The sequence below is a fragment of the Aquirufa sp. A-Brett2-W8 genome, assembly GCF_054558755.1.
In genome coordinates this window covers 115,344-160,626 of sequence record NZ_JBPXKS010000009.1, presented here as the reverse complement: position 1 = coordinate 160,626, position 45,283 = coordinate 115,344, and the positions used below count along the sequence as shown (strand labels likewise).

Here is a 45,283-nt window from a genome sequence, read left to right as displayed (position 1 = left end):
TAAGAAAGCATCGGTTAATGAATCGGGTAATTCCACTTCCATTTTATTTAGTGTTTAAAAGTAAAAAAAAATTATCAAGGTCGAAACCCTAAATATTTCTACTTACACACTTTACGAGATGGTGCCATTTAGCTTTTCTTACAATTTCACAAAATTATCTTCCAGTCTTACATTGAAGTTTATCTCTGCCTTCATGGCGGAGAAAACCTTCAATATGGTATCGATTGTTGCGCTATTTGTACTGCTTTCTAATTTAGAAATTTGCGCTTTTTGAACGCCCACAAGTTTACCTAACTCTTCTTGGGTTAAGTTTCGTTCTCGTCTGGTTGTTTTGATCATTTTTCCCAAAACCTCCATGCGCAGTTCGTATTCATACTCATCTCGCTCATTAGAACCAATAGGCCCTATGTGCTTGTCCTTCATTTCGCTAAGCGAGTAAGTTTTTGTTTTAGGGGTTTCCATTTTAATTAAAGGGTTTATTTAGAAAATATTTTTTTCTTAAATCGACAGCTCGCTCTGCCTCCTGGGCCTCCGTTAAATTATCAGCATCTGGCTGGATGACTAATTCAACCAAAGGAATCAAGAAAAATAGATAGACCAGAGGAATCCAGCAATACAATCCCGTTTTCGTGAAAGCTAAGAAAGCCAACACATACAATAAATAAGGACTAATATACCGAAGTGGTCGAAGCATTTGGAAAGTTTACAGGTCAAATATAAAAAAAGTCAGGACCTTTCAGCCCTGACTTTTTAAAAATTATGCTAGATATTAATATCCATCATTTTGTTTCAAAGTAGCTACTCCACCTTTTTGAGAATTTAAAATCTCATCGATCGGAAGAGGGAAGTACTTATTCTTGTCGGTAAATGATTTACCCACCATATAACTTCTTTTGTTATACGTATTTCCTGCTAAGTCCTTGCCTGCAGCACCTTCATTAGGGATGTACATTTTGTTTAAAAAGTCTGCTGCAATTCCCCAACGTACTAAGTCGAAGAAGCGGTGACCTTCCATCGCAAATTCCAAGCGATTCTCCATGTAAACAGCATTTAAGGCATAGTCTTTGCCATTAGCAGCAAATGTTCCAGCTGGGTAAGGATTAATGACATTGTTTACCGATGCATCTTGCACTTTACCCGCTTTAACACGGTTACGAATCATATTTACATACTCCTCTGCTTTAGCTAAGTCATTAGCTTCTGCTTCGATCTCTGCTAACCACAAAATTACCATTGATAATTTAAGTAGGCGGTAATTATTATTCACCGAACGTTTGCTAGTAGAGTGTGTCGAACTTCCTTCGTCAGCTAAATAATACATCCATTTTTTTCCTGTATACGGACCCGCATAATTTTGGTCACGAATCCAAGTCGATCCTGGCATTTTTCCCCAATCTAGGAAATTTACACCACGACGTCCCACAGTCCAATCTAATCTTGGATCCACTGGCGCAGAAACGTTTAAAGTAAATGCTGCTGTAGCTACAATACCCTGATCATTAGGTAAATCTACGTCATTATAGGTATCCTCAAGACCCGCTTTATTTTTACCAATCAATGGAAGACCATCGACAGAAGTTTTAAATGCATTCACTAAGTTTTGTGATGGTTGGTAAAATCCGCAACATCCACGGCCTGGTGCGTTTGCACTATATGGCCAGTTTAAGTTATCTCCCGCGTTACCATTATTTCCAGTAGAACCATCGTTCACTGAAAATTGAACTTCGAAAATAGACTCACTATTATTATTCGTCGTATTTCTGTAGTTATCATGATAGTCTGCCACTAATTTCTTTCCAGAATTTTGCAAGATGTCTAACAATAATGGCTTAGCTAAGCTATATTTCTTTTGAAACATATACGCTTTCGCAAGATAGGCCATAGCAGCCCATTTAGTTGCTCTTCCTTTTTGTGCTTGTGTTGCAGGTAGATTTGCTGCAGCAAACTTGAAATCTTCTTCAATGTTAGGCCAAATATCTTTGTCATTGGCTATTTTTGTTGAATTCGGATCATCGCGCTTGTAGGTATTTTCATCCACATATGGAATCATATTCCACATTTTCTTCCCTTCGAAATGGTAGTGACCTCGTAAGAAGCGTGCTTCAGCAACGACTTGCGTTTTCTCCGCATCTGTCATGTCCTTCACATCTGGGCTTTTAGAAAGTAAGATAGCCTCGTTCGCACGAGCTACGCCATCATACGTATGTTGCCATTTTCCATTGAAATACGTGTTCTCTGCAAACCACGTAAACTGCTCAATAAAACTTTGCTCTGGTTGATCACCAGCATCTGTACCTTTTACCGCATCACCGGAGGTAATTCCACCAAACACATAGTTTGAAATGGTTGATTGACGTCCTGTATTTCCTGCACCTACTCCATCCATTAAAGAATATGCACCAATTAAGAGGGCATTTACTCCGTTTTTATTAGCTAGAGATGTTAAAGAGGCCGCTCCTTGAGGTTCTACCTGGAGGAAAGACTCTGAACAGGAAAAGTTTATTCCTACTGTCGCAAACAATGCGAATATGATTAACTTTTTCATTTTTTATCTGATTTATTTTAAATTAAATTAAATTAAAATCCTACTCTTACACCTACGTTATAAGATTTAGAAACAGGGAATGCTCCTTCATCAATACCCATGTGGATATCTTGATTATCAGCTCCTGAGTTTCTGATATTAATATCAGGATCTAAACCTTTGTATTTAGTTAAAGTAAATAAGTTTTGTCCTTGAACATAAATTTGCATCGAACTTAATCTGATTTTCTTTAACACCGTATTAGGCACCGTGTAGGTTAATTGGATATTCTTTAAACGCATGTATGAACCGTCTTCCACAAAATAGGTTGAAATTTGTTGACTAAAGGTATCATTAGCATTCAAGCGAGGCAATAGTGCATTATCACCTTGTGCCTTCCAAGAGTTGTATAACATATCTTTCGAACGGTTACCTTGGAACGTATTGAAGTCAGTCCAGTATTTCAAGTAGTTAAACAATTCGTTTCCTTGAACACCTTGAGCAAAAACCGTTAAATCCCAATTCTTGTATCCTAAATTAACATTTACACCATACGTAAAGTCTGGGTGAGGATTACCAATGATGGTTCTGTCAGAAGCATTAATTTTTCCGTCACCATTCACATCCTTGAATTTGAATACACCAGCGCGGGTATAACCTGGAATTTGTACCGCTGCTGCAGCTGCTGCATCATCTTTAAGAACTCCTTCTACCACATAACCGAAGAAACTAGCAATCGGTAATCCCGCTTTAGTAAGCGAAATGGCTGGTAGACGCGTGGAGAATCCGAAGATCTGCGCTAAAGGATCGTTATTCAACTTCACTACATTGTTTGTGTACTGGCTTATTTGTCCTGAAACGGTGTATCTAAATTGACCAATTTGATCTCTATAGGTTACGTTCAAGTCAATACCCGTATTATTTACTTCCCCGATGTTAACATAAGGAATACCTGCTGTTCCAGATGATCTTGGAATAGGCACTTGTGTTAACATATCAGATGTTGTACGTGTATACCAATCGAAAGCAATATCTAATTTATTGTTCATCAAACTTGCATCAAAACCGATGTTAGTGGATGTATTTGTTTCCCAACGACCATTAGAATTACCAAATTGCGCGATATCAAAACCAGATGAAATTGCGTTACCTGCTCCACCTATGTCATAGGCATTGTTATTCGGATCTGGAGTGAACAAGGTATAGGCATTATACACGTTTGGAATCAACTGATTACCTGTTTTACCCCATCCTCCACGAACTTTTAAATCGTTCACAAAAGTCAAATCCTTCATGAAAGCTAATTCCGAAAGACGAGCACCTACAGAGAATGCAGGGAAAACTCCATAGCGATAGGCTGGAGAGAATCGAGACGATCCATCTCTACGCAAGGTAAAGTCTGCTAATAAAAATTCTTTGTATGAATAATTGAATTTTCCGAACTGAGAAAATAAAGCAGTAATAGTTGCTCCACCACCTGCGTTCGTAAGACCTGCCGCAGAACCATTATTTAAATAACGATAGGACAAATCATCAAAAGCGAAATTACTTCGCTGTGCATTAAATCCAAATCCATAAGTCGATACAGATTCTGTACCTACTAACAAATTGAAATTATGATCTCCTAAGATTTTCGAATAGTTTAATGTATTGTACCAAGTGATGGCACGATCATAACTATTACTAACAGTTAAGCTATTCGCATTTCGAGCTTCAGCAGCTTCAATATCACGATTGAAAAAAGAGGATTGGTTGTTATTATTGTATTCAAAACCAAGACTAGTACGCGCCTTTAAATTTTTGATAATTTCAACCTCTGCGAATACGTTACCGAAGATGTGTGTTGCTCTAACTGGGTTATCGCGCTCTCTGTACTGACGTGCTAACGGGTTAGGTGCATTACCTAAGTTCGAACCACGTGAACCTGCAAAACCATTTAAGAATGACGTATTCGTTCCACCTAATTCAGCTGGACCTCCAGTTATATCAAATACAGGGATAATAGGTTGAATACGAATCGCAAACATGATTGGGTTTGATTCGCTATTATTACCTGATGGAACCCCTTGACGCTCATCATAAGAAACCGTAAAGTTCTCACCGAACGTGATAGCTCCTTTTTTGAATTCTGTATTTGCACGTACGGAATAACGCTTGTAGGCTGTATACCTTAAAATACCTTCTTGGTCAAAGTAACTGGCAGAAATGGCATATTTACCATTTTTCGAGCCACCCGTAGCCCCTATTTGATAGTTAGATATTCTAGCCGGACCAAAAATCTCCCGCTGCCAATCAGTACCTGCTTTGTTCGCTTTTGTAATGTTAAAAGCAGTGCTACCTAATTTAGGGTCTGCTATATCATTCGTGTAAGTATAGTTAGCTGGTAAGGCACCATACACGTTAGGATAAATATAATCTGCAATGGTCTGAGTTCCATCTGGTGAAAAACGATACTGAGCTGAAGGAGAAGTTCCCGCAGGTCTTCCAGCACCGATTTGAGACTCATAGTAATATTGACCTAATTCTTTCGTATTCAATAAATCCAACGTTTTACCTAATTGTTGAGTTCCTGTATACATGTCAAAACTGATCTTAGGTTCGCCTTCTCCACCACGTTTCGTAGTAATGATCACGACACCATTCGCAGCACGCGCACCGTAGATAGAAGCTGCAGACGCATCTTTCAATACCTGCATAGACTCAATATCATTCGGGTTGATTTGGTTTAGTGTACCTTGTGTAGGCACTCCATCAATCACGTACAAGGGTGAATTGTTGTTCGTAGATCCAAAACCACGGACACGAACCATCGTTCCACCACCCGGGGAGTTATCATTACCTACCGTCACACCTGCTGCACGTCCTTGTAACATTTGTGTTAGGGAGGCTGCTGGCACTGCAGTAAGTTCTTTTGCACTTACTACCGCTACCGCTCCCGTAATGTCTTTTTTACGTTGAGACGCGTAACCTGTCACGATTACTTCGTTCAGTTGACTTACATCTTCAACAAGTGAAATGGCAATAGATGAGCGATTTCCAACCGCAACGGTTTTAGAAATATACCCTACCGAAGTAACGACTAATTCGGCATTGCCACTTTTTACACTAATGGAGAAAGCTCCATTTCCATCTGTAGTAGTACCTAAAGTGGTACCTTTAATCACTACAGAAACTCCTGGAATCCCTCCGCCCTTAGCGTCCGAGACTGTTCCAGCAACTTTTTGGTCTTGACCTAATGCCACCCACGATAAGGTCAGCATCAAGGCGAGTAAAAAGACCACTCTGCTTACGTAGAAATTGTTTTTCATAAAAATAAAAGGTTTTAAGTGATTGTTGACGCTTTGTTAATGAGTGAGTATTTAACAAAGTTTAACGCCTCTAATTTATAAAAGAATTATTTACACTCAAATATTAAAATCATAAAAAATCTTTATTTTACTATAAAATTATTTAATGATAATAGAATGGACATGCTAGAATTGCGCGAATTCGCTACCTGACCTTAGTTTAATTAAATAATAAAACTTTTTTTACGCTTTATGTGTTTAAAAATTATGCCTGAGAAAATTATATCTGTTAGTCACTTATCCAAGAAATTCGGATCCTTTCAAGCCATTCATGATGTTTCCTTTTCGGTTTATAAAGGGGATGTTTTTGGCTTTTTAGGGCCTAATGGTGCCGGGAAAAGTACGAGCATCCGCTGCCTAAATTCCTTAATAAAACCGGACAGCGGCACTATTGAGATTTTTGGTGAATCGATCACCACCCATCGTGAATCTATTTTAGGGCGTATAGGGAGCATCATCGAAAAACCTGACTTCTATAAGTATTTATCCGCCTACCGAAATTTAGAAATCTTCTCCCGCATCTCCGGGAAGCCCTCTTCTAGGCAAGAAATCTATAAAATGTTAGACTTCGTCGGTTTAGGCGGACGCGAGAGAGATAAATTCGCTGGTTTTTCTCACGGGATGAAGCAGCGTTTAGGCATCGCCCAAACACTTTTACATAATCCCGATCTGATTATATTGGACGAACCCACAACGGGTTTAGATCCACAAGGGATAATTGATATTCGGAACTTGATCTTGCGATTGAAGAATGAGCAAAATAAAACGGTACTGTTATCGTCCCATAATTTGGCAGAAATCGAACTGATCTGTAATCGAATGGTGATCATCAATAAGGGCCGGTCGATGGTGGAAGGAAAAGTGAGTGAGTTGATGAATGGCGAAAATCTGATTCTGCGCCTAGAGGCTAGCCCTCTTTCGCAGGCGAAAAATGCACTATTGACCTGGAAACCCGAGCTTTTGTGGGAAAATGTGGGGGATACTGCTCTACAATTTCCAATCGAAAAATCCGAAATTCCTTTGCTGACTAAATTTCTCGTCGATCAAAACATCGAAATATATAGCCTGGAGGCAAAACGCACGCTGGAGGATTATTTCATTAAAATCATCAATCAATGATCCTATTCAACAGTTTATATAACGAAATTATCAAGATCGCGCTGAAACCTCGGTCCTATTTAGGCCTAGCCGCAATCACTGTTTTAGTGGGCGTGATTCAATTCGCTTTAAAGGCGGATGGCATGTCTATTATCTCCTTTGTGACCTCGTCTTTCGAACAGACTTTGAGCTTTGAGGGCAATGTACTGAATGGAAATCTAGTCGCTTTCATCATTTTACAGATGTTATTAATCCAAATTCCTCTGCTCGTCGCCCTCGTTACCGGCGATTTAGTGTCGGGTGAGGCTGCGATGGGAACGATTCGCATGCTGGCGACTAAGCCTATTTCACGGATTCAATTATTATTATCGAAATTCATCGCAGGGGGCATCTATACCCTGGTCGTCATTTTATGGATGGGGGTTATGTCTGTTGTTGTGGGCAAATTGCTTTTTGGGACGGGAGACATGGTGGTCTTGAACTCAGATGGTTTAGTGATTTTGCAGGAAGCTGACGTGAATTGGCGCTATTTGGGTGGATTTGCGGTGGCTTTTTTAGCTTTATTCACCGTGAGCTCCTTGTCCATTTGCTTATCGTGTTTCACCGATAATTCCATCGGCCCTATCGTGGCGACGATGTCAATCATCTTGCTGTTTACCATCATAGGGACCTTGGATGTGCGTGTTTTCGACCCGATTAAACCCTATTTATTTACGACGCACATGGCTGCCTGGCGTTCTTTCTTTGAAGATCCCTTGCCACTTTCTGCTATTTGGCGCTCGATTGCCGTTTTAGTGGCACATAATGTGGTGCTGATTTCCGTTTCGCTGTATACATTCCACCACAAAGACATACAATCATGATTCACGTAATTTTACTATTTCTTTCTTTTTCCCTGTTTGCACAAGATGCGAATAAAACGGTGGCGCAGGTTTTAGCGCGGATGAACAAAGTGCGCGATTACCGCGTCGAGGCGCAGATAAAATCCGATATTCCTTTGATTAAAATTATGCCAGCGAAGGCGACGATTTATTTCAAGCAACCGGAGAAATTCCGGATGATCACGAAGGGGATTGCGATTTTGCCTAAAAAAGGTTTCACCGACTTGACCGCCCTATTGCGCAATAAATCCGCATATAATGCCCTGCTAACGGGTAATGAGCCTATTGATGGTATAAAAACGGAAGCCATCACCTTACTTCCCACGGATGATTCAGGGGAAATTGTTTTGGCCAAAATCTGGGTAGACCCCACGCTCGATTTAATCCTCAAATCTCAAATCACCTCCCGCAGTAATGGCACTGTCGTTTCCACCTATGTGTACGGGTCCGAAAAAGCCTTTGGCCTACCTTCAGAAATGAACATCACCGTAGATGTGAAAAAATTCAAGATTCCTAAAGGCGTCGTGATAGACATCAATCGCACCGCTGTAGCTCCGGTGAATACACGTAAAACAGGTCAAATACACTTGTTACTAAGCAACTACGTCATCAACCAAGGAATCGAGGATCGTATCTTCAAAGAATAGATTCTTTTCTTGTACTATATTACCGATAGCTTTCGTTCTTTTTTCGTAATTTAGAAGCCTAAATCGAGAAGGAAATGAAACGTTTATTCGTGTGTGTGCTTTTATGTATGTCTCTTTCCATATCTGCCCAAAACTGGCAGATGTCCGGATTTAAAAAGGCCGACTCTTTCAATCCCATCTTGAAACCCTCCCTTGAGGCACGATTTTTAGATCCTGTTACGGGTAAAATAGTGGGCTGGGAAAACAAAAATGTCTTAAATCCGACGGCGCTGGTTCTTAACGGCCTCGTTCATTTATTGTACCGAGCACAAGATTCTGTAGGCACCTCCCGCATCGGTTTAGCCATCAGCGAGGACGGTATTCATTTCAAAAAGAATCCAGAACCCATTTTATTCCCTGCGAATGACGCCTTCCGCACCTTCGAATGGCCCGGTGGCATCGAAGATCCACGCATTGTGGAAACTTCAGATAATGGTTATTTTCTAACGTATACTTCCTACGACGGCAAAGTCGCTCGTCTATGTGGCGCCTTCTCGAAAGACTTGAAGACTTGGGAGAAAATAGGACCCTTATTCACCTCCGAAAAATACCTGAATACCTGGTCGAAATCTGGGGCACTCGTGTCTGTTCAAAGCGGCTCGAAAATGGTGGCGAAAAAAATCGACGGTCTCTATTATATGTATTTTGGCGATACCGATTTATTCCTGGCTACATCGAAAGATTTATGTCATTGGGATATATTGGAAAACGCGGAGACGGGTGTTCGTTTATCCGTTTTAAAGCCACGCGCCGGTTATTTCGATAGTCGTTTAGTGGAACCGGGGCCCTATGCGCTGCTCCGAAAAGAAGGTATTTTACTGATTTATAATAGCTCAAACGCGGCAAATTATAACGAGGTTCGTTTCCCCAAATTCACCTACGCCGCGGGTCAGGTTTTATTCGATGCTCGTCTACCCTACAAAGTGTTGTCTCGAACTGTTGCGCCCTTTATTTGGCCTGATAAACCCTATGAAAAAATCGGCGAAGTGAACGAAGTATGTTTCGTGGAGGGCTTAGTCCCGTTTAAAGGGAAGTGGTTCTTGTATTATGGAACCGCGGACTCTAAAATCGCCGTATCCATTAAATAAATGAATATTTTAGGCCTACATTCCGTTCACCACATCGCCATCATCTGCTCGGATTATGCGCGTTCTAAAGCCTTTTATACCGAGGATTTAGGACTGCAGGTCATTCGAGAAGTGTATCGTGCGGAGCGCGATTCTTATAAATTGGATTTAGCGCTGAACGATCAGTATGTGATTGAATTATTCTCCTTCCCTAAGCCACCTGCACGCCCTTCGAGGCCGGAAAGTAGTGGTTTGCGGCATTTGGCATTTCAAGTAAATAACCTGGATTTTACGGTGCAGGAATTGAATAAAAAGGGCATCGTATCGGAGCCCATTCGCATCGATGAGTTCACCGGGAAGCGCTTTACGTTTATTGCGGACCCGGATGATTTGCCGCTAGAATTTTATGAAATATGAACAGAATTGATAAAAAACCCCTTTCAAAACTCGGTTTTGATTTCGTAACGCCTGCTTTCTTAGAAGAAGGCCAAAGCGAATTCGACCACCGCAACTCCAATTTAGAGTTGGCTGCTTACCGTCCACTGGCGCCGCGTGAAATCAGCATCCTCGAGGCGAACTTGAACGAGGCAGAGAATTGGAAAGATGTGTGGGTGAAAGAGGGTTTTAATCCCTATTTGGTGAAGAATTGCCGGTTTTTTGGCATTAATCGCATCGGTATATTAGAAAGTTGCTATTTAGAATTCAAAAACCTGCGCATGCCGGTGGGTCTTTATAATAGCACCTTGATTTCGTGTGATTTTGGCGATAATGTGGCGATCGATCGCGTGAATTTATTATCTCATTACCAAATCGGAAATGAGGTGATGATCCTCCAAGTAAACGAATTAGCGACGACTTCGACGGCGAAATTTGGAAATGGAATCGTGAAGAAAGGCGAAGAAGAACGTATCCGAATTTGGATGGAATTAGGCAACGAAAACGGCGGTCGCAAGGTGATTCCTTTTGTGGGAATGAAACCGGCCGATGCCTTCTTGTGGACCCAAGACCGCGATGACACTTTATTACAGGCGAAATACAAAGAGATGACCATCCAGGAATTCTCCTCGAAGCGAGGATTCTACGGCCAAATCGGCGACCGCACCGTCATCAAAAACACGGGTATCATCAAGGACGTCAACATGGGTACCGACACCTATATTAAAGGCGCGAATAAATTAAAGAACTTAACGATCATCTCGAACGCCGAAGCCTCCACCCAAATAGGCGAAGGCTGCGAAATCGTCAACGGAATCATCCACGAAGGCTGCCGCATTTTCTACGGAGTGAAAGCTGTTCGATTTATTTTGGCCGCCCATTCTCAATTGAAATATGGTGCCCGATTGATCAACTCCTTTTTAGGAAGTAATTCCACTATTTCCTGCTGCGAGGTATTGAATGCCCTCATTTTCCCGGCACACGAACAACACCACAATAACTCATTTCTGTGCGCGGCGATCGTAAAAGGCCAAAGCAATATGGCCGCTGGCGCGACCCTCGGTTCAAATCATAATTCGCGTGGAGCAGATGGAGAATTGCAGGCGGGACGTGGATTTTGGCCCGGCTTATCCGTAGCCCTAAAACACAATTCTAAATTCGCCTCCTTTAACCTGATATCTAAAGGAAATTACCCGGGCGAAATCCAAAATCCTCTACCCTTCTCCCTCATCGGAAACGACGACAAAGAAGGCGGATTATTGATTATCGCAGGCTACTGGTTCCAATACAATATGTATGCCCTAGCCCGCAACGCCTGGAAATTCGCAGCCAGAGACCAAAGAACCGACAAAGACATGTTGCTCGAATTTGATTTCTTAGCGCCTGATACCGTTTTAGAAATCTTGCAAGCAATAAAATTATTGGAAAAATGGGTTTCTGAATCCCTAGACGGCGGCGATGGTAAAGCCTGGTTAAATGACCCGGCGAACGCAACGAATCCACTAGACATTTTTGCTACAGGCATCGAAAATACGAAGCGCAGAACCCGCATAGCGAAGGCGCATAAAGCGTATCAGATTTTCCACGATTTATTGTATTATCATGCGGCCAAAGAATGGTTAGCCACTTCCGAACGCCACCCATCACAATCTCCTTCAGCGCTTTTGCAAGCCACCTTGAAGAACGCGACGGCAATTCAGATTTGGGAAAATTTAGGAGGCCAACTAATCCCTTCAGGTGTCATTCATACAATGAAAGAAGAGGTGAAATCTGGCAAAATCACCCGATGGAAACAGGTGCACGAATTTTACGAAAAACAAGCTGCACTTTACCCGGACCAAAAATTCGAAAACGCCCTCAACGGCTTATTGCAAATTAATCATCAGGCTTTCGAAAATATCCCTGCGTGGATTGATCGCGCCATCTCAACGGCAGAATTCTTAACGGCCGGCATCGAAAGATCTCGTTCAAAAGATTACGAAGACCCATTCCGTTTAGCGATGTTCGGCAATGCCAAGGAACTCGATGCGGTGATCGGCGATGTGAAGGATAATGAGTTTATTCAGGAAGCGAAAATGCGCTCGATTTCCTTTAGAGAAAAATTAGAGGGATTAAAGAATAAAGCATAAAGCACAAAAAATAAAGATGGAATCCGCTTCGGGGATACGTTTATGAAACATTTCTGAATACATAAAAAAAGGGGACCTAGGTCCCTTTTTTTATACAAACTTTGTGCTTTATTCTTTATGCTTTGTGCTTTAAAAATCGCACCGCAAATTATGGCTTATTCGAATCCACCACCAATCTCTGCTCTCTATTAGCAATTTCCCAAGCCATATAGAACACTAAACGGCCTACTTTTTGGATTTGGTCAAATTCGATTTTGTCTACCTCATCACCTGGCATGTGGTAATCGTCGTGAACTCCGTTAAAAAAGAAAGCCACTGGAATACCATGCTTTGCGAAGTTATAGTGATCTGAACGGTAATAGAAACGGTTTGGATCGTTCGGATCATTAAAACGGAAATCTAGTTCTAGACCTACGTGCTTCTTATTTTGCTCGATTAATACCTCGCGTAATTGAGACGATAATTTATCTGAACCGATCTCGTAGATATAATCTGGCTTGCCTTTGTGCTCGTCATCATAACGACCCGTCATATCCGTATTTAGATCGACCACGGTATTTTTCAAAGGAAATAAAGGGTGGTTTGCGTACCACTCAGAACCTAATAAACCTTTTTCCTCACCCGTTACCGTCATAAACAAAATGCTACGACGTGGACGTTTTCCTTCCGCTGCTGCTTTACCAAAAGCCTCCGCTAATTCCATCACCGTTACGGTTCCAGAACCATCGTCGTTTGCGCCGTTGTTGATTTGGCCGTCTGCAGAAACACCGATATGATCATAGTGCGCCGTTAAAACGACGATTTCTTCTTTCTTATCCGTTCCTTCTAGGAAACCTACCACATTATACGTGTCTACTGGTTTTTCTGTTCTTTCGATCGTTACTTCGATAGCTGCTGCTTTAAATTTAGCGGCAATCGATTTTTTTTCTGCTGCTAAAGACGCTTTGTACGCTAGCAATTCCGCTTCCGTTGTTGACAACATTTCAGCAGCCGCTTCAGAAGAAATCAGTAAAACGGGAGCTTCATTTGCTGCAGATTCTGCATCAGCGAAGGCCATACGTTCGTTTCCGAAACGTTGCATCATCACTTGACGTTGACGAACTTGATTACCAAAAGTTTTCGTATCCCGATCCGCGATCAAGATTAAACCTTTCGCTCCAGCTGCTTGAGCACGCTTTAATTTTTCTTTCCAGCCATCGCCTTTACCAAAAACAGATGGACTTTTTGATCCAGAAAGTACATAAAGACCCGCTGCATCTTTTGCTTCGCCTTCGAAAGCTAAGACGTATTTGCCTTTTGCATTTAATTTGTCAAAATCAGTATAGCCACCTTGCTGTACTCCAAAGCCAGCAAATACTAAGGGGAATTTTGAATTAGCTGCTACGGGCGCTAAAGCACTCGCCATCATTTCGCGTAGGTATTCGTATTTTTTACCTTTGGCAGAAATAAATACATTCGACCAAGCGCGATTCACTAAGTCCACTTTTTGGAAATATGATCCGTTTACCGGCGCAATGCCTGACTTCTTAAAATGATCTGCAATGTAGTTAGCGGCCACTTTTTGCTCTGCCGAACCCGTATTACGACCTTTCAAGCTATCAGAAGCGATAAAAGTTAAGTGCTTTTTCAGATCATCCGCGCGAATTGACAGCGCGTAAGGAACTGGATCTCCCTGAGCGATCGCGCTCATCGGAATTAAATTAGCTGCTAAAAGTAGCGCTAAAACATAGTTGTTAGTTTTTTTCATTTGTTGAAACAAAATTTAGGAAAGCGAAGTTAAGAATCTAAATATAAATCGCTAAAAAAAGATTAAATTTATGACGATTTTCTTATACTAATTATCAACATTCATGACCCTAAATTACACTTACCAAGAAGACTTCTCTTTACGTCATAACAATTCAGAGGCAGTTGATATAGCCGCTATGTTAAAAACCATTGGCGTAGCTAGTTTAGAGACACTTATTCAACAAACCGTACCGAATAAAATTCGCTTAGCTCAAGGGCTTCGCTTGCCAGAACCGAAATCAGAATTCGCATTTTTACGTGATTTTAAAGCGGTAATGGGTCAAAATCAGATTTTTAAATCACATATCGGTTTAGGCTATTCGGATACGATTGTACCCACGGTCGTTTTGAGAAATATTTTAGAAAATCCATCTTGGTACACGGCCTACACGCCTTATCAAGCAGAAATCGCTCAGGGACGTTTGGAAATGTTATTGAACTACCAAACGATGATCATCGATTTAACCGGCATGGAATTAGCGAACGCGTCCCTTCTAGATGAAGGAACCGCAGCGGCCGAAGCCATGACGATGTTATACGGACAACGTCCAGCGGAACGCAATCAAGCAGAAGCGTATTTCGTGTCGGAATTATGCCTTCCACAAACTATCGACTTATTAAAAACGCGTGCAGAACCTATCGGCATCGAAATCGTCGTGGGTGACCACCGCTCTTTCGATGTAACGGACGCCCGTTTCTATGGCATCATGTTACAATACCCGGCCTCTAATGGAGAGGTTTTTGATTATAGCGCTTTAATCGCTGCAGCTAAAGAAAACGGACTTCAAGTCGTAGTCGCTGCTGATTTATTATCCTTGACTTTATTAACGCCTCCGGGTGAAATGGGAGCAGATGCGGTAGTAGGTGTTTCACAACGCTTCGGGGTACCCATGGGTTTTGGAGGACCTCATGCCGGCTTCTTCGCCACAAAAGAAAAATACAAGCGTAACATTCCAGGCCGTATCATCGGGGTTTCGGTGGATGCGGAAGGAAACCGCGCTTTACGTATGGCACTTCAAACACGCGAGCAACACATTCGCCGCGAGAAAGCAACGTCTAACATCTGTACGGCGCAAGTTTTATTATCCATCATGGCAGCTGCTTACGCAATTTACCATGGGCCAAAAGGCTTAAAGCAAATCGCTGAAAAAGTCTATGGTTTAACTGAATTACTAGCGGTAAATCTTCGTAAACTAGGTTATACATCAGAAAACACGCATCACTTCGATACGTTGACGATTCAAACGGGGGCGCAAACGGCGGACTTACGTATTTTGGCAGAAAAAGCAGAACGTAACTTACGTTATACGTCGACTACGACGAGCATCTCTTTAGATGAGACAACTCAAGAGGCAGATGTAATCGAAATCATCTCGTTCTTTGAGGCATTAAGCGGTTCGAAATCGGCGGAGAAAACGGTGACTTGGGCTATCCCAGCTGCCTTGACTCGTAGCTCTACTTTCTTAACGCACAGCGTGTTTAATAAATACCATTCGGAGCACGGCATGTTGCGTTATTTGAAATCATTGGAATCGAAAGATTTATCGATGGTTCATTCGATGATCTCTTTAGGATCTTGCACAATGAAATTAAATGCGACGACGGAAATGATTCCGGTGACTTGGCCAGAATTAGGCAAAATGCACCCCTTCGCTCCTGCTTCGCAGACGAAAGGTTACCAGCAATTAGTAACTGATTTGAATGAGTGGTTGTGTGAGATTACGGGTTTTGCCAAAATGTCCATGCAACCGAATTCGGGCGCTCAGGGAGAATATGCGGGTTTAATGACCATCCGCGCCTACCATGCGTCTCGTGGTGATCATCACCGTGACATTGCGATTATCCCATCTTCAGCGCACGGAACAAACCCGGCATCAGCGGTGATGGCCGGTATGAAGGTGATTGTTTCCCCTTGCGATGCCCACGGTAACATAGATGTGGCTGATTTGACGGCCAAAGCCATCGAACACAAAGATAACCTCTCTTGCTTAATGGTCACTTACCCCAGTACACACGGGGTATTCGAAGAAACGATTCAAGAAATTTGCGCGATCATCCACGAATATGGGGGTCAAGTATATATGGATGGCGCTAACATGAACGCTCAGGTGGGATTAACTTCCCCAGCTATCATCGGAGCGGACGTTTGTCACCTAAACTTACACAAGACTTTCTGCATTCCTCACGGAGGTGGTGGCCCAGGTATGGGACCTATCGGCGTGGCGCCACAGTTAGTTCCTTTCTTGCCAGGACACGTACATGACGGTGGCTCAGGAGCTGTTTCTGCGGCTCCGGTGGGATCTGCTAGTATTTTGGCCATCTCCTACGCTTACATTGCGATGATGGGAGGAAAAGGATTAACGAAGGCAACAGAAATTGCGATCTTAAACGCGAACTATATCAAAGCGCGCTTAGAAAAAGAATTTCCAATTCTGTATACGGGTTCTCAAGGGCGTTCTGCGCACGAGATGATTCTTGATTGCCGTCCGTTCAAAGTTTCGGCTGGCGTAGAATCAGAAGATATCGCGAAACGTTTAATGGATTACGGCTTCCATGCGCCTACGCTTTCTTTCCCGGTAGCTGGAACCTTAATGATCGAACCTACAGAATCAGAGAACAAGGATGAGTTAGATCGTTTCTGTGATGCCTTATTAAGTATTCGTGCGGAGATTCGCGAGATCGAAGAAGGCAAAGCGGACAAAGCTAATAACGTATTGAAGCACGCGCCACATACACAATCGGCCGTGTTATTAGGCGAATGGGATCGTCCTTACTCACGTGAGAAAGCGGTATTCCCGCTGGCTTATGTGAAGGCGAACAAGTTTTGGCCAATGGTATCTCGTATCGATTCGGCTTACGGAGACCGCAACTTAGTTTGCGCTTGCGAGCCGATGGAGAGTTATATGTAGAAATTGCAAGTTCTATACATGGAAGGCGGCCCCACCCAGGGGTCGCCTTTTTTAATATAAATAAAATTTAGTATGCTTGCATAACATAATTCCTTTTATTTATATTTACATATCGAGATTTAAAAACGTAGATATGAATCGTGCCATTAAAAAAGTAGCCATTTTAGGCTCAGGAATTATGGGCTCCAGAATAGCCTGTCATTTCGCAAACATTGGGGTTCAGGTCCTGTTATTGGACATTGCACCACAGACTTTGAGCCCAGAGGAAGAGGCCAAAGGTCTTCGTTTAGAACACCCTTCGGTACGTAACCGAATCGTTAACGCCGCATTTCAACAAACTATAAAAGCAAAGCCCGCATCGCTCTACGCGTCGGGCTTTGCGAATAACATCAAGCTAGGTAACTTCGATGACAACCTGTCGGAAATCAGTTCAGCAGACTGGATCATGGAGGTAGTCGTAGAAAACCTAGCCATCAAGCAATCGCTCTACGAAAAAGTAGAGAAGTACCGCACACCGGGCACCTTAGTTACCTCGAATACTTCGGGTATCCCAATTCATTTGATGTCTGAAGGCAGAAGTGCAGATTTCCAACAGCATTTCTGTGGAACGCACTTCTTCAACCCTCCCCGTTACCTACGTTTATTTGAGGTGATTCCTGGACCTAAAACAGATACAGCGATCATCGAATACCTGTTAAGCTACGGTGAAACCCAATTAGGTAAAACGGCGGTTCTGTGCAAAGACACGCCAGCCTTCATCGCCAACCGCATCGGCGTTTATTCGATGATGCAGACGATGAAAGTCGTGGAGGAATTAGGCTTAACGGTCGAGCAAGTAGACAAACTGACTTCTAAAGTCGTAGGTCGTCCTAAATCAGGCACGTTCCGTCTTTCGGATGTGGTCGGTTTAGATACCACGGTTCACGTGGCGAATAATTTAAAGGGCGCGCTCGTAAACGACGAAAGCAAAGAGATTTTCAACCTGCCGGTGATGTTACAGCGTTTGATGGAAAACAAATGGCTGGGCGATAAAACGGGTCAGGGATTTTATAAGAAGACTAAAGACGAAAAAGGCAAAACGGTCATCCTGAGCCTGGATCTGAATACATTCGAGTACCGCGCGGCAGAACGCGTAAACTTTGAAACATTGGATCGCTCTAAAGCGATTGATAATTTGGCAGATCGTTTCGCGCTTTTATTAGCGGGAAAAGATGTAGCTGGCGAGTTCTACCGCAAAACCATCCTCGATGGTTTCCGTTATGCGTCGAACCGTATTCCTGAAATTGCAGATGATTTAGTCAAAATTGACCAAGCGATTTGTGCTGGTTTTGGCTGGGAGATGGGAGTTTTTGAAACCTGGGACGCTATCGGTGTTGTGAATGGCATCGAATTAATGAAAGCTGAAGGATTAGCTCCAGCTGCTTGGGTGACGGAGATGATTGCAGCAGGAAATACCACTTTCTACAAAGTCGAAGGCGGGAAACGCCTGTTCTACGACATCGCGACGAAGAAATACCAAGCGATTGCAGGAGCTGAGAAGCAAATTAATTTACAAATCTTAAAGCCTACGAAAACCGTTTCGTCGAATGACGACATGCATATTTTGGATTTAGGCGATGGCATTTTGGGCTTAGAATTCCATTCAAAGATGAATACAATGGGCCAAGGGGTGCTGGAAGGCATTCAAAAGGCTATCGCAACGGCGGAAAAAGATTTCCAAGGTTTAGTGATCGGAAACGAGTCGAACGAAGCCTTCTCCGCTGGAGCGAATTTAGGTATGCTGTTTATGTTTGCGATGGAGCAGAAATTCGACGATATCAACACGATGATCGCGACTTTCCAAGAAACGATGATGCGCGTGCGTTATTCCGGTATACCGGTAGTGGTAGCACCGCATACTTTAGCGCTTGGTGGCGGTTGCGAGATCAACTTGCACGCGGACAAGATTGTCGCTCATGCAGAACTATACATGGGTTTAGTCGAAGTGGGTGTGGGTTTAATTCCGGCAGGTGGTGGAACGAAAGAGATGGCGCTTCGCATGGGAGATGCTCGTCGCTCAGGCGATGTGGAGTTGAACCGTTTGCAAGAGGCCTTTATGAATATCGCGACGGCGCGCGTGAGTACCTCAGCGCACGAGGCGAGAGAGATGAATTATTTACGTCCTCAAGATCGCATCGTGCTGAATCGCAACCAGGTGATATCGGAGGCGAAAAGAGAGGCTTTGGCCTTAGCAGACGCAGGATATGTCCAAAAAGCGAGACGCAACGATGTCTGGGTGGAGGGAAAACAAGGTTTGGCCCTATTCAAAGCAGGCATTCAAGGCATGCTGATGGGACGCTATATTTCCGAGCATGACGCATTAATTGCAAATAAATTAGCTTACGCGATCTGCGGTGGCGATTTAGACGCTCCGCAAGTCGTGAGCGAAACCTATTTACTCGACCTAGAAAGAGAGGCCTTCCTTTCTTTATGTGGCGAGAAAAAGACCATGGACCGAATCCAAAGTTTATTAGGTGGCGGTAAACCACTCAGAAATTAAATTTTACGAAGATGAATGCATATATCATAGCAGGTTACCGCACAGCAGTTGCGAAAGCTAATAAAGGAGGATTTAGAACCATGCGTCCAGATGATTTAGCGGCGGAAGTCATTAAACATTTGATGAAGCAGGTGCCTAGTTTAGACCCGGCACGCGTGGAAGATTTGATCGTAGGAAATGCGATTCCAGAGGCAGAACAAGGCATGCAAATGGCGCGTTATATCTCACTATTATCCCTGCCAAAAAGTGTTCCAGGCTTCATCATCAACCGCTATTGCGGCTCTGGTTTAGAAGCGATTGCTTTGGCCTCCGCGAAAGTTGCCTCAGGCATGGCCGATTGTGTCATTGCAGGGGGTACAGAATCGATGTCTATGCTACCGATGATGGGCCACAAAACAGTCTTGAATTACGGAATCGCTAACGAACATCCGGATTACTATATCGGAATGGGTCTGACCGCAGAGGAAGTGAGCAAGAAATACAACGTGACGCGCGAGGAGCAAGATGCGTTCTCTTTCGCCTCACACCAGAAGGCTTTAGCTGCTCAAAAAGCGGGTAAATTCACCTCGCAAATCGTTCCTGTGGAAGTAACAGAGAATTATTTTGATGCCAAATCAGGTAAGAAAGAAACCCGCAGCTGGACCGTGTCACAAGACGAAGGTCCGCGTGCAGACTCTACCATCGAAGCTTTAGGAAAATTACGCCCCGTATTTGCGGTGGGCGGAACCGTTACCGCAGGTAATGCGTCCCAAACTTCCGACGGAGCCGCTTTTGTGCTAGTGGTCTCTGAGAAATTAGTCAAAGAATTACATTTAGAACCAATCGCACGCATGGTTTCCTACGCTACGGCGGGGGTTGAACCGAGTTTGATGGGAATTGGTCCAGTAGAGGCGATTCCGATTGCTTTGAAAAAAGCCGGATTAACGCTGAAGGATATACAACAAATTGAATTGAACGAGGCTTTTGCGGCGCAGTCTTTGGCAGTCATGAAGACTCTCGATATTGATCCTAACATCGTGAACGTAAACGGTGGAGCTATTGCATTAGGACACCCGCTAGGATGTTCAGGCGCAAAATTATCCATCCAATTATTCAACGAAATGCGTTTGTGCAACCAAAAATACGGCATGGTAACAGCCTGTGTAGGTGGAGGTCAAGGGGTAGCAGGGATTTACGAATTACTATGACCTCAGCCGAATACATTGCCTTAGAATCTGATTTTGGTGCACATAATTACCATCCATTACCTGTCGTTTTAGAACGTGGGGAGGGTGTGCATGTGTATGATGTAAGCAGAAAAAAGTACCTCGATTTTTTATCGGCCTACAGTGCGGTGAATCAAGGGCATTGTCATCCGCGTTTAGTTAAAGCCATTTCCGATCAAGCCGCACTTTTAACACTCAGTTCCCGCGCTTTTCACACGAATCTATTGGGTTCGACGGAGAAAAAATTAGCAGAGAAATTTGGCTATGAGAAGGTTCTTTTAATGAATACGGGTGTGGAAGCGGGAGAATCTGCGATCAAATTAGCTCGTAAATGGGCCTATGAGGTGAAAGGGGTTCCGGCGAATCAAGCCGAAATCATTTTTGCGGAAGGAAATTTTTGGGGAAGAACCATCGCAGCCGTTTCGTCTTCGAGTGACCCATCATCCTACCATAATTTCGGGCCATTTGTACCCGGATTCAGCCAAATCCCTTACAATAATCTAAAAGCATTAGAAGAAAAATTACAGAATCCGAACGTGGCGGCCTTTATGGTCGAGCCCATTCAAGGAGAAGCTGGGGTGGTCATTCCATCGCCGGGCTATTTAAAAAAGGCTGCGGCATTGTGTAAAAAACACCGCGTACTTTTCATCGCCGATGAGATCCAAACAGGTTTAGGACGTACAGGCGCTTGGTTAGCTTGCCACCACGAACTGGTTCAACCTGATATATTATTGTTAGGGAAAGCACTTTCGGGGGGATTTATGCCCGTTTCCGCGGTGCTTTGTAATGACGAGATAATGCTGACCATTAAACCAGGGGAGCACGGTTCTACGTATGGGGGAAATCCGTTAGCTTGTGCCGTTACGAATGTGGCCATCGATATTATCGAAGACGAAGATTTAGTCGAAAATGCCGTACTTCGTGGCCAGCAATTATTGACCTTCTTAGAAAGCTTACGTGATAAAACGGCCTTAATTAAATCCGTTAGAGGAAAAGGGCTGCTTTGTGCGATCGAAATCGATACGCCGGAAGATAGCCCGGTGGCCTGGGAAATCTGTTTAGACCTAATGAAAAAGGGATTACTCGCGAAGCCGACCCACGGAAATAAAATCCGCCTAGCCCCTCCCCTCACCATCACCGGTGCGGAGATGGATCAAGCTTGCAGCATTATCGATAAAGTATTTTTGGGCTATTAAGCGATTCCCTTTTATCTGTTCCTTTTAGCGATTCATGGACACTAAGAACTCTTCGTTGTTCCTAGTCCCTTTCATCTGCTGTTGCAAGAATTCCATCGCCTCTACCGAGTTCATGTCGGACATGTGCTTGCGCAAGATCCAAACACGTTGTAATACGGCTGGATCCATCAATAGATCTTCGCGACGCGTTCCGGAAGCTGTCACATCAATCGATGGATAAATTCTTCGGTTCGCTAACTTGCGATCTAATTGTAATTCCATGTTACCCGTTCCTTTGAATTCCTCAAAGATTACTTCGTCCATTTTCGATCCCGTTTCGATCAAGGCTGTCGCGATGATGGTTAAAGATCCGCCATTTTCGACGTTACGAGCCGCTCCGAAGAAACGCTTAGGCTTGTGAAGTGCATTTGCATCCACACCACCGGATAAAATCTTACCTGATGATGGAACGACTGTATTGTAAGCACGTGCAAGACGTGTAATAGAATCTAATAGGATTACCACATCGTGGCCACATTCCACCATTCTTTTGGCCTTCTCTAAAACAAGGTTAGCCACTTTCACGTGACGCTCCGCTTGCTCATCGAAAGTAGATGAAATCACTTCCGCACGAACCGAACGCTGCATATCCGTTACCTCCTCAGGACGCTCATCGATCAATAAAATGATCAAATATACCTCCGGGTGATTGCGGGAAATCGCATTCGCGATGTCTTTTAATAAAACCGTCTTACCCGTTTTAGGCTGGGCGACGATCATACCCCTTTGGCCCTTACCGATAGGCGCAAACAAATCTAAAATACGCGTCGAATAATTATCCGCCGTAGAAGATAAATTTAGCTTCTCCTCTGGAAATAAAGGCGTTAAATATTCAAAGTTAATCCGGTCACGAATCTCATCCGTCGTTTTACCATTTACGGACTCAATCTTCAATAAGGCAAAATACTTTTCTCCTTCTTTAGGTGGACGAATCTTGCCTAAAATGGTGTCTCCTGTCTTCAAACCAAACATTTTGATTTGTGATGGCGATACATAAATATCATCTGGAGACGCTAAGTAATTATAATCTGATGAACGCATAAAGCCATATCCGCCTTCTTGCATAATCTCCAAAACTCCTTCATTCTCAATCAGGCCATCTAATTCTTTAATGACTTGGTTATAATTCGAACGAGGCTTATGGTGATGTACCGGAGTTGGCGCATCCTCTTTAGGTAATTTATCTAAATCGACAGGGGCATCCGTTGGAGATACCTCGTCTCTTGTGTTTTCTGTACTTGTGATGAAAGACGTATCTACGATGAACTCTTCTGGAGCAGCCACCTCATTATATTCAATCGGTGCTTCAGCTGAAAACTCTGCTTGAGCTTCTGCAGGAGCAGCTGATTCCATCGGCAACAAAGGAGCTTCTTCGTTACTTTTTTGAATTCGCTGACGCTTAGGGCGTTCGTTTGATGATGATTCTTCTTGCACTTTTTTTACTCTCTTGATAGGCTTATCTTCCATAAAAGGGAAATGATTAATTAAGGATGACAACAGACGTGGGTTGTCGGATTGAATTTGAAAATGGAATGTTTCCGGGGATGTTGATTCGTTGAATTGTCAGAATCGACTTGCAATACTACAAAATAGTGAGTAATTGTCAAGTGTTTTTGCCAAATTTTGGCATTAAATATCAATTAAATGATAAAATAATCGTCCACAGCGATTATTTCGTAGTTTTGCAGTAGAGAAATCTATGGAAAATATTCAGCAACAGCTTATTGAATTACTAGAAACCCGACGTAAAGAGGGACTATTCAGGCAATTGGCTTTGCTCGAGGGACGCGTGGATTTCTGCTCCAATGATTATTTAGGTTTAGCTTCAGATACCGCATTAGCTGCAAAAATCGCCAGCGATTTCGAAGCCTTGCCCGCTGCTTTTCGAAAAAATGGATCCACTGGTTCCCGCTTGATTTCGGGACATTCAGAACTTATCGAAAAGTTCGAAAAAGAATGCGCCACCTTTCACGGTGCTGACGCCGCTTTGCTTTTCAGCTCAGGATATGATGCAAATATCGGTTTGATCTCTTCTGTGCCGCAAGAAGGCGACGTAATTTTCTGCGATAAGCTTTTACACGCGAGTTTGATTGATGGATTACGACTTTCTAAAGCCGAAAGACGCATATTTAAACATAATAACCTTGACGACTTGGTTCATTTACTGGATCAATACCCCGCAGAAACACGCAAGTGGATCGTCGTGGAATCGGTCTATTCCATGGATGGAGATTTAGCACCTTTGCAGGAATTAGTGGATTTGAAAAATACATACCAGGCTGAACTCATCGTCGATGAGGCGCATGCTGGAGGAATTTATGGCACGCAAGGCCAAGGAATTGTACACGAATTAGGTTTGTGCGAGGAGGTTTTTGCTCGGGTAATTACCTTCGGAAAAGGTTGGGGAAATGCGGGAGCGGTGGTCTTGGGGTCTTTGGCCCTCAAAGAATACCTCGTGAACTTTGCCCGACCGTTTATCTATTCAACGGCACCTACTCCGGCACATGTATCCGCTTTATTAAGCACCTTGCACTATTTGCCGTCCCAAAACGAAGCCAGAGAAAAACTGCAAAATAACATCAAATTCTTCCGAGCAAACGTGCATTCTGACGCCTGGGGAGATAGCGACTCCGCCATTCAAACATTCTTCGTCACCGGAAACGAGGCCGTGCGTGCGAAGGCCGCCGCTGCCAGCGAATTTGCCATTAAACCGATTGTTTACCCTACGGTGGCCAAAGGAAAAGAAAGAATTCGCATTACTTTAAGCACATTACACACGAAAGAACAACTACTAGCACTCATTAAAGCACTCGAATGAAACAATTTATCGTCGCCGGCATAGGTACTGAAATTGGGAAAACTGTCGTCTCAGCGATTTTAACAGCTGGATTGAAGGCAGATTATTGGAAGCCGGTCCAAGCGGGGGATTTAGATCAAGGGGATGCGTATTGGATTCGCCGATGGGTGACATCTGCTACCGTCCATCCATCGACTTATGCCTTAACGCAACCGATGTCGCCACACAGTGCGGCCGAGATTGATGGAATTACGATAGACCTTGCTGCATTTAAAAAACCCACCGATCAGACGTTAATCATCGAATTAGCGGGCGGAATTATGGTTCCGCTAAATGATTCACAGACGAATTTAGACCTTATCAAACACCTTAATCTGCCGGTCATTTTAGTTAGCAAAAACTATTTAGGCAGCCTAAATCATACGCTGTTGAGTTATGAGTTGTTAAAGCAACACGGGATTCCGATGGCTGGAATCGTATTCAATGGCCCTGAAAATCCGTCGGGAGAAAAATTCATTTTGAATCATACGGGTTTGCCGCTTATTTTACGCGTTAATATAGAAGAAGAACTCAATGAAGCGGTTATCGCTTCGTATGCTGATAAAATCCATGTCTAATTCAAACTTGTCATCCCGGGATGCGGCGGTCATTTGGCACCCCTTCACGCAACATCAGATTGAACCCATTTCAATTCCGATTGTTAGCGGGAAAGGCGCTCATTTATTTGATACGGATAGCAAAAAATACATCGATGCGATTTCGTCCTGGTGGGTGAATACGCATGGACATGGGCATCCCTATTTAGCCCAAAAAGTGTACGAACAAGCCCTCCAGCTCGACCAAATCATCTTCGCAGGCTTTACCCACGAACCCGCAATTCGACTTTCCGAACGTTTATTAGCGCATTTACCGGCTAATTTCGAGCGGGTTTTCTTCTCCGATAATGGATCTACGGCCGTGGAAGTGGCCATTAAAATGGCCTTGCAATTCTTCCACAATCAGGGAAATACCAAACGCCGAAAAATTTTAGCCTTTGCGGATGCTTACCATGGGGATACTTTTGGGGCAATGAGTTTAGGAGCACCTAGCTCTTTCAATGACCCTTTTCAGGATATGCTTTTCGAGGTGGAATTCTTGCCGAGTCCTTTGGATAAGGACGCGTGCCTCGCGGCGATGTCATCGATAAACGCTGACGAGTACGCCGCCTTCATCTTCGAGCCCCTCATTCAAGGCGCAGGTGGAATGAAAATGTACGAGGCATCTACCTTAGATGCTTTGATTCAAGAAGCGCATAAAAAAGGCATTCTGTGTATTGCGGATGAGATTATGACGGGTTTTGGGCGGACCGGAAAATGGTTCGCCATGGATTATTTGGAAGAAAAACCAGATATCGCTTGTTTCTCTAAAGGCCTGACAGGGGGAATGATGGCGATGGGTTTGACCTTGTGCAGCGATGAACTTTTTAGGTCTTTCCTTTCCGATGATCGTAGGAAAACACTCTTCCACTCCCATTCATTTACAGCAAACCCCTTAGCCTGTGCGGCGGCGAATGCAAGTCTAGATTTGATGGAAAAGGACGGAACTTGGACGTCGATTGCGCGAATTGAAGCGCGCCATCGAGCTTTTGCTCAGGCGCTATCAGGACATCCTATTTTGAAAAATGTGCGGGTTCAGGGCACCATTATCGCGATGGAAATCGCGGTAGGAGAAGCAAATGGGTATATGCACTCCATCAGAGACAAGGCCTACACCTATTTTATAGAGCAAGGCATTTTGATGCGACCTTTGGGAAATACCATCTACATCCTCGCCCCCTATTGTATCGAAGACGAGGATTTAGCGTATATCTACGAAAAAATTAAGGCTTTTGCGCAGGGACTAATTTAGTCGACTGCCAAGATACCATTTGCCAGCGCTTGTCTGCGTAAACGAAAACATCCGTAAACCGTAGGCGAATAGTCGTTTGTGTTCCATCAGCTGCTTGCTGTAAAATCGACACAATTCCGGTATTAATTCCCGTCTTTCCGTAAACGCGATGCTGCATTTCTTCCGGTGTGATCGTTACATAACTTGATTTACCAGAGGCAATCGAGGCGATGTAGGTCTCTTTCGAATCCTGCACGCCACTCGAGTGGAAATACACTAAATCTTTGTGCAAAACGGCCTGTAAACCGGGCGTATCTTTCGCTACCATCACCTTAAAGCGATTTAATTCGGCTTCTTTAAGGGATTCTTCGTTTTGGGCAAAGCCAAAAAATGGAGCTAAAACACAAAGTAAAATCAATACATTTTTCATAGTTTCTTTTTAGTTAAAACGCTTTCGCGCCGGTTATTTACTCAAAATTAAATCGGCTGCCTTCTCCGCAATCATCACCACCGCCGAATTCGTATTACCCGAAATTACATCCGGCATAAGGGAGGCATCTGCCACTCTTAACCCTTGTAGACCTTTCACACGCAGCGTCGAAGGATCACAAACTGCCTCCGCATCTGTTCCCATCTTACACGTTCCTACCGGGTGATAAACGCATTCTGTGGCTTGCTCGATGTGATTTTGGATTAATTCTTCATTCCAAAGTCCTTCCGGATAGTGTAACTCTGAACCTTTTCGCAAACCATCAAAAGCTGTAGATAAAACGATATCCCTTGCGATGCGCACCCCACGTTTCAGCGTCTCGCGGTCTTCCTTTTCTGACAGGTACCTTGGATCAATCACCGGTGCTTCGTTATAGTCAGCTGATCGCAGGCTAACGGTGCCCCGGCTTTTGGGCTTCAATAAAGTAGGTAAAATGGTAAAACCATCGCTTAATGGCATCTTACCGTAGTCATACATATCATAAGCCCAGGCTGACGAAAAATGAAACTGCAAATCTGGAACATCCGATTGATTCACCGAATCATAGAAAGCAGCGGCCTCCAAAGGACTCGAAGTTAAAGGCCCCTGTTTTTTGAACGTATAATCAACAAAGTTTTTCACCCCCAAAGCCACATTATACGATTGTCCCTTCGTACTAGCCTGCGCATTCATATTCACAAATACGTGGTCTGATAAATTCTTCCCCACCCCTTGCAGGTCAAGGCGCGAATCGATGCCGTGCGCGCGCAATTCAGCTGCATCACCGATGCCGGATAGCTGAAGAATTTGGGGGCTTTGAAACGCCCCTGCGGATAAAATCACCTCAGAAGCTTCGAATTCGATGGCCTTTTTCGAGCCCAATTTAAATCCTTTCAAACCCGTTACTTTCTCTCCTTGCAGCACTAATGAAGCCACTTGAAAAGAGGTTTGAATATGCAAGTTCTTTCTGGAAAGCGCTGGTTGAATGAAAGCCTTTGCGCCAGAGGCGCGTTCTCCATCCTGAATATTAAACTGAAATAAACCGGCTCCCACCTGCTTCGCTCCATTAAAATCTGGATTAGCAGGAATTCCCACCGTTCCACAGCCTTGAATAAATGCATCACCAAAAATAGTCAAATGCCTATTTTTTGCCACTCGGTGTAAACCACCGGAGCCGTGGTATTCGTTTTGAAAATCTTCATTATCCTCCGACTTCTTAAAATAGGGTAATACATCCTGATAAGACCAACCTTGGCAACCCCAGGCTGCCCATTGATCATAATCCGCTTTATTACCCCGAATATAGGCCATGCAATTAATGGCAGAACTTCCTCCTACGGTTTTACCTCGTGGCTGGTAAAGGCGACGACCACCTAAATGCGGCTGTGGTTCCGTATAAAAATTCCAGTTCAGATAGGTATGGTTCAGCAAGGAATAAGCCGACGGCATGCTGATGCGCGGATCCCTAAAATCTCCACCGGCCTCAATTAAAAGCACTTGATTCAACGGATTTTCGGACAATCGATGTGCTAAAACACAGCCCGCCGTACCAGCACCCACGATAATGTAGTCAAATTTCATATACAGGTAACAATTATTACTTTGAATATCTCTATTTTTGACCAATAAATAACAAAACGTGAGCAATTTTTCTGTGTACTTTTTATTAGGCCTGGAGCATATCTTGAACTGGGCGGCTCTGGATCATTTGTTATTCCTACTTTCGCTGACCTGTGTTTACGTTTATTCTGATTATAAAAAAGTCCTTTGGCTGATCACAGCCTTTACCATAGGGCATTCAATCACCCTAGCTTTGGCCACTTTGCACATCATTGAGGTGAATAAAACCTGGGTAGAATTTTTAATCCCTTGTACGATTCTTCTTTCAGCCATCTATAATCTGACTAAAGCGAAGAAACGCTATAAATATGGAGTGGTTGCGTTTTTTGGATTAATTCACGGACTGGGATTTTCGAATTATTTACAAAGTTTATTAGGCTTGGAAAGCTCCCTTTTTACCCCATTACTAGGCTTTAATCTAGGATTAGAACTAGGCCAAATCTGTGTAGTCGCTATCGTTTTATTAGCTTCATTTATTTCGTTTTATGTATTCCATTGGAAGCAAAAATCTTATATTAAAATACTATCAGGCATTACCATCGGCCTTGTTTTGCCCATGATCCTTGAGCGCTGGCCATAAAAAAAGCCCCGATTTTCATCGAGACCTTTTTAAAAATTATAATTTCTAGAAGTCTTCGCTTAATGAGAAGGACATCGATTCTTTATCCGACATCACACCTGATTTCTGGTATTCAGCCACTCGCTTCTCGAAGAAATTCGTCTTACCTTGAAGTGAGATCATCTCCATAAAGTCGAATGGATTCGTTGCATTATAATGTTTCTTACATCCCAAAGAAACTAATAAACGATCCGCTACGAAATCAATGTATTGACACATCATATCCGCATTCATACCGATCAAGGATACAGGTAAAGCTACGGTTACGAATTCTTTTTCAATCTCAACTGCATCTAGGATAATTTCGTAGATACGCTCTTGTGGCAATTGATTCTTAATGTGGTCTGTATATAATTGACAAGCAAAATCACAGTGCAATCCTTCGTCACGGGAAATCAATTCGTTCGAGAACGAAAGACCTGGCATTAAACCACGTTTCTTTAACCAGAAGATAGAACAGAATGATCCAGAGAAGAAAATACCTTCCACCGCAGCGAAAGAAATCAAACGCTCTACGAAATTATCTGACTCAATCCATTTCAAAGCCCAATCCGCTTTTTTCTTCACGCAATCGATTGTCTCGATGGCGCGTAATAAATGGTCTTTCTCCTTAGGATCGTTGATATAGGTATCGATCAAAAGAGAATAGGTTTCAGAGTGAATGTTTTCCATCATGATTTGGAAACCATAAAAACATTTTGCCTCCGCATATTGTACCTCTTTCAGGAAGTTATTTGCTAAATTTTCATTCACAATGCCATCCGAAGCCGCAAAAAAAGCAAGGACGTGAGAAACGAAATGACGTTCACCATCATTCATCTTTTTCCAGTCAGCTAAATCTTGCGATAAATCGATCTCTTCCGCCGTCCAAAAGGATGCTTCAGCTTTTTTATAATATTGCCAAATATCATCGTGCTTGATGGGAAAAAGCACAAAACGGTTGGGATCCTCAACCAATAAGGGTTCTAAAACTTTCGTTGACATATGAATTTTTATTGAATTCGAAATTAAGAAATTCTAACTGAAATACAAGACTAATAAAGGGGCTAAATTGTTTTAAATTTTAAAAGAAAAATCCACCTACTTGGACAACAAGTGCTGAGCCATACGGTGAGCGCCCTGAGGTATAGTTTAGGTCATACATGACCGAAAAATTGATACCAATTCTAGAGCCTATACCCACCCCTACTAAAACGGGATTTGAATAATTTATCCCTGTATTATCTGAAAGATTAGTATAGTTTTCTATTTGACCCGTTAAATAGGCCTGACCAATGACTTGGTTTAAAGCAGGGACTTGTTGGCGAATGAAGATTTTTTGGCCAAAAAGATTACTTGAATACGTTCCTAAGGAAGCATAAGTCGCCGAATAATACTGATAAGTCAATCCCACACCCAAGATGGAGGTATTCGTGAGCGAATAGCCCACCATGGGAGAAACCCCGATACTGGTCGGATTCCCAAAACTCAGACCACTGATTCCACCCCCAAAATTCAATCGTTGACGAAAGGGTAGCGTTCGAACGTCTACTTCCACGTCGGAATCCTCTTCAGCGCCCTCCTCTTTAATGACCACGGGTTCTTGCGCGAAGACCTCTGAAACTCCTACAAAAGTGAGGAGCGATAAGAATAAAATTAGTTTTTTCATTTGGCTTAAATTAATTACCAAAATTAAACGATATTTTTGTAAAATGAATACCCCTCAGTCTAAGCATAACATAGAAAATTGTGATCCGAAAACGCATATCATCATCAAAGGTGCGCGCGTACACAATCTAAAAAATGTAGATGTGGCGATTCCACGCAATAAACTCGTGGTTATTACGGGTCTATCCGGCTCTGGAAAATCATCCTTAGCCTTTGATACCTTATTTGCAGAGGGCCAAAGAATGTACGTAGAAAGTCTAAATAGCTACGCCCGCCAGTTTTTGGGTCGCATGGAAAAGCCGGCCGTCGATTATATCAAGGGAGTTTCTCCGGCCATTGCCATCGAACAAAAGGTTAACACTAAGAATCCGCGTTCGACAGTAGGCACCACAACAGAGATTTATGATTATTTAAAATTATTATTTGCCCGCATCGGCCGCACCATTTCACCCGTTTCTGGTCAGGAGGTTCGCAAAGATTCGGTTTCTCATATAGTCGATTTTATCGCCAAAGAAGAAGGTAAAAAAGTCCTTATTCTAGCACCACTCGTACACCACGAGGATCGCAGCCTAGAAAACGAGTGTCAACTACTCATTCAAAAAGGCTATTCCCGTTTAAAATTCCAGGAGGAAATAATTGCCTTAGAAGAATTAGTAGAGGATCCTAGTCATCTTCAAAAACTAGCCAAAAAACCTTCCGAGATTGCCATTTTAATCGACCGTTTAGTGTCGAAAAAAGACGATGAGGAAACGCAATTTCGCGTGGGGGATTCTGTACAAACGGCTTATTTCGAAGGAGAGGGCGTTTGCTGGATCGAAATCGAAGGAAAAAAGCGCAATGTATTTTCGAATAAATTCGAACTAGATGGGATCATTTTTGAGGAGCCCAGTTTAAATCTATTCTCTTTCAATAATCCCTACGGAGCCTGCCGAAATTGTGAAGGTTACGGTAAAGTTTTAGGCTTAGATCCAGATTTGGTTTTCCCAGACCATGAATTATCCATCTACGAAGGAGCGATTGCCCCTTGGCGAAGTGAACGAATGAGCGAATGGTTAAGTCCTTTGCTGCGCAATGGCGTACAATTTGATTTCCCTATTCACCGTCCCTACAAAGATTTGAATGCCGCAGAGAAAAAGGTTTTGTGGACGGGAAATAAATACTTTGCTGGTCTGCAACAATTCTTTGACTTCCTCGAAAAAGAGACCTATAAAATCCAATACCGCGTTCTTTTATCCCGGTACCGGGGTAAAACGAATTGCCCAGAGTGCTTAGGATCCCGCTTGCGAATGGATGCCAGTTATGTGAAAATTGCGGACACCTCCTTGGTGGATTTAGTGCTTTGGCCCTTGTCTAAAACCAAGGCTTTTTTCGAAAATTTGAAGCTCAATGCGCATGATCAGCAGGTTTCGAAACGTATTTTAATCGAAATTAATAATCGGCTAGAATATATGGATCGCGTCGGTTTAGGGTATTTAACCCTGAATCGCTTGAGCTCCACGCTGTCTGGTGGCGAATTTCAACGGATTAAATTAGCGACCTCGCTGGGCAGCGCCCTGGTAGGTTCCATGTATATTTTAGATGAGCCCAGTATCGGTTTACATCCACGTGATACGGAACGATTAATTTCCGTATTGATGATGTTAAAAAATATGGGAAACACGGTGATCGTGGTAGAACATGAAGAAGAGGTGATGCGCGCAGCGGATCAAATCATTGACATCGGACCCGAAGCTGGACGCCACGGAGGAAACTTAATGTTCCAAGGAAATTTAACAGAGGCTTTGGCAGATAAAAACACCGACAGCCATACCCTGCGTTTCCTAAATAATCAAGATCGCATAGAAGTGCCTTATTTCAGACGTAAAGCCTTAGCTCAAATCGAAATTACGGGCGCACAAGAGAATAATTTAAAGAATGTGGATGTCGCGATTCCACTTGGAATTATGACCGTGGTGACGGGTGTCAGCGGATCAGGAAAATCAACCTTAATTCGCAAAATCCTGTACCCGGCGATGCTTCGGCTGCTTCAACAAGGCACCGAGGAAACAGGGAAATTCCGCGAAATTAAAGGAAGTACAAACCTAATCGCGAGTGTCGAAATGGTGGACCAACAACCGATCGGAAAATCATCTCGTTCGAATCCAGTTACCTATATTAAGGCATATGATGCAATCCGAGCACTTTATTCGGAACTGCCTGTGGCGAAAGCCCGCGGCTATAAACCAGCTCACTTCTCCTTTAATGTAGAAGGTGGTCGTTGCGAAGTTTGTCAGGGTGAAGGAGAAATCACGATTGAAATGCAATTCATGGCGGATATCAAGTTGCCCTGTGAATCCTGTGGTGGCTCCCGGTTCAAACAAGAAATACTAGATGTTAAATTACAAGATAAAAATATCTCTCAGATTTTGGATTTGACAGTCGAAGAAGCGGTCGAGTTTTTCCGAGAGAATCAACCCCGCATCGCCGATAAAATCGACCCGCTATTTCAGGTGGGCCTAGGCTACATCAAATTAGGGCAATCATCGAGCTCTCTTTCTGGTGGAGAGGCGCAACGTGTGAAACTGGCTAGTTTCTTAGGCAAAGGAAATCCGAACAAAGGCAAGACCTTGTTTATTTTTGACGAACCTACGACGGGTCTACACTTCCATGATATTAAAAAACTATTGAAAGCCATGAACGATCTTGTCGAACAAGGCGACTCAGTAGTGATCATCGAGCACAATATGGAAGTCGTTAAATGTGCTGATCACATCATCGACTTAGGTCCTGAAGGAGGCGAAAACGGTGGTTATATTAGTTTCACCGGTATGCCGGAAGAAATGAAAGGGTTAAAAAACAATCCGACTGCCTTTTATTTAAGCCAAAAACTCTAATTTAGCACATGTCTTCATTCGCCAGCATTTCCACACTCACCGAAAGAATCCAGTCCATAACGGCCGGACTCCATTTCGTGATTCCGGAATTGATTGTAGCTGGGACGATTCTGATTAGCCTTTTCATTGAACTATTTTTACACTCTAAGACAGAAAAATTTAGCACCTCTTGGCGCTATTTTACCTGCCAAATCCCCCTAATTCTAGCCCTTTCCCTCAGTTTTCAACGATCCGAATTAGGATTAAGTGGGCTATTTGCGGCGGGTTTATTCGAAGCGAATATAGGGTCGAATGCCATCAATACCTTGATTTTAGGTATTGGATTTTTGCTTATTTTGATGAATCAAATCCATAAAAAATCCTTCACCTTCGAAGAACTGATAGGTTTTTTATCGATTTTATTAGGCGCCTTATTAAGCAGCATGAGCACCCATGCCTTAAGCTTATTTTTATCCATCGAGTTTATGTCGATGGGAACCTATGTACTCGTGAGTCTTCGAAAAGAGGCTGCGCGTGCTAGTTTGCCTTATGTTTTGTTTGGACTAGGATCGTCTGCCCTCTTCTTGTATGGGATTTCCTTGCTGTATGGTTTAACCGGATCTCTCGATTTCACTAGCGTTGATTTCTCACGTGGAATTTCGGTGGCGGACCCCTATTTACGCGGTTTTGCCTTAGGGCTTTTTGCCGTGGGATTGTTGTTTAAAATGTCATGGGCACCTTTTCATCCTTGGAATCCGGATGTGATGGAAAATTTACCTGCCTCTTGGATGACTTGGATTTCCACGGCTCCTAAAATCGCTATTGCCTTCGTGGGCATTCGCCTCCTTCCTACATTACCCGTTTCATTTGTAAATGAATTAGCTGTTTTAGCCGTATTGACACTTTTGGTTGGCCATTTAGGAGCATTAGGCCAAAACAAAACAAAACGTCTCCTCGCCTATTCTAGCATCGCACATGGCGGATTTTTAGCCATGGCCTGGTTCTTTCAACCCGCACAAGCGCTGGATGCCATCTTATTTTATGGCTTCTTATATAGCATTGCCAGCTTATTGGTATTCTATCTCATTGATGAATCAGGAGCGGAAGACGTTTCTGCTTTCGCAGGCCTAGGATCTTCGAAACCTTTGCCTGCCTTTTTCTTGCTAACTGGTCTCGTGGCTTTAGTAGGCTTACCACCAGCTGGTACCTTTCTAGCGAAACTGACTTATTTCAGTTTATTATGGTCAAACTATGAATTAAATCAGACGGTGGGAATTTTGATTTTATTGATTGTGGCCATATTTACGACGGCCATTTCTCTGTTCTATTATTTAAAGATTCCTTTCCAATTGTATTTCAAAAAATCGCTTGTGAAATCCAGCCTTTGGTTAGAAATGCGCCCCTTAGAAATCTGTTCTTATGGATTTTTGGCGGCCATTTTACTACTATCTATCTTATTCCCAACGGTATTAACTACCCTTTGGAAATAAGCGATAAAAAAATAAAAAAAATCAGTTAATTGGTCTTTATTTTGGCTAATTTTGACCTTGATTTAATTAATAGCCCCACGTTTCCATGTCTGATTCTATTAAGCACGAATGCGGAATTGCCCTTATCCGTTTACGAAAGCCTTTTCAGTACTACTTAGACACATATAATACGCCATCCTACGGACTTAATAAACTTTATCTGATGATGGAGAAACAGGTCAATAGGGGGCAAGATGGAGCCGGGGTGGCAAACATTAAAATCAGCGTAAAACCAGGGCACCGTTACATTTCCAGATACCGTTCGGTAGAGCCACAAGCAGTGGCAGATATTTTTGGAAAAATCAATAAGAAATTCAGTAAAGCACAGAAACTCGCAAAATCAGTTAAGCGCGAAACAGGTATCGATGCGGTACATGATGCGGACTGGTGGCAAGAGAATGTAGCTTTCACAGGGGAGGTCTTATTAGGCCACTTGCGCTACGGAACCCACGGTCAAAATGAGATCGAAAACTGCCATCCGATGTTACGTCAAAACAATTGGAGAAGCCGTAACCTAGTAATGGCGGGTAATTTCAATATGACGAATGTGGATGATTTGTTCGACAAATTAGTTTCCTTAGGTCAGCACCCGAAAGAAAAAGTCGATACTGTTACCGTCATGGAAAAGATCGGTCACTTTTTAGATGAGGAGAATCAGCGCCAATTTGACAAGTACAAAGATAAATACGAGAATCCCGAATTATCGGACATCATTGCTCAGAAAATTGATTTAAAACGCGTTTTAGAGCGTTCTTGCAAAGATTTTGACGGTGGTTACGCGATGGTAGGAATGACAGGATTCGGAGCCTCCTTCGTAGCACGTGACCCAGCAGGAATTCGCCCAGCCTTCTATTATGTAGATGATGAAGTGGCTGTAGTGGCCTCAGAAAAGCAGGCGATTAAAACGTCGTTCAATTGTGCCTACGACCAAATTAAAGAAATTACTCCGGGCCATGCCCTGATTATTGATATAGACGGAAACGTTTCTGAAGTTTCGTTCATTGACCGCTTAGAGCAAAAATCTTGTTCGTTTGAGCGGATCTATTTCTCTCGAGGATCTGATCCAGATATCTACCACGAACGTAAAAAATTAGGTGAATTATTAATTCCTCAAATTTTAGCGGAAGTACACCACGATCTAAAAAATACCGTATTCTCTTATATTCCGAACACGGCAGAAACTGCTTTCCTAGGGATGATCGATGGTTTAGAGGATCATTTGGCCAAAGAACGAAAGAAAGCCATCATGGATGGTATTCTTTTTGAAGAAGAACTAGAAGAATTATTAACCTTCCGTCCTCGAGTGGAGAAACTCGTCTCTAAAGACGTGAAAGTGCGTACGTTCATCGCTTCAGATGATCAACGCGATGATATGGTCGCACACGTGTATGATACGACTTACGAGGTGATAAACAAGGAGGTCGACTCCGTCGTTATCATCGATGATTCGATCGTTCGTGGTACGACTTTAGAGAAAAGTATCCTGAAATTATTAGATAAATTATCCCCTAAGAAAATCGTCATCGTTTCTTCAGCTCCCCAAATTCGCTACCCAGATTGCTACGGGATCGATATGTCGAAGATGATGGAATTCGTTGCTTTCCGCGCCGCATTAGCCTTATTAAATGAGCGTGGTTTAGAAAATATCTTAGACGAAGTTAATCTACGTTGCTTAGCGGCCCTTGAAAATGGCACCGCAATGGAAGAGAATTTTGTTAAGGCGATTTATGCGCCTTTCACAGACGAAGAAATTTCAAATAAAATTGCAGAGATTGTTCGTCCGAAAGATTTAAAGGCTGAACTTTCCATCGTTTACCAAACCGTAGCGAATTTAAATATCGCTTGCCCAGATCATTTAGGGGATTGGTATTTCACTGGAAACTTCCCTACGCCAGGCGGAAATCAAGTGGTGAACAAAGCCTTTGTCAACTTCATGAAAGGGGTTACCGTAAGAGCTTACTAGTACACCACGACGACGGCCCCACGTTTTTCTTGAATTCCTTTCTCAGGATAATCAACAGCTTGGTAACGAATAATATAGGCGTAGGTCTCCTGAGGTACTTTGTCCCCATTATAATTCCCATCCCAAGCAAAATTAGGTCCCTTCGAGCTATAAATCTGCTCCCCCCACCGATTGTAAATCTCTAAGGAGATCACCTGAGTTCTCGACTTCGGATAAGCCGCGCTCAGCTCATTCCAATTATAGGATGGCTCAAAAACATCATTATATCCATCGCCATTTGGCGTAAATACCGTAGGAGTAATTAAAATAGCCTCACACTTATCCTCGATTTTAACACTATCCGTTAATTCGCAACCATCACTATCTCGCAAGGTAAACTGATAAAGTCCACTTCGATTAATCAGGAGATCTTTCGAATTCCATCCAGAAACAATGCCAGAATTCGCCTGCCAGTCCACCTGAAGATTCGCTGGAGAAAGTTGGAGAGGGATCATTTGTGTTTGCTGTGGTTTATCATTGCAAATGATACCATCTGATTTTTTGACGGCCAAAGGATTGGTAATAAAATTCACCTGCGTTTCCCTTTTAATGGAACAGCCTGAGACATCCTCTTTAATTTCCAACGAATATTTACCGCTCGGCTTAGGAACGGTGATAAATCGCGAGGACTCCCCGGAACTCCAGTTATAGGTAAAAACGGCGACCGGCGGAACCGAACTAGGCCCTATTCTTCCCTCCTCTTTACAAATAAAAGTAAAGGTAGGAGGCAAAACAAAAGGATCTAATAATTCCACATGGTAGGCCGACGCGTCTAATAAATAATTCGTTAAGCAGGAATTACTGATGGCTACACTCACCACATAATCCCCCGCTTTCGTGAAATCATAGGTCATTTCTGTACCTGTGTACGAATAAAGTAAGGTTCCCGAAGGATTCAATGGCACTAATAATCCATCGGCATTCCGTGTTGGATCTAAAGTGCTTTGGTAAATTTTCCAGTCCAAACGGGAATTCTTTATCGGATCGCACAAATCCTGACTCACCTTAAAACGATAGGTCGTCCCATCGCAACTTTGCTGAATACTCGGGGTGGACGACGGTTTTGGCGTTAATACAATGGACAGCGGAAGACCCAAACCGCTGGTAGTTCCCGCCGCTAAATTCAATCCGCTTCTGACAAAAGTAGCCTTTATCGTGCGCGTCGAATCTTGTAAAGAGATGTCCGGATTCACGATCTTCCCTAAACTCGAACTCCCTTGAAAAGTGGCATAAATGATTGAACCGCTCGAGGGATCCCCCTGCAAAGCCCCTATTTTGCCTGGCCCCGTCCACAACAGACTTTTCGATTTCAGCATTTGAACGGAATCTTTTGACGCAATCGAATATTGCCAAATCTGTGATGTTCCTGTACCCTGCAAGGTTACATAGATTATCTTACCATCCGCCGAAAATTCGATACCGTAAAGTCTATCCACTATAGGAATTTGATAGCGGAAGGTTGACTTACCTGTTGCCACATCAAAATCATACACATCCACCTTAGCTGGTGGACCCCCATAACCAATCGCTAAGACCTTTCCATCTCGGGAAAAATGAGAGGATGCCGTTAACCCAGTTGCCTGAGATTTAGCATTGGATGCTATCGGTGCCGAAATACCCGCTTTAGACACTTTAAATGTCTTTAAAATATCCGAATTTGCATCCTGAGTTTGCAACCAATAATAATCCCCAGCACCCACAGCTATCCCAAATCGTTCGGCTGAAGGCGCCGGACTTAAGAACGCATTCTTCACCGAAATCCCTCCTTTGCCCCCATTTAATTTACGATCGTAAATGCTATAATAGATTTGATTCTCCCCCGCTGCATTTCGCAGAAAAGTAAAAATATAGTATTCTGCTTGGCAGCCTTTGCAGGTCGTTTTAGGTAGGATGGCCACCCCTTGTATTTGGGTGGTATCGCCATTTAAACCTTGTCCGACGAGGGAATTGTCCTTTGCGTAAACCCGAGAACCATTCGTATAAAAAATTAAATCATTATTCTCATCCGTCATTTTAGCGACTCCTTCTGGAGTGCGCATGGGCCCTGAACCCGCTGTAGGTGTTGATGAACCTCCAGAGAATTTGAGTGAAACATTTGTCCCAAAATTCCAGCCATCCACTCCTCCCGCCTTCGGTTGTTCCCCACAAATCTTCACCTCTATTTTAGCTTCAACTGAACATCCTGATCCTAAATCAGTCACCATCACCGAATAACAACCTGACTCGGAAACTCGAATAGTATCAGAGGTTTGGCCTTTAGGAAACCAAGAAAGACCTATAGGAAAAGCAGGTTTAGAAACAGTGCCAAATGCATTCAACACCACCGGATCCCCTTTACAGATCATCAAGGTGGTATCGTTTTTATCTTTGCCTAAAATAAAATCCGGCAAAGCACCTATTTTCACATCCTGAGGCCCATAAACCGTGGTTACACCAGCAACCGTCACTTGTAAGGATACTTTTTTAACGCCCGGATTACAATATTGATATACCCCGGTTCTTGCCGTTGAAGTTGCGCCTGCTTCACCAAAATCCCATGCATACGTCGCCGAAGCTGGATAATTATCCCGAATCTCAAATACCGTACCCGCTGGAGCATCGCTGCAGTTATTACATAAATTGATGCAATTATTACGCACCTCAATCGTTTTAGGAACTTGAGCTAAGGCAGTAATGGACCAAAAAAGAAAAATAAGCGTGCGCAACATAGCTTTCATTTGAAACCACAAAATAAGACAATAAATTGGTTATTGAGGCGTATGAATGTAAATTGCCTAGCTATGAGGATACATTTTTGCCTTTTATCCTGTTTATTTATATTACTGAGTGCACTCTCGCTCTCAGCACAGGATCCGCAATTATCCCAAAACCTAGCCAACCCCTTACTCAACTCCCCCGCATTCGCCGGTCTTCAAGATCAGAATAAGGTTTACCTCACCCACCGCAACCAATGGCCAAACCAATCCGCCAATTACCAATATTCTGCCACCGGCCTTGAAATCAGTTTAGGCAAAATTAATAGTGGAATCGGAATCATTCTTTCGTCTGATAAGCAATTTTCCGCCCTACAAACGACGGCTTTAAGTCTACAGTATGCCTACCATGCTAATTTGAATGAAAAAACATTGCTCTCCATGGGCATTCAAGGTTCAGGCGTTTTTCGCAGCCTGGATTACAGTTATTTAACCTATGGCGACCAATTAGGTTCTTTTTTAGTGAATGGTACGCTGGGAAGTACGTTCGATCCACTCGCCACTCAATTTTTGAATCGTAACAGCTATGTAGATCTTTCTGCCGGATTGCTTTTAAACCATTCCAATTACTGGATAGGCGCCTCGGTTCATCACTTGAATCGGCCTAATCAATCCCTCATTCGTTCCAGTGATGATTTAATTGCACCTAAATATGCGCTGATGGCAGGATTAAGCCTTCCAATCTCTGAAGGAAAAAGCATCAAACCAGCACTTTACATTAAAAATCAAGGTGCCTTTAGTCAAATAGACCTCGGAACCTACCTGCAACTAGATCCCTTAGTTCTTGGTTTTTGGTACCGTGGACTACCCGTAAATAAAATTTCCTCGGAAGCCACTTCGAATAGAGAATCGCTGATAGGATTAATTGGAATTCAAAATAATCGCTATTCCTTCGGCTATTCCTATGATTTTACGGTTTCTGGACTAGGTATTGGTTCTGGAGGCGCACACGAATTGAGTTTTTCGTATGTCTTAAATTGGGATTTTGGCCAAAGAAAATCCTTCCAACGCTACCGCCAAAGCTTCGCGTGTCCGAAGTTTTAGTTACAAAAATGGGGAGCACATTGCTCCCCATTTTTGTAACAGTAACTAGTAGACAGTAGACAGTAGTCAGTGGACAGTTAAAACGGATTCACGTAGGGAATACATTCATAAATGTTTTTTACTATTCTTATAAATACAAAAAAGGGAGCAAATGCTCCCTTTTTTAACTTATTTTTCAGTTAGATACTGAAATGAGATTTCAAATCGTAGAAAATATGCCGTAGGCCATTTTCTGATTTGAGAGATTATTTCAGTGTTCTCTTCACTTCTTTCATTTCGTAACACTCAAGCATATCGCCTACTTCTAGGTCATTGAAGTTTTTGACAGATAGACCACATTCGTAGCCAAATTTCACTTCTGCCACATCATCTTTGAAACGTTTTAGGGCTGAAATTTCACCTTCATGTACGACAACGAAGTCGCGGATGACACGAATTTTATTAGCTCGTTTAACCGTACCATCTAATACGTAGCAACCTGCTACTGTACCGATTTTGGTAATCTTAAACACGTCACGAATTTCGATGTTCGATGTAATCACCTCTTCGAATGAAGGAGCTAATAGACCTTCCATCGCTGCCTTAATTTCATCAATCGCTTGGTAGATGATGGAATAATTACGAATTTCGATTTGTTCGGTCTCCGCTAAACGGCGTGCGTTTTGTGAAGGACGAACCTGGAATGCGATGATAACGGCATCAGACGTAGACGCTAAAGCCACATCGGACTCAGAAACCTGTCCTACTCCTCTATGAATGATACGTACTTGAACCTCTTCCGTAGATAACTTCATCAAGGAATCCGAAAGTGCCTCTACCGAGCCATCCACGTCACCCTTGACGATTACATTCAATTCACGGAAAGTACCGATAGCCTTACGACGACCGATTTCTTCCAAAGTAATGTGCTTACGAGTACGTAAGGTTTGCTCACGAAGGATTTGCTCTCTTTTGTTCGCAATCTCACGCGCCTCACGCTCATTTTCTAAGCAAAGTAATTTATCACCCGCTTGTGGAGCTCCGTTCAAACCTAACACCTGAACTGGTGTAGATGGACCTGCTTTTTTGATTTTGTTACCGTGGTGGTCAAACATCGCTTTCACACGACCATAATTATCACCCGCTAACATCATATCACCGACGTTTAATGTGCCCGCTTGAACTAGCAAGGTAGTTACATAACCACGTCCTTTATCTAATTCCGCTTCAATAACTGAACCAACGGCTTTCTTATTCGGATTAGCCATTAATTCAAGCATTTCTGCTTCTAATAATACTTTTTCTAACAACTCGTCTATACCCAAACCTGATTTAGACGAGATTTCTTGGCATTGGTATTTACCACCCCAATCCTCTACTAACATGTTCATGGTTGCTAACTCCTCCCGAACTTTGTCCGCATTCGCACCATCTTTATCTACCTTAGAGAAGGCAAAGACAATAGGAACACCGGCCACCATCGAGTGGTTAATCGCTTCCTTCGTTTGAGGCATGACAGAATCATCCGCCGCAATGACGATGATAACTATATCCGTTACTTTCGCACCACGCGCACGCATGGCCGTAAAGGCTTCGTGACCCGGTGTATCTAGGAAGGTTACTTTTTTGCCTGATTTCGTATCTACCGAATAAGCACCGATGTGTTGGGTGATACCACCCGCTTCACCTGCGGCTACTTTAGCTCTACGAATATAATCTAGTAAAGAGGTTTTACCATGATCGACGTGACCCATGATCGTAACGATCGGAGCACGAGGCAATAAATTTTCTGGAGTATCTGCTACTTCCACTTCGACTACATCGATTTCCTCCTCAGCAGATACGAAGTTCACCTCGAAACCAAATTCATCTGCGATCACCGTAATGGCTTCCGCATCTAAACGCTGGTTAATCGAAACGAACATCCCTAAGCTCATACAAGTGGAGATGACCTCATTAACCGAGACATCCATCAATGAAGCTAAATCCGATGCCGGAATAAATTCCGTCACCTTCAATACTTTTGCCTCATCGTCTTCCGCTATTAAACGAGCCTCCTCAGCTTCCGCACGACCTTTACGCTTCTCCCGACGCTTATCAGCTCCGAAACTTTGCTTATTAGTCGCACCTTGCAAGCGAGCCATGGTCGCCTTGATTTGCTCTTGAATATCTTTATCTGACAATTCTCCTTTAGGTGCTGGTTTAGCACCTGGAACTGGCTTTTTATTAAAATCTTTTTTATCACCAGGTCTAGCTTGTGCTCCAGTTTGAACTGTAGGAGCTGGCTTTTTCTCATCCTTGATGATACGCTTGCGCTTGTGTTTGGCATTATTACCACCGCGATCACCTGCAGCTGGTAAATCAATCTTACCTAAAACGGTTAGGCCTTTTAATGTTTCACCTCTGGCCTCAATTAACTGAATATCTACTTCTTCTACTACCGCAGGAGTTTCTACAACCACGACCGGCTTAGGCTCTTCCTTCACAGGAGCGGGCTTTTCAGCCACTGGCTCTGGCTTAGGTTCAGGAACAGCCGGTGCTGGTTCAGGAGCTTTCGCTGCCTTAGGAGCCACAGGATTTCCTTTTTTATCCAATTCGATTTTTCCCAAAACCTTCAATCCCATCGACTTCTCTTCAGCCGGAACTTCTTCCACCTTCGCAGGTTCGGACGGTGCTTTAGGAGCTTCCGCCACAGGAGCTGGTTTTTCAACCACTGGCTCTGGCGTAGGCTCAGGAGTAGGCGCAGCAGGAACTGGTGATGCAGCAATCGGCTCAGGAACAGGTGCAGGCTTAGGAGTCTCCACAGAGGCTTGTAAAATATGGTTCGCACCATATTCCTTTGCCAATAAAGTCAACTGCTCAAAGTTTAGTTTGGCGTTGGGGTTATTGTCAATTTTGTGACCTTGCGCAGAGAGAAACTGTAGGATCGTCGACGTTCCCACGTTTATTTGCTTTGCTACAAGACTCAACCGCATTGTTTTTTCTTCTGCCATAAAAATTTACCAAAAACTAAATTCTATTTTTTTAATATAAATTACTCAAACTCAGAACGTAAAACAGCTAAAATCTCATCGATCGTACCTTCTTCTAATTCTGTTCTGCGCTCTAACTCTTCTTTAGATAAGGCCAAAACTTGCTTAGCAGTATCTAAACCGATTTTATGAAGCTCCGCTAAAATCCAAGCTTCAATCTCGTTAGAGAATTCTGTCAATTCTACATCCTCATCATCTAGCTCATCTTTAGGTACATCACGGAATACATCGATTTCGTAACCTACTAACTTACCAGCTAGTTTAATGTTTTGACCTCCACGACCAATCGCCATAGAAACCTGATCTGAATTTAAATAAACCGAGATACGGCGACGCTCTTTATCAATCGCCATCGAATTCAATTTCGCTGGGCTTAACGTACGCGCTACTAATAACTCTAAATTATCCGTAAAATTAATCACGTCAATATTTTCGTTTTGCAATTCACGCACAATACCGTGAATACGAGAGCCCTTCATCCCCACACAAGCGCCTACCGGATCGATACGGTCATCAAATGACTCTACCGCTACTTTCGCACGCTCACCTGGTTCACGAACAATCTTACGAATCGTAATCGTTCCGTCGTAAATCTCTGGAATCTCTTGTTCGAACAAACGCTCTAGGAAAACAGGGGAAATACGAGACAAAATGATACGTGGTGTACCATTCGCCATTTCGACTTTATGGATAATCGCTTTGATAGTCTCGCCTTTCTTGAAACGATCTTTCGAAATCATCTCCGTCTTCGGTAATACTAATTCGTTATCCTCATTATCTAATAAGATTAATTCGCGGCCTAAGATTTGATACACCTCAGACGTAACTAATTCTCCTACTAAGTCTTTGTATTTTTCGTACAAACCTTCTTTTTCAATATCCTTGATCTTTTGGATCAACGTTTGACGAGCGGTTTGAACAACACGACGACCAAAATCCTCTAATTTTATCAACTCAGCCACCTCTTCACCGATTTCAAAATCGGGCTCGATTAACTTCGCTTCACTCAAAGGTATCTTGTCGAAATCCCAAATATCTTCGGAATTATCGTCTACGATCTCGCGGCTACGCCACATCTCTAAGTCGCCGCTTTCGGCGTTGATAATTACATTAAAATTCTCGTCGGCACCGAATTTCTTACGAATCATGGTGCGAAAAACCTCTTCCAAAACCGCGATCATCGTCGGCTTGTCAATATTTTTCTCCCGAGCAAAGTCTGAAAATGACGAAA

Annotated in this window: 31 protein-coding genes (1 of these 31 running past the window's edge); 18 read left to right on the top strand and 13 right to left on the bottom strand. The window is 43.0% G+C overall.

All coding sequences use genetic code 11. The annotated features are described in order from the left end of the window. Positions 1-138: 138 nt before the first annotated feature. The 4 genes from ACST13_RS10340 to ACST13_RS10325 all read right to left on the bottom strand — a co-directional run bounded on the left by ACST13_RS10340 (position 139) and on the right by ACST13_RS10325 (position 5,832). On the bottom strand, positions 139-462 hold the full coding sequence (locus ACST13_RS10340; RefSeq protein WP_459523122.1) for a helix-turn-helix domain-containing protein: 324 nt from the start codon (positions 460-462) through the stop codon (positions 139-141). A 1-nt stretch (position 463) separates the two neighbouring features. Continuing rightward, complete coding sequence (locus ACST13_RS10335; protein ID WP_459523121.1) at positions 464-694, bottom strand: hypothetical protein; 231 nt, start codon at positions 692-694, stop codon at positions 464-466. 75 nt (positions 695-769) lie between these two features. Then, entirely contained in the window at positions 770-2,545 is a 1,776-nt protein-coding gene (locus ACST13_RS10330) for a RagB/SusD family nutrient uptake outer membrane protein (RefSeq protein WP_459523120.1), read from the bottom strand. A 32-nt stretch (positions 2,546-2,577) separates the two neighbouring features. Next, on the bottom strand, positions 2,578-5,832 hold the full coding sequence (locus tag ACST13_RS10325) for a SusC/RagA family TonB-linked outer membrane protein (RefSeq protein WP_459523119.1): 3,255 nt from the start codon (positions 5,830-5,832) through the stop codon (positions 2,578-2,580). 246 nt (positions 5,833-6,078) lie between these two features. Between ACST13_RS10325 and ACST13_RS10320 the strand changes: the two genes are divergently transcribed. The 6 genes from ACST13_RS10320 (at position 6,079) to ACST13_RS10295 (ending at position 12,167) form a co-directional block, all read left to right on the top strand. After that, positions 6,079-6,990, top strand: a complete 912-nt coding sequence (locus ACST13_RS10320; protein WP_459523118.1) for an ABC transporter ATP-binding protein — start codon at positions 6,079-6,081, stop codon at positions 6,988-6,990. Continuing rightward, on the top strand, positions 6,987-7,832 hold the full coding sequence (locus tag ACST13_RS10315; protein WP_459523117.1) for an ABC transporter permease: 846 nt from the start codon (positions 6,987-6,989) through the stop codon (positions 7,830-7,832). Before ACST13_RS10320 ends, ACST13_RS10315 begins: the two co-directional genes overlap by 4 nt. Next, the gene (locus ACST13_RS10310; protein ID WP_459523116.1) at positions 7,829-8,497 is read left to right on the top strand and encodes a LolA family protein; all 669 of its coding nucleotides are present in this window, start codon (positions 7,829-7,831) and stop codon (positions 8,495-8,497) included. The genes ACST13_RS10315 and ACST13_RS10310 overlap by 4 nt, the downstream gene beginning before the upstream one ends. Positions 8,498-8,571: 74 nt before the next feature. Then, complete coding sequence (locus ACST13_RS10305; RefSeq protein WP_459523115.1) at positions 8,572-9,624, top strand: glycoside hydrolase family 130 protein; 1,053 nt, start codon at positions 8,572-8,574, stop codon at positions 9,622-9,624. A gap of 6 nt (positions 9,625-9,630) precedes the next feature. Beyond that, a complete protein-coding gene (gloA2, locus tag ACST13_RS10300; protein ID WP_459523123.1) occupies positions 9,631-10,020 on the top strand; it encodes an SMU1112c/YaeR family gloxylase I-like metalloprotein in 390 nt (129 codons plus the stop codon). Continuing rightward, positions 10,017-12,167, top strand: coding sequence for a DUF4954 family protein (locus tag ACST13_RS10295; RefSeq protein WP_459523114.1), 2,151 nt, complete (start codon positions 10,017-10,019; stop codon positions 12,165-12,167). The genes gloA2 and ACST13_RS10295 overlap by 4 nt, the downstream gene beginning before the upstream one ends. Positions 12,168-12,315: 148 nt before the next feature. On the opposite strand, the gene ACST13_RS10290 is transcribed toward ACST13_RS10295, so the two are convergent. Then, positions 12,316-13,914 (bottom strand): M28 family peptidase, encoded by a 1,599-nt coding sequence (locus tag ACST13_RS10290; RefSeq protein ID WP_459523113.1) that lies wholly within the window; start codon positions 13,912-13,914, stop codon positions 12,316-12,318. 103 nt (positions 13,915-14,017) lie between these two features. Here ACST13_RS10290 and gcvP point away from each other — a divergent pair, with 103 nt between their 5' ends. From gcvP to rocD, 4 genes are all read left to right on the top strand, one after another. Then, positions 14,018-16,864, top strand: a complete 2,847-nt coding sequence (gene gcvP, locus ACST13_RS10285) for an aminomethyl-transferring glycine dehydrogenase (RefSeq protein ID WP_459523112.1) — start codon at positions 14,018-14,020, stop codon at positions 16,862-16,864. Positions 16,865-16,997: 133 nt separating this feature from the next. Then, positions 16,998-19,403, top strand: a complete 2,406-nt coding sequence (locus ACST13_RS10280) for a 3-hydroxyacyl-CoA dehydrogenase/enoyl-CoA hydratase family protein (protein WP_459523111.1) — start codon at positions 16,998-17,000, stop codon at positions 19,401-19,403. Between the two features lie 11 nt (positions 19,404-19,414). Then, positions 19,415-20,590 carry an acetyl-CoA C-acyltransferase gene (locus ACST13_RS10275; RefSeq protein WP_459523110.1) on the top strand — a complete coding sequence of 392 codons (1,176 nt, stop codon included), beginning with the start codon at positions 19,415-19,417 and terminating at the stop codon, positions 20,588-20,590. Continuing rightward, complete coding sequence (gene rocD, locus ACST13_RS10270) at positions 20,587-21,804, top strand: ornithine--oxo-acid transaminase (RefSeq protein ID WP_459523109.1); 1,218 nt, start codon at positions 20,587-20,589, stop codon at positions 21,802-21,804. Before ACST13_RS10275 ends, rocD begins: the two co-directional genes overlap by 4 nt. A 24-nt stretch (positions 21,805-21,828) precedes the next feature. Here rocD and rho read toward each other — a convergent pair whose 3' ends face one another. After that, positions 21,829-23,310: a transcription termination factor Rho gene (gene rho / locus ACST13_RS10265; protein ID WP_459523108.1), complete on the bottom strand. Its 1,482-nt coding sequence runs from the start codon at positions 23,308-23,310 to the stop codon at positions 21,829-21,831. A 232-nt stretch (positions 23,311-23,542) separates the two neighbouring features. Here rho and ACST13_RS10260 point away from each other — a divergent pair, with 232 nt between their 5' ends. Genes ACST13_RS10260 through bioA form a run of 3 tightly spaced genes read left to right on the top strand, consistent with a single transcriptional unit; the run spans position 23,543 to position 26,527 of the window. Beyond that, positions 23,543-24,661: an aminotransferase class I/II-fold pyridoxal phosphate-dependent enzyme gene (locus ACST13_RS10260; protein ID WP_459523107.1), complete on the top strand. Its 1,119-nt coding sequence runs from the start codon at positions 23,543-23,545 to the stop codon at positions 24,659-24,661. Continuing rightward, positions 24,658-25,257 (top strand): dethiobiotin synthase, encoded by a 600-nt coding sequence (gene bioD / locus ACST13_RS10255; RefSeq protein ID WP_459523106.1) that lies wholly within the window; start codon positions 24,658-24,660, stop codon positions 25,255-25,257. The genes ACST13_RS10260 and bioD overlap by 4 nt, the downstream gene beginning before the upstream one ends. Continuing rightward, the gene (gene bioA / locus ACST13_RS10250) at positions 25,250-26,527 is read left to right on the top strand and encodes an adenosylmethionine--8-amino-7-oxononanoate transaminase (RefSeq protein WP_459523105.1); all 1,278 of its coding nucleotides are present in this window, start codon (positions 25,250-25,252) and stop codon (positions 26,525-26,527) included. Before bioD ends, bioA begins: the two co-directional genes overlap by 8 nt. Here the strand turns inward: bioA and ACST13_RS10245 are convergent. After that, positions 26,499-26,936: a nuclear transport factor 2 family protein gene (locus ACST13_RS10245; protein WP_459523104.1), complete on the bottom strand. Its 438-nt coding sequence runs from the start codon at positions 26,934-26,936 to the stop codon at positions 26,499-26,501. The genes bioA and ACST13_RS10245 overlap by 29 nt on opposite strands. A 33-nt stretch (positions 26,937-26,969) precedes the next feature. Next, positions 26,970-28,556 (bottom strand): GMC family oxidoreductase, encoded by a 1,587-nt coding sequence (locus ACST13_RS10240; protein WP_459523103.1) that lies wholly within the window; start codon positions 28,554-28,556, stop codon positions 26,970-26,972. A 58-nt stretch (positions 28,557-28,614) separates the two neighbouring features. Here ACST13_RS10240 and ACST13_RS10235 point away from each other — a divergent pair, with 58 nt between their 5' ends. Then, positions 28,615-29,175 carry a HupE/UreJ family protein gene (locus ACST13_RS10235; protein ID WP_459523102.1) on the top strand — a complete coding sequence of 187 codons (561 nt, stop codon included), beginning with the start codon at positions 28,615-28,617 and terminating at the stop codon, positions 29,173-29,175. A gap of 45 nt (positions 29,176-29,220) precedes the next feature. Here the strand turns inward: ACST13_RS10235 and ACST13_RS10230 are convergent, their stop codons facing one another. Both ACST13_RS10230 and ACST13_RS10225 read right to left on the bottom strand, forming a co-directional pair. Continuing rightward, a complete protein-coding gene (locus ACST13_RS10230; protein WP_459523101.1) occupies positions 29,221-30,198 on the bottom strand; it encodes a ribonucleoside-diphosphate reductase small subunit in 978 nt (325 codons plus the stop codon). 79 nt (positions 30,199-30,277) lie between these two features. Then, the gene (locus tag ACST13_RS10225) at positions 30,278-30,862 is read right to left on the bottom strand and encodes a hypothetical protein (protein ID WP_459523100.1); all 585 of its coding nucleotides are present in this window, start codon (positions 30,860-30,862) and stop codon (positions 30,278-30,280) included. A gap of 43 nt (positions 30,863-30,905) precedes the next feature. Here ACST13_RS10225 and uvrA point away from each other — a divergent pair, with 43 nt between their 5' ends. The 3 genes from uvrA to ACST13_RS10210 all read left to right on the top strand — a co-directional run bounded on the left by uvrA (position 30,906) and on the right by ACST13_RS10210 (position 37,205). Continuing rightward, the gene (uvrA, locus tag ACST13_RS10220) at positions 30,906-33,734 is read left to right on the top strand and encodes an excinuclease ABC subunit UvrA (protein WP_459523099.1); all 2,829 of its coding nucleotides are present in this window, start codon (positions 30,906-30,908) and stop codon (positions 33,732-33,734) included. A gap of 8 nt (positions 33,735-33,742) precedes the next feature. After that, on the top strand, positions 33,743-35,203 hold the full coding sequence (locus tag ACST13_RS10215) for an NADH-quinone oxidoreductase subunit N (protein WP_459523098.1): 1,461 nt from the start codon (positions 33,743-33,745) through the stop codon (positions 35,201-35,203). A gap of 85 nt (positions 35,204-35,288) precedes the next feature. Next, positions 35,289-37,205 (top strand): amidophosphoribosyltransferase, encoded by a 1,917-nt coding sequence (locus tag ACST13_RS10210; RefSeq protein ID WP_459523097.1) that lies wholly within the window; start codon positions 35,289-35,291, stop codon positions 37,203-37,205. Here the strand turns inward: ACST13_RS10210 and ACST13_RS10205 are convergent. Further along, positions 37,202-39,952: a T9SS type B sorting domain-containing protein gene (locus ACST13_RS10205; RefSeq protein ID WP_459523096.1), complete on the bottom strand. Its 2,751-nt coding sequence runs from the start codon at positions 39,950-39,952 to the stop codon at positions 37,202-37,204. The genes ACST13_RS10210 and ACST13_RS10205 overlap by 4 nt on opposite strands. Before the next feature lie 72 nt (positions 39,953-40,024). Between ACST13_RS10205 and ACST13_RS10200 the strand changes: the two genes are divergently transcribed. Continuing rightward, a complete protein-coding gene (locus ACST13_RS10200; RefSeq protein ID WP_459523095.1) occupies positions 40,025-41,041 on the top strand; it encodes a PorP/SprF family type IX secretion system membrane protein in 1,017 nt (338 codons plus the stop codon). A gap of 245 nt (positions 41,042-41,286) precedes the next feature. On the opposite strand, the gene infB is transcribed toward ACST13_RS10200, so the two are convergent. Together infB and nusA are read right to left on the bottom strand one after the other, a co-directional pair. Continuing rightward, positions 41,287-44,013 carry a translation initiation factor IF-2 gene (infB, locus tag ACST13_RS10195; protein WP_459523094.1) on the bottom strand — a complete coding sequence of 909 codons (2,727 nt, stop codon included), beginning with the start codon at positions 44,011-44,013 and terminating at the stop codon, positions 41,287-41,289. Between the two features lie 41 nt (positions 44,014-44,054). Beyond that, positions 44,055-45,283: the 3' portion of a transcription termination factor NusA gene (gene nusA / locus ACST13_RS10190; RefSeq protein ID WP_459523093.1), read on the bottom strand. The gene runs 19 nt beyond the window's last position; 1,229 of the gene's 1,248 nt are visible here — the last part of the coding sequence; the start codon falls outside the window, past its right edge — the gene reads right to left on this strand; the stop codon is at positions 44,055-44,057.

Coding starts and splice junctions, on each gene's coding strand:
- ACST13_RS10200 (WP_459523095.1), top strand. CDS start 40,025: ATGAGGATACATTTTTGCCTTTTATCCTGTTTATTTATATTACTGAGT.
- ACST13_RS10330 (WP_459523120.1), bottom strand. CDS start 2,545: ATGAAAAAGTTAATCATATTCGCATTGTTTGCGACAGTAGGAATAAAC.
- bioD (WP_459523106.1), top strand. CDS start 24,658: ATGAAACAATTTATCGTCGCCGGCATAGGTACTGAAATTGGGAAAACT.
- rocD (WP_459523109.1), top strand. CDS start 20,587: ATGACCTCAGCCGAATACATTGCCTTAGAATCTGATTTTGGTGCACAT.
- gcvP (WP_459523112.1), top strand. CDS start 14,018: ATGACCCTAAATTACACTTACCAAGAAGACTTCTCTTTACGTCATAAC.
- ACST13_RS10245 (WP_459523104.1), bottom strand. CDS start 26,936: ATGAAAAATGTATTGATTTTACTTTGTGTTTTAGCTCCATTTTTTGGC.
- ACST13_RS10295 (WP_459523114.1), top strand. CDS start 10,017: ATGAACAGAATTGATAAAAAACCCCTTTCAAAACTCGGTTTTGATTTC.
- ACST13_RS10305 (WP_459523115.1), top strand. CDS start 8,572: ATGAAACGTTTATTCGTGTGTGTGCTTTTATGTATGTCTCTTTCCATA.
- infB (WP_459523094.1), bottom strand. CDS start 44,013: ATGGCAGAAGAAAAAACAATGCGGTTGAGTCTTGTAGCAAAGCAAATA.
- ACST13_RS10240 (WP_459523103.1), bottom strand. CDS start 28,556: ATGAAATTTGACTACATTATCGTGGGTGCTGGTACGGCGGGCTGTGTT.
- ACST13_RS10340 (WP_459523122.1), bottom strand. CDS start 462: ATGGAAACCCCTAAAACAAAAACTTACTCGCTTAGCGAAATGAAGGAC.
- ACST13_RS10325 (WP_459523119.1), bottom strand. CDS start 5,832: ATGAAAAACAATTTCTACGTAAGCAGAGTGGTCTTTTTACTCGCCTTG.
- ACST13_RS10290 (WP_459523113.1), bottom strand. CDS start 13,914: ATGAAAAAAACTAACAACTATGTTTTAGCGCTACTTTTAGCAGCTAAT.
- bioA (WP_459523105.1), top strand. CDS start 25,250: ATGTCTAATTCAAACTTGTCATCCCGGGATGCGGCGGTCATTTGGCAC.
- ACST13_RS10335 (WP_459523121.1), bottom strand. CDS start 694: ATGCTTCGACCACTTCGGTATATTAGTCCTTATTTATTGTATGTGTTG.
- uvrA (WP_459523099.1), top strand. CDS start 30,906: ATGAATACCCCTCAGTCTAAGCATAACATAGAAAATTGTGATCCGAAA.
- ACST13_RS10205 (WP_459523096.1), bottom strand. CDS start 39,952: ATGTTGCGCACGCTTATTTTTCTTTTTTGGTCCATTACTGCCTTAGCT.
- ACST13_RS10215 (WP_459523098.1), top strand. CDS start 33,743: ATGTCTTCATTCGCCAGCATTTCCACACTCACCGAAAGAATCCAGTCC.
- ACST13_RS10275 (WP_459523110.1), top strand. CDS start 19,415: ATGAATGCATATATCATAGCAGGTTACCGCACAGCAGTTGCGAAAGCT.
- ACST13_RS10260 (WP_459523107.1), top strand. CDS start 23,543: ATGGAAAATATTCAGCAACAGCTTATTGAATTACTAGAAACCCGACGT.
- ACST13_RS10320 (WP_459523118.1), top strand. CDS start 6,079: ATGCCTGAGAAAATTATATCTGTTAGTCACTTATCCAAGAAATTCGGA.
- ACST13_RS10315 (WP_459523117.1), top strand. CDS start 6,987: ATGATCCTATTCAACAGTTTATATAACGAAATTATCAAGATCGCGCTG.
- ACST13_RS10280 (WP_459523111.1), top strand. CDS start 16,998: ATGAATCGTGCCATTAAAAAAGTAGCCATTTTAGGCTCAGGAATTATG.
- ACST13_RS10310 (WP_459523116.1), top strand. CDS start 7,829: ATGATTCACGTAATTTTACTATTTCTTTCTTTTTCCCTGTTTGCACAA.
- rho (WP_459523108.1), bottom strand. CDS start 23,310: ATGGAAGATAAGCCTATCAAGAGAGTAAAAAAAGTGCAAGAAGAATCA.
- ACST13_RS10225 (WP_459523100.1), bottom strand. CDS start 30,862: ATGAAAAAACTAATTTTATTCTTATCGCTCCTCACTTTTGTAGGAGTT.
- ACST13_RS10210 (WP_459523097.1), top strand. CDS start 35,289: ATGTCTGATTCTATTAAGCACGAATGCGGAATTGCCCTTATCCGTTTA.
- ACST13_RS10230 (WP_459523101.1), bottom strand. CDS start 30,198: ATGTCAACGAAAGTTTTAGAACCCTTATTGGTTGAGGATCCCAACCGT.